We start from the raw sequence: 57,671 nt of genomic DNA on the forward strand, positions 1-57,671 counted from the left end.
AATGGTCACGGTGGGTGGAAACATCCGCCGCGGGGTGCGTTGAAGTACAAGCCGGGGCGCAAGCTGGCCCGGATCATTCGGATGTTGGATGGGACCTGCCGATTCACCGGCTGCCAGAAACCGTCGGAGGACTGCGAGATCGACCATATCGTTCCGTTCAACCATGCCGACCCCATGGCGGGTGGGTGGACGATCGAGTCGAATCTGGCGTGTCTGTGTAAGGAGCATCATGATCTGAAGACCCGGGGGATCATCCGGGTGGAGATGCGCTGCAACCGGGAGTACTGGATCGACACCAGAGCCGGCCAGCAGGCGCGGACCAAGCCCGCGGTCCGCCGAAAACGACGGGTGGCCTGACAGCCGGTGCTTGCAACGTCGAGGGTTCGGTATTTGCCGAAGATTCACTCGGTGGGCGGTGACTGGAACTGTGTGCGCTTCCAGTCACCGTTGATCTCGTCGCGTTCGCGGACGGACTCCCGGAAACCCACTGTTGCCGAACGATTCTGAAACTCGTAGCCCTCGCGCGTGTGGCGAGAGATGCCATCGAAGACGGTGCTGATCATTCCTGAGTTCCCAACCCCTTGAGTCAGCAATGCACTGTTGAGCGCCAGCTTGCTCATGATCAGTTGATTGATCGGCACCCGTGAGATGCGTTGCAACAGGTCTTCGGTTCGCTCGTCGAGTTCGTCGGCAGGGGGTGCTTCGACAGCAAGCCCCCACTCGTGAGCCTGCTTTCCTGACAGGCAATCTCCGGTGAAGAGCAGGCGCTTGGCTCGCTGATCGCCGAGGCGATGTGCCCACATTCCGGCCGCGGGGATGCCCCACACCCTGGTCGGTGGATATCCGATCTTGGTGTCGTCGGCGCAGATGATCTGATCGGCGTAGAGCGCGATATCGGTGCCGCCCGCGACGGCGAAGCCGTGCAACTTGGCGACAGTCGGCTTGTCGGCATGGAGCAGGCTCGCGAAACCACGGTTGAAACGGCTCATCATCGCGTAGTCGATCATGGGGTCCCATGTGCGCGAAGGGTCGTGATTGCGCGCCTGCACAACCGGATCGACGACGGTGCCTTCATGCGGGTCTGGTCCCGAATCCGGCTTGCCCCCGTTCTCCGCGAAGATCGACAGGTCATAGCCGCCGCAGAAGCCCTTGCCTCGACCCGAAACCACCATGACGTGAACGCGCGGATCAAGATCGGCTCGTTCGACGACGCGAGCCAATTCGACAGGTGTGTCGGCTGTGATGGCATTGCCCTGCTCAGGGCGGTTGAACGTGATCCGGGCGATATGACCGGTCACCTCGTACGTCAATGTCCGGTAAGTCTCCGTGTTGTCGGCGGGTCTTCGGCCGGCGAAGAGCGAGTTTCTGCCCGAGGTGAGGTCGTCGCGCCACCCGGCCGGCTGTGTCCCGGCTTGCTCGGACATGTCGTCACCCCTGACGGTTCTCGAGTTTGGGTGTCACCCGTTCAACGATCGCGGCGGTGTCGACGCCGGTCGGCAGTGTGCCGAAAACGTCACCGTGATCGTGTCCGAGGCGGCTGACCGTGAAAGCGTCTGCGACAGCTGGGTTTCCGTATCGAACCAGCAGCGAGCCCTGCAGCACCTGAGCCATCTGGCCGACCACCCGGCGTGCTCGATGCTGGAGGCTGTCGAAGTCGATGAACTGGTTTTCGAGATCTGAGATCGCGTGATCGAGATGTGCGTCAGCGCCCGAGGCGAGCTTCACCTCGTCCAAGAAGGCAGTGAGCGTCTCTGGTTGTTTGGCCATCGCCCGCAGCGCATCGAGGGCAGCGACGTTGCCTGACCCCTCCCAGATCGACATCAGCGGCGCCTCCCGGTACAGCCGCGGCATACGTGACTCCTCGACATACCCGTTGCCGCCCAGGCACTCCAGTGCTTCGGCGGCATGGATGGGTGCGCGCTTGCAGACGTAATATTTGCTCACCGCCAAAGAGATACGTCGCAGTGCGTCGGCGTCTGCATCGCCTGCGGCCGACTTGTCGGTCAGATCGGCGAGCCACAGGCCGACCGAGGTCGCTGCCTCGGCCTCCACCGCGAGGTCTGCGATCACGTTGCGCATCAACGGTTGATCGATCAACGTGGCTCCGAACGCTGTGCGGTGGTTGGCGTGGTGAGCTGCTTGCGCGACACCGTTGCGCATTCCAGACGCCGATCCGAGCGTGCAGTCGAGACGGGTCATGTTCACCATCTCGATGATGGTCCGCACCCCGCGGCCTTCGTCGCCGACCAGCCAGCCCACGGTGTTGTCGTATTCGACCTCGCTACTGGCGTTGGACCGATTGCCCAACTTGTCCTTGAGGCGTTGCAACGCAAAGGTGTTGCGCGTTCCGTCCGGGAGGATGCGCGGAACCAGGAAGCACGACAGACCGCCGGGTGCCTGCGCCAAAACCAGGAAGACGTCGCACATCGGAGCCGACGTGAACCACTTGTGTCCGGTGATCCGGTAAGTCCCGTCAGCGGTGACGGTGGCTGTCGTGGTGTTGGCGCGGACGTCGGAGCCGCCCTGTTTCTCGGTCATCGACATACCGGCCAGCAGTCCTGCCTTCGACTGCGGCGGACGCAAGCCCGGGTCGTAGGTGGTCGACGTCAGCCCGGGTTCGTACAGCGCCGCCAGTTCTGGGTTCGCGCGCAGGGCCGGCACCGCGCCGTACGTCATCGATATCGGGCAGCTGTGGCCGGCGTCGACCTGGCTCCACACGGCCATCTTCACGGCCCGGACGAAATGCGGGTTGGGTGTCGACTGCGTCCACGGCGTGCCCCCCAGCCCGAATCCGACTGCCTCGGTCATCAGGTGGTGGTACGCGGGGTCGTAGTCCACTTCGTCGATCCGATTGCCATATCGATCGTGTGTCCTGAGCGTCGGGGGATTGGCTTCCGCGCGGTCACCCCATTGGATGGCTTCGGCACTACCGGCGAGTCGGCCGATCCGGTGTAGCTCGTCGAGGATGTGATCAGCGCCGGCGCGGTGAACCGCGTCGAGGATCGACGGGGTGTTGGCCGCGTCGTAACCGACCAGTTCAGGGACCTGATTCGTGACGAGGTGAGTAGGCATGTCTCGATTATATTACATATGTGGTCACATGCGCCAGGGAATTGTAATGATCGCGAGACGCGATAGCATCGTGCGATGACTACGGGCGCTACAGGTGTTCGAAAGCTGACTGCACGCTCGGTCATACTCAGTGCATTACTCGGTTTTCAGTCCGCGCAGGCGCAGGTCCGCGGGGTCCTCGCGTTGGCCACGGAGTTAGGTTTGCAGGAATCGGCCGTTCGCGTTGCCTTGACGCGGATGGTTGCGGCCGGCGACCTCGAACGCCACGACGGCATGTATCGGTTGTCGAGTCGGCTGATCGAACGGCAGCGCCGACAGGACGAGGCACTGCATCCCGGGGCAGGGCCCTGGGACGGCCGGTGGAGCATGGCCGTGGTCACCACCGGCGCCGCCGGTTCCACAGATCGCGCCGCTGTGCGCGACGCGCTGCGCGCCGCCCGTTTCGGTGAACTGCGGGAGGGGGTGTGGACCAGACCCGCCAACGTCGGCGTCGTACTGAGTGCGGAAGTTCGCGGCCGGCTCACCATGTTCTCCGCGGTGCCGGAGGAGTCGCAGGCCGACTTGGTGGCGCGCTTGTTCGCGCTCGAGTTGTGGGCCGACACGGCAGAGGGGTTGCTGGTAGCCATGGACAACGCAACGGCGGTGTCCGAGCGCTTCGAGGTCGCGGCCGCGATGGTGCGACACACGCTCGACGATCCGTTGCTGCCGGCCGAACTACTGCCTGCGAACTGGCCGGGGGAGCGCTTGCGCGAAGGCTACGAAAACTTCCGGAAGGAACTGACCGCCCTCGCGGAGAGGGTTTTTGCTGCGGGCTGAGATGTCACCCGAACTCGCATTGCTTCGGAGCGCAAGTTCGTCGGATGATTCGAGCGAATGCACTCGCCGTCTCGGCACCTCTGATTACATCAAGGTGACGGTCGGATCAGAGTAATGGTGGCTCACCACAGCCGCCGCGGCGCGCACGAATGGAGACGAACGACATGGCTGAGCAGGTGCGTGAACAGTGGTCTACCCGGACCGTTTTCATCTTGGCGGCGATCGGCTCGGCTGTCGGATTAGGCAATATCTGGCGTTTTCCGTACGTCGCCTATGACAATGGCGGTGGAGCGTTCATCATCCCGTACCTGATTGCGTTGCTCACCGCGGGCATTCCGCTCTTGTTCTTCGACTACGCGATCGGGCACAAGTTTCGCGGATCACCGCCTCTGGCGTTCAAACGGTTGCACAAACGTGCTGAGGTAATCGGTTGGTGGCAGGTCGGGGTTTCGTTCGTCATCGCGGTCTACTACGCGGTGATCATCGCCTGGGCCGCGCGATACACCATCTTCTCGCTCGATGAGGCGTGGGGCGACGATGCCGCCACGTTCTTCTCCACCGACTTCCTCCAGCAGGACAGTGAATCGACATTTGGGTTCAACTACGTCACCGGTGTGTGGGTACCGCTGCTCCTGGTCTGGATTGCCGTGATCGCGGTGCTGGCGCTGGGCGTCCAGAAGGGAATCGGGTCAACCGCCAAGGTCTTCGTGCCGTTGTTGGTCACCCTCTTCTCGGTTCTGGTGGTTCGTGCGCTGTTCCTTGATGGTGCCGGCCTCGGCCTTGATGCGCTCTTCACCCCGGATTGGTCTGCGCTGACCGACAGCGGAGTGTGGATAGCCGCCTACGGTCAGATATTCTTCTCGCTGTCGATCGCCTTCGGCATCATGATCACCTACGCGTCGTACCTCAAACGTAAGACCAATATGACCGGGTCAGGCCTCGTCGTCGCGTTCTCGAACAGCGGCTTCGAGATCTTGGCCGGCATTGGCGTGTTCGCGGTGCTCGGTTACATGGCTCAGTCCGACGGGGTCGCCGTCAGTGAGGTCGCGAGCAGCGGCATCGGATTGGCATTCATCGCTTTCCCCTCCGTCATCTCGATGATGCCGGGTGGGCCGATATTCGGTGTCTTGTTCTTCGGCTGCCTGGTCTTCGCCGGGTTCACTTCGCTCGTGAGCATCGTGCAGGTCATCATCTCAGGTCTCCAGGACAAGACCGGCATGGCGCGTGTTCCGGCAGTCCTGCTCGTGGGCACGGTCTGCACAGCGGTGTCCATGATTCTGCTGCCGACCACCACAGGCCTCAACGTCTTGGATGTCCTGGACAAGTTCGCCAACAACATCGGTATCGTCTCGGTGGCTGTGGTGGCCCTGGTGGTCGTCTCCTGGTTCACCCGTTCGTTGCCCGCGCTGCAGGATGACCTCAATGCGGTGTCGTCATTCAAACTGGGCATCGTCTGGCGGGTGTTCCTCGGGGTGATCACCCCTGTCGTTCTCGCCTACATGCTGATCGACGAGGTCAGCACTCTGATATCCGATGGTTATGGGGGGCTGCCCACCGGATTGGTCGTCGGGTTCGGCTGGGTGGTTCAGCTCGGCGTCGTGGCGCTGGCGATCGTGTTGTCATTCCTCCCCTGGCAGAGATCAATCGATCTGACAGTCCCGTCCACCTCGAAGGAAGAAGCCAAATGAGCGCCTCAGCGATCGTGATGATGCTCATCGCGTTGATCCTGGTGTGGGGCGGTCTTGCCGCGAGCCTCATCCACCTGCGAAACAACCCTGACGATCCCGACTGATCAGCTCCGTCCGTGGGGGACTACTTCCTCCTTGTCCTCCACGGCGTCCCACACATGCCCTGGGAGATCTCCCGGCAGATACTTGTTGCCGCGACCGACGAATCGGTCGTCGCGACCAAGTTTTCGCATCGCTTCGAAGTCTTTCAGGGCGCCGAAGGCCCATTTGCCGAGCAACAAAATAGCAATGAGGTTGACTGTGGCCATTCCGGCCATGGCGACATCAGCCAGGGCCCATACCGTGCTCAACGCGGTCAGTGAACCGAATCCGATGGCCGCCAGCACCAGCGTCCGTAGTGCCTGCAGGGAGTTGCCCTTGATGCCGAGGAAGTGCAGGTTGATCTCGGCGTACGAGTAGTTGCCGAGAATCGACGAGAACGCGAAGACGAAGATCAGGATCGTCATCGGGAGGGTCGTCCAGCTGCCGAGCTGATCGGCGACCGATTCCTGGGTCAGGGTCGCACCCTCGACGGATTGTTCCGCTGCCGTTGGGTCGTAGACACCAGAGACCAGAACGATGAAAGCCGTCGCGGAACAGATGACAATTGTGTCGACGAAGACGCCCAGAGACTGGATGAGCCCCTGCTTCGCCGGGTGCGACACGGTCGCTGTGGCAGCGGTGTTGGGTGCGCTGCCCATACCGGCTTCGTTGGAGAACAGGCCGCGTTTGACGCCGTTGAGCATCGCAGCGAGGATGCCGCCGGCGGTCCCGCCGATGGCTTCGTTGAGTCCGAACGCGCTGGAGATGATGTCCCCGAAGACCGAAGGGAGCTCGCCGACGTTCATCAGCACGATCACCACGGCAAGGAGCACGTAGACCCCTGCCATGATCGGCAACAGGTACTCGGCGATGCGTGCGATCCTGCGGATGCCGCCGAAGAGGATGGGTGCGGAAATCACTACGAGTACGACAGCGATCCAGCCGGCGTCGATGTCGGTGGTGTCGCTGACTGTGGTGGCGATCGTGTTGGCCTGGACCATGTTGAAGGCGAATCCGAAAGCGAAGATGAGCAACACCGCGAAGACTGCGCCCCATGTGCGCGAACCGAGTCCCCGTTGGATGTAGTAAGCAGGGCCGCCGCGGAAGCTGCCGTCGTCAGCGCGCACCTTGAACATCTGCGCCAGGGTTGCCTCGATGAACGCCGTCGACATCCCGACGAGCGCAACCACCCACATCCAGAATATTGCTCCCGGGCCACCCAGAGTCAGTGCCACGGCGACCCCGGCGATGTTGCCGGTGCCGACGCGCGAGGCGAGGCCGACACAGAAAGCCTGGAACGAGGAGATGCCCCCTTCCGCGTCGGAGCGAGAAGCGGCGATGCTTTTGAGCATCGCGGGAAACAGGCGCACCTGTACGAACTTGGATCGCACGGTGAAGTAGATGCCGGCGCCGAGAAGTAAGTAGATCAGGAAGACGCTGTACAACTTGTCTGCCAGGAAGTCGATGACGGCGTTCACGGACCTTCTTTCCTGCACACATGTAGCACTCGGCACGGCATGCATACGTTGTATCGACAGTTAGCCTAGGCAATCGTCACATACCGCACGGCGTTGGTTCTGCGGAGATCACTGGACTGTGGCAGCGACGGCTCGATCAATATTGAGCGGAACAGACTCAACTCTTCGTGCGTTACACCTTCTGAACGGGCACAATGAGGCCCGTACCTACTTGCATTAGGACCAGAAGGAAGGTGCACGAGTGGACAGTTTCAACCCCACCACCAAGTCGCAGGCGGCTTTGTCGTCGGCAATCCAAGCGGCGGCTGCAGCCGGTAACCCGGACGTTCGGCCTGCTCACGTACTCGTCGCGCTGCTCGACCAATCTGACGGGATCGCTTCGCCGCTGCTCAAGGCGGTCGGCGTTGATCCTGCTCAGACCCGTGCAGCAGCTCAACAGCTCGTCGATCGGATGCCCACGGCCTCCGGTGCGAGCTCGACCCCGCAGCTCAGCCGGGAGTCGATCACTGCGATCTCTGCAGCACAGCAGCTGGCCGGCGAACTCGACGACGAGTTCGTCTCAACCGAGCATCTCGTTGTCGGTCTGGCGACCGGCGACTCCGATGTCGCAAAGTTGTTGGCTGATGTCGGTGCTACTCCGCAGGCCCTGCGGGAGGCATTCGTCGCCGTTCGCGGTAGCGCTCGCGTGACCTCGGCCGACCCGGAGAACACCTATCAGGCTTTGGAGAAGTACTCCACCGACCTGACCGCGGCCGCACGTGAAGGCAAGCTCGATCCGGTCATCGGCCGCGACACCGAGATCCGTCGCGTCGTCCAGGTGCTCAGCCGTCGTACCAAGAACAACCCGGTTCTCATCGGTGAGCCCGGCGTCGGTAAGACTGCCATCGTCGAAGGGCTGGCCCAGCGGATCATCGCGGGCGATGTCCCCGAGAGCCTGCGCGGAAAGACCGTCGTCTCCCTCGACATGGGATCGATGGTCGCCGGTGCGAAGTACCGCGGTGAGTTCGAGGAGCGGCTCAAGGCCGTCCTCGAGGAGATCAAAGGCTCTGCCGGACAGGTCATCACGTTCATCGACGAGCTGCACACCATCGTGGGTGCCGGCGCGACCGGTGATTCGGCGATGGATGCCGGCAACATGATCAAGCCGATGCTCGCCCGTGGTGAGCTGCGGCTGGTCGGTGCCACGACCCTCAGTGAGTATCGCCAGTACATCGAGAAGGATGCAGCTCTCGAACGTCGGTTCCAGCAGGTGTACGTCGGTGAGCCGTCGGTCGAAGACGCCGTCGGCATCCTGCGTGGCCTCAAGGATCGTTACGAGGTACACCACGGCGTCCGCATCACGGACTCCGCGTTGGTGGCTGCCGCGACCCTGAGCGACCGCTACATCACGTCCCGGTTCCTCCCCGACAAGGCCATCGACCTGGTCGACGAGGCCGCGTCGCGTCTGCGCATGGAGATCGACTCTCGCCCTGTCGAAGTCGACGAGGTCGAGCGTATCGTGCGCCGACTCGAAGTCGAAGAGGTCGCCTTGGAGAAGGAGACCGACGAGGCATCGAAGATTCGTCTCGACAAGCTCCGCTCGGAGCTGGCCGACCAGCGAGAGAAGCTCAACGAGCTCTCTGCTCGCTGGCAGTCCGAGAAGAACGCCATCAACTCGGTGCGCGACCTCAAAGAGCGTCTGGAACACCTGCGTGGTGAGTCCGAGCGTGCTGAGCGCGATGGTGATCTCGGTCGTGCCGCCGAGCTACGTTACGGCCAGATCCCCACGCTGGAAAAAGAACTCGAGGTCGCTGCGGCGAAGTCGGGTGCCACCGGCGGTGGCGACGTGATGTTGCAGGAAGAGGTCGGACCCGACGATGTGGCCCAGGTGGTCTCGTCGTGGACCGGCATTCCATCGGGACGCATGCTCGAGGGCGAAACCGCGAAGCTGCTCCGGATGGAGGACGAACTCGGCTCCCGCGTCATCGGACAGAAGCTGGCCGTGGAAGCGGTATCGGATGCGGTACGTCGTGCCCGGGCCGGTGTTGCCGACCCGAACCGGCCGCTGGGATCCTTCCTATTCCTCGGCCCGACCGGCGTCGGTAAGACGGAGTTGGCCAAGGCGCTCGCGGAGTTCCTGTTCGACGACGAGCACGCCATGGTTCGCATCGACATGAGCGAGTACGGCGAAAAGCACAGCGTTGCACGGCTCGTGGGTGCTCCGCCGGGCTACGTCGGATACGAATCCGGTGGCCAGCTGACCGAGGCCGTTCGGCGTCGCCCTTACACGGTGGTGCTGTTCGACGAAGTCGAGAAGGCTCACCCGGACGTCTTCGACATCCTGCTCCAGGTACTCGACGAAGGTCGGTTGACCGATGGTCAGGGTCGCACCGTGGACTTCCGCAACACGATCCTGATCCTCACGTCCAACCTCGGCGCCGGCGGTGACAAGGACCAGGTGATGAACGCGGTCCGGATGGCCTTCAAGCCGGAGTTCATCAACCGCCTCGACGATGTCGTGGTGTTCGATGCGCTCACCCCGGACGAACTGGTCTCGATCGTCGACATCCAGATCGGTCAGCTGGGCAAGCGCCTCGCACAGCGTCGACTGACCCTCGATGTGTCCGACGACGCCAAGAAGTGGCTCGCCACACGTGGTTTCGACGCGCTGTATGGGGCCCGGCCATTGCGGCGCCTCGTCCAGCAGGCCATCGGCGACCAGCTCGCCCGCGCGCTGCTGGCGGGCAAGATCACCGACGGCGACACGGTCTCGGTGACCACGAGCGACGACGGCGAGACCCTCGTCGTCGGGTAACCGCCAGACAAGGACCCCGGCACCCATTGGGTGCCGGGGTCCTTGCCGCGTGGGTAGAGTCGCTCAACCTTTGATGAGTCCGACAGCGACCATCGAGTTGACGACGCTCGCCGCGACAGTCCGAGCGACCGCGGCACCGACAGCATCGGCGCCCCATTCGCCACGCTCGAGTTCCTTGCCGCGCGTGTACACATCACCCGACCACGGGATGTCGCGATAGAAGGTGGGGAGCGTACCGCTCGCCGACAGCAATGCTCCGAGCGCTGCGATCCGGGACTGCGGGCTGACTCCGTCGACAAAGACCGCCCGAACCTGCGCCAACAAATCACTGCGTCGTCTCCCGTCGCCCTCGCGCAACGACGTTGTGGTGAACAGCCGCAACCTCTTCTTGCGTTCGGCAACGATGTACCCGCGTTCGACCAACCGGTCGAGGACGATCGGTCGCAGCGTCGGACCGATGGACGCCAGGAGGGTCTGTGGGTCCCGTGGCTTCTCGGCGATTCGGTCCCACGCCGACCTCAGCAGCGGGTCCGTCAGAGGGGTGTCCTCGACAGCGCTGACGAGACTCCCACGCACGCCACCCCGGTTCTCGATGGCGATCTGATTGGTGAAGGCGAGTTCGGTCAGAACCGCACCACCGAGAACATAGAACAGGGTGCCTTCGCCGGCGATCGTCCCGGATCGGGGGTCAAACAGCAGCAACAGGAGGTCTTCGGCGATCAACGGATCCTTGGACGAGTTCGGCGTGCTCATCAAGCTTGGTTGTATTCGTCATCGGTGACGGGCGACAGCCACTCGACGGCGGCGTTGTCGTCGTCGGCCTCGTTGATGGCCAGGTGCACCATCAACCGAGTCGGTGCGGCGCCATGCCAGTGCTCCTCGTTTGCTTCGAACAGCACCCGGTCGCCGGGCCTGATGACCTCGACGGGTCCACCCCGGCGCTGGCACAGCCCGACTCCTTCTGTCACGAACACGGATTGACTGAGCGCGTGACGGTGCCAATGTGTGCGGGCGCCGGGCATGAAGTGAACGAGATTGGCTGACACCCGTGACGGCGCCGGAGCGGCTGCCACCGCGTCGATGTACACGTCCCCGGTGAACCAGTCCTTCGGGCCTTTGGCGGTGTCGATCGAGCTGCGAACTATGTGCATGCTCTCCATTGTCCTCGCGTTCGAGGGTGCTCAGCGCACGAAGTCGACCTGCACCTCGGTGACCCAGTCCGCCTGATCGTCGGACATCTCCAGATAGATCTCCCGGGCCTGGCCGTTCAAGGCGAAACCTTGCTCGGACACCCAGCGGTTGAGCTCCTGATACGTCGAGTCGATGGAGTCCATCGAGCCCTGATGGATCATCGATGCGACCTCACCGCCGGGGATGTCGAAGGTGTCGAGCCCGGTCACGGGTCCGGACGCCACGGGGAAGGTCGCATGCACCCAGACCGCGTCCTCGGATTGCTCGGGTGCGGGGGAGTAGAAGGCCACGCTGGGGCCGACCGGGGTGACTGCGGTGGCCCCGAAGGCGGCCATGATCTGCGGGTAGAGCGACTGGATGACGGGTCCGATGTCGTCGCTGGTCTGGCTGGAAGCAAGGGCTCGTAGCCCGACGTTCTTGATCGGCTCGACGGTTTTGGTGAGAACGGTGGGTGTGGACATGTCTGTCTCCATTTCGATGAGTCGGAGTCTCGCTTCCACCTGGGCGAGCCGGTACTGGTCGTGGCGGATCTGGGACTGGATCTCCGCGTGGCGCAGGCGCAACATCGCTCGCAGATCAGACCCGGTGAGTTCGTCGTCGACGATCCGCCGCACCTCTTCGAGGCGCAGGCCCAGGTCTTTGAGTGCGACGACGCGGTTGAGTCGCTGCAGCTGGGACACCTCGTAGTACCGGTAACCCGTATGAGGGTCCGTGCGCTGGGGTGTCAGCAGTCCGATCGAGTCATAGTGCCGCAACATCCGGACCGATACCCGGCCCAGTTTGGCGAAATCTCCGATGGTGATCATTGCGCTCTCTACGTTGCGGTCTCACACAGTGTCAGGGTCAAGGGTGCCGCATCCGAATGTGGTCGACAAGGGCACGCTCGGTCGAAACAAAGTCCCGGTCAACGGCTTTAAGGGCCCGCTCGGCGTCTGGAACGGCAAAAACCGGGCCGCGCCGATGATGGCACGACCCGGTTCTTCGGCCGAGAGGTTCAGGCAGCGACGGGCACTGCGTTCTGGGTTTCGTCACCGAGGGCGTGTCGATTCATCCGGATCATGAAGACGGTGACGGCCAGGGCGAGAGCCATGAAGCCGGCGCCCCAGTAGAACGCCACGTCGTAGCTGTGGATGCTGGCCGCCATGAATGCCGCCGGATCGGCCGGAACGGGGTTGCCGTCGGCGCCGGCAGTCATTGCACTGCCCGAGCTGTTCGAGAAGACCTGAGCCACAATCGTGCTCAGAAGCGCGACACCCACCGAACCGCCGACCTGCTGAGCGGTGTTGACCAGTGCGCTGGCGACTCCGGAGTCCTTCTCGTCGATCCGGTGCAGGGCGACCGCCTGCATGGAGACGAACACCAGGCCCATGCCGAGGGCGATCAGGAGCTCGCTGGGCAGGACGTGGGCGAGCCACGTCGAATCCGAATCCAGTTGCGCCAGGTACAGATATCCCAGGACGCCGGAAACGGTGCCGGCAATCATCAGGGGCCTCGGTCCGAAGCGCGGAAGCAGTGAGCTGGCCGAGGCCGCGGAGATGATCAGCGCGATCGGGAACGGCAGGAACAAGATCCCGGCCCTCAGCGGCGTTTCTCCGAGGGTGTTCTGGAAGTAGTAGCTCAAGAACAGGAACATCGCGAACATGGCGGTCGGGATGATGAAGGCCACCAGGTAGGCGCCGCCCCGGTTGAGTTCACCCGGGATGCGCAGTGGCAGTAGCGGATGTGTGGTTCGCATCTCGATTGCGACGAATGCGGCAAGCAACGCGGCTCCGGCGACGAACAGCAGGATGGTCGACGGTGCGCCCCAGCCCGATTCGGCGGCCTTGGTGAATGCGTAGACAATGGCGATCAGGCCGAGGGTGACCGTGACGGCACCGGGAATGTCGTAGCCGCCGGTTCGTTTGGCAGGCCGATCCTTGATGACCAACCAGAGGCCGCCGATGGCCGCGATGATCGCGATCGGGGTGTTGACCAGCAGTGTCCAACGCCAGGACATGTACTCGGTGAGTGCGCCGCCTGCGATCAGGCCGATGGCGGCACCGCCGCCGGACACTGCTGCGTAGACGGCGAAAGCGCGTGCCCGTTCGCGGTGTTCGGTGAAGGTCACGGTGATCAGGGACAGAGCCGCGGGTGCGAGCATCGCTGCGAACACACCCTGTAGGGCGCGACCACCGAAGAACGACATCTGATCCCAGGCGAACCCGGCCATGGCCGAGGAAGCCGCGAAGCCCGCGAGTCCGATCAGGAACATGCGGCGACGGCCCAGGTAGTCGGCCATACGTCCCCCGAGGAGCAGTAGTCCACCGAACAGCAGGGTGTATGCCGTCAGTGCCCACTGCCGATTGGCATCCGAGATGTCCAGGTCGACCTGCGCATAGGGCAGGGCAATGGTGATGATGCTGGCGTCGAGAACCACCATGAGCTGGGCGAGGGCGATGATCCCCAGCGCCCACCAGCGGCGTGAGTCGCCGGTCGATTTAGGTGCGGTGTCGCGGTCAGGAAGGTCCTGCGCGATGACGGTGTTGGGTGAAGCCACGAGATCCTCAAATCTGGAAGAGGGTGGATGCTGAATCGATCTGTCGCCCAATAGTGGCAGGCTCAGACAGAAGTCGTCAAGCGACAAAATGCACAATCGGACATTTGGCGCACGAAGCAGCAATTTCGCCGAAGCGGAGTTATCATGTGGACGTGAGTATCGCGGAAATCGGAACAGGCCAGGTCAAGGCAGGTCTCCGTGAACGGAAGAAGCTTCAGACGCGCGACCGGCTGATTGCCGCCGCGCTGGAGCTGTGTGACCAGCAAGGTTTCGACGCGACCACGGTCGAGCAGATCTCGGATGCCGCAGACATCTCGCCTCGGACGTTCAACCGCTACTTCGCCACCAAAGAGGACGTTGTCCTCGCTCCGATCGAGGACATGATCGTCGCGATGGCGAACTCCCTCGAGGCGCAGCCGCGCTCCGACAATCAAATCGAGGCCCTGGTGAATGCGCAGGTCCAGATCTTGGGTGGACAATGCCCGACCGGGAGTGTGGATCTCACGCGGTTCGAGACGATGAACCGGATCATCCAGAACGCGCCGTCGGTGAATGCGCGCAGCATCGAACTGGGCGACCGGAAGATGAGGAGCATCACCGACCTGGTCGCCAAACGGATGGGCGAGCCGGCGGATGACCCGACGGTGCGGGTGACCGTCTCGGTCTACATGGCACTGATGCACATCTCGATGGATGAGTGGCGATGCGGCCAGGTCGGGTCAGCACCCGCAGACACCGCTGTTGCCGCCGACACCCTCAAATCGACGTACGAGATCTTCCGCGGGATCGCCAAAACCGTCTGAGGTCCAGGTTCAGTTGCTGTCGTCGTACTTGTTCTTCGAGTTCGTTCGCCAGTCGGAGAACTTACGGTTGACGCTCTCTGCCACATCCGAGGCAGCCTGACCAACGCCGTCGACCACCCCTCCGAGCCCGTCGCGGATCCCCTTGATCAATGGGTCTTCGGACTCGTCGAAGTTGTCGCGGTACGCCTTTCGCGCCGCGCCGATATCGTCGGCGACCTTGGCGCTGTCGTCGTCCTCGCGCCGCGGGTAGAGGCCGGCCACGATCTTTCCGTAACCACCGCGATCGACCCAGCGGTTGAGCTCTGCAGCTCGTAGCACCGAGAACGGGTGCGATTGCATCTCCAGGTTCAGCAACTTGAGGACGCCGTCGCGCAGGTCGCCGGTCCGCTCGTACTCTTTCGCCTGGGCGATGAACGCCTGGGTGTCCATCTGGTCGAGGTGCTTGCCGCCCGCCAGTTTCAGTTCCACGCGCAGCGCCACATCGAGGTCTTGGCTGCAGAGTAGTCCGGCGCGGTCGCCCGACAGCTCGGACTTGCGTTGCCACTCCATCAGTGCGGCGACGATCGCTCTCAAGGCCCACCCGCCGAGCGGGATGAACCCGATCGACGCGGCGATCCGGGTCAGGTGCATCAACATCGTTCGGTACACCGCGTGCCCCGACAGTGCGTGCCCGAGTTCGTGCCCGATGACAAAGCGCAGCTCGTCGTGGTCCATCAACTCGTACATGCCGGAGGTGACGACGATGAAGGGCTTGTCCATCCCGATGCAGACGGCGTTCACCAGCGGCGATTGGGAGATGTAGAGCTCAGGCTTGACCGGCGCGTCGAGCGTTCTCACGCACTCGTCGAGCAGAGCGTCGAGATCGGCGAATTGCCTCGGGCCCACCCGCGCAGAACTGGCGAGGTACAGCAACCGGTGCTGCCGTTCCCTCAGCAGACCCGACAACGTCTTGAGGACCTGATCGAAACCTTTGAGTCTGCGCAGGGCGGTCAGCGCGGTGCGATCGGCGGGGTGTTCCCACGCCCGCGAACTTATGCCCGGAAACGGGGCGCGCACGGATACGGGTACATGGGTCATCGTCGCTGGTCCTCCCTGTGCCGGATGAGACTGGTGCCCGGCAACCCGATCAACCGTAGCGAAACCCGCGTTCACAGACCGCGAATGTAGTTCTTTCAGACGACCGAGCCGGACGCCACCGACAGGCGTTCCCCTGGCCGGTGGGAGGTGTCGGTTCCCTGGGTTAGTTTAGGACCGTGGGGACACAGCGATGGCGGGCCGATCAGGTGCTGGCGCTGGCCCCTGATGCGGGGTCCCAGGCAGCTGGTCGCAAGCTGGCCATCCCGACGCCGTGGTCGTCGACGGGCAGCGCGGACAACGTGGTGTGGGGACTGTGTACGGGCAGCGGCAGGAACCCGTATCAAACGATCGTCGACCTCAGCGGCCCCGCGTACAGGTGTTCATGCCCGTCCCGGAAGTTCCCGTGCAAGCACGCACTCGGTCTGCTGCTGCTCTGGGCAGCAGGCAGCGTTCCGGACGCGGCGGCGGTTGGTGATTTCGCCAGGCCGTGGATCGAGGAACGTGCCGCAAAGGCTGCAGCCGCAGTGCCCCGCCCCGAACGCGCCGAACCCAAGGATCCCGAGCGTGCGGCCCGAACCGCGGAGCAACGGGCAGTTCGGGTCGCAGGCGGGCTCGACGAGTTCGAGATGTGGCTCTCCGACCAGGTACGTAATGGACTCGCCGGCGCGGAGGCGGACCCGTATCGCCGATTCGACCCGGTGGCCGCACGACTCGTCGATGCCCAGGCGCCGGGGCTGGCCCGCCGGGTCCGGGAACTCCCCTCATTGGTCACCGGTGCCCGGTGGCCTGAGCGGCTTCTGCGCGAACTCGCGATGCTGAGGCTGCTCGCACGCGCTCATGGACGCATCGATGAACTCGACCCGGCAATGGCCGCCAACGTTCGCCGACATCTCGGCTATCCGGTGGCGCGAGCCGACGTGTTGGCGACCGACCCGGTGCTCGACACCTGGCAGATCGTCGCGGTGCGTGACCGCGACGACGAACAGCTGATCACCCGCAGGGTCTGGTTGTGGGGCCACGCCACGGGCAGATGCGCTGTGGTGCTGTCGTTCTCGCCCACGGCGGCCGGCCTCGACGGTCGTTTGATCCCGGGGATGTCCTTTGCCGGACCGTTGCACTTCTATCCTGGAGCGCCGCCGCTGCGGGCATTGGTGCCCGAGGGCGACCTGGGATTGAGAACCGCGACGCGCGGATCGGTCGTCGGGACAACAGTGCAGACCGCCCTCGCTCAGCGCGCCGACGCTATTGCGAAGGATCCTTGGCTGCAGAGTTTCCCGGTGGTCATCGTCGGCAGGCCGGCACTCGCCGATGGTCGCAGGCTGCTCGTGGATGACGACGGCGTGTCCATCGACCTCGACACCAGCGACGACCGTTGGTTCGCCTTGCTGGCAGTATCAGGAGGTCATCCGGTGCAGGTGTTCGGTGAACTCGGTACCGAGGGGCTCGACCCGGTCGCCACCGAGGCTTTCGCGGCGCACCGGTTCGGCGCGGCGTGAACGGCTGGGACGAGTTGGTCTCGGCAGCGACGGTCGGCGTCGGCGGCAAGGCTCTCGACCTCGGTGAGCTCGATCCTGCGATCGCCTCCGCGGCGGCCATGGTCGATCGCAAAGACCCTGTGTCTGCCGTACTTTCGATCGCCGCACTCGACACCATCGCCACGCGGGCCGGCATGCCGACCGGTCCGCCGGTGCAGGTGATACCTCCCGCACCGGACGATCAGGGCCGGGTCATGAGCGACCGTCTTGCCGGATTGCTCGGACAAGCACTGGATTCGGGTGACGAGATGGCCACGTGGGCGATCGAGGCGATGGCTGCACGCGACGTGCGGGTGCCGCCTGAACTGATCCCGATGCTGTTGCAGCGCACCAGACGGCACGTCAGAATACGGCCCGCTGTCGCAGTCCTGGTGGGCGCCAGAGGCCGGTGGCTCGCCGAGGTCAGCGGCATCTCATCGGTGTTGCCACCCAAAGATCTGGGTGTGCAACCCGAAAGCGCCGCTGATTTCGAGGAGACCTGGGCGTACGGAAGCACGCCCGCCCGGGTGGAGGTGCTCCGTCTGTGGCGATCGGAGGATGCCGCGGGCGCGCTGCGGCGACTGGAAACGGTCTGGCCCTGCGAACCGGGTGATACCCGGGCCGCACTGATCGGCGCGCTCGAGATCGGACTGTCGGCGGCCGATGAGGTGTTCCTCGATCAGGCACTCGACGATCGCAAGGGGTCGGTGCGTGCGGTGGCCGCGCGACTGCTGAAGGACATCCCGGGCTCCCGGTTGCAGCAACGGATGATCGAACGTTCCCGGCGTCTGCTCGTCGCATCCGGCCGTGGCCGTCGGCTGACGTTGTCACTGGTGTTGCCCGCAGGCGTTGACGACTCGGCACAGAGAGACGGCATCAACCCCAAGCCACCGCGAGGCACGGGCGCCGGCACCTGGCTGGCGGGGCAGGTCTTGCAGAACACCCCACTGGGACTGTGGGAGAGCATGTTCGAGAAGACTCCCGAGATACTCGTCGGGGCGGTGGCGGATGACGACGCCGAGACCGTGCTGGGTGCCTGGGGCGAGGCAGCCGTCGCGCAACGCAACGCGACGTGGGCGGCCGCGCTGTACCGTGCGCCCGGCGCCGACCCCGCACTGATCGGCGTCCTCGACGACCCGAAGCGGAGTGAGGCGGCTGTGTGGTGGCTACGCAACCGCCGACCACCCGGCAATGTGCTGGCCCATGTGCCGGCGCCCTGGACCGATGAGGTCGCCGCGACTGCCTTGAATGCAGCACTGCGTGAATCGATCTCACCGTCGGCGTCCCCGCTGTGGCACTGGCGCGGTCTCGTCGACCTGCTCCGGCTCGGACTGCCGGTCGGCCCTGCGTATCGCTGGATCGAACAGATCGACGCGGCGCGCGACCGGATGAAGGGCGGCTGGCCGCAGCTGCTCGAACCACTCAAGTGGGCGCTGATCTTGCGCACCGCGATCACCGAGGAGATGCATGACGAATCCTGAACAGGACATCCTGCGCCCGCACGCCGAACAGCTCTACGCCGACGAACTGGAGGCGCTTGCCCGATCCGACGACAGGCCGCGGCCGCAGCGGTGGAACATGTCGCCGCCGGCGGTGGTGACCTATCTGCTCGGCGGCACGCTGAGTGACGGAACGGTCATCTCCCCTAAATACGTCGGTCCGCGACGCCTGATGGAAGTCGCGGTCGCCACGCTCGCCACCGACCGGGCACTGCTGCTTCTCGGTGTTCCGGGTACCGCGAAGACCTGGGTGTCCGAACACCTCAGCGCGGCGATCAGCGGACGCTCGACCCTGCTGATCCAGGGCACCGCGGGCACCCCCGAAGAAGCGATTCGCTACGGATGGAACTACGCGCGTCTCCTCGCCGAAGGGCCGAGTGAGCAGGCGCTGGTGCCCTCGCCGGTGATGACCGCGATGCGCGAGGGCAAGATCGCGCGCATCGAAGAACTCACCCGCATCCCCTCCGATGTTCAGGACGCGCTGATCACGGTGCTGTCGGAAAAGTCGCTGCCCATCCCCGAACTCGGCACCGAAGTGCAAGCCGCCAAAGGCTTTTCCGTGATCGCCACGGCGAACAATCGCGACCGCGGTGTCAACGAACTGTCGTCGGCGTTGCGCAGGCGGTTCAACACCGTCGTGCTGCCGCTTCCTGCGACGGCTGACGAAGAGGTGTCCATCGTGACCCAGCGGGTCCAGGCACTCGGCCAGACGCTGGATCTGCCAGAGATCCCGAGTGCGTCCGAGGAGATCCGCCGCGTGGTCACGGTGTTCCGCGAACTGCGGTCAGGGCTCACCTCCGACGGCCGCACCCGCGTCAAACAACCCTCGGGCACCCTGTCGACCGCCGAGGCGATCTCGGTGGTCACCCACGGGGTGGTGATGTCGGCGCACTTCGGCGACGGGGTTCTGCGGCCGTCCGACACGGCGGCAGGCATCCTCGGTGCCGTGGTCAAGGATCCGGTCGCGGACGCCGTCGTGTGGACCGAGTACCTCGAAGCCGTTGTGCGCGAGCGCAAGGACTGGGCCGACTTTTACCGGGCGTGCCGCGAGGTCGACCATTGACGACGGTGTCCGTCCTGGGGGTACGCCATCACGGGCCGGGGTCGGCCCGTGGCGTACTCGCCGAACTCGACCGGATCGACCCCGACATCATCTTGATCGAAGGGCCGGCAGATGCTGATCCGCTCGTCGGTTTCGTAGGATCCGCGGACATGACGCCGCCGGTCGCGATCCTCGCGTATGCGGTCGATCGTCCTGCCGTCGCCGCATTTTGGCCGTTCGCGGCGTTCTCGCCGGAATGGCAGGCCATGCAATGGGCCGCCCGTTCGGAGGTACCTGTCCGGTTCTGCGATCTGCCCGCCGCGATGGTGCTCGCCCACGGTCGTCGTGGCGACAAGGAGGCCGCCGACATTCCGGATGATGACCTCACCCTCGACCTGGCCGAGCCGGACGGCCTCGACGCGAGCGCACCGGTACGTACCGACCCCATCGGCGTGCTTGCCGACGCCGCCGGATACGACGATCCGGAACGCTGGTGGGACGACGTCATCGAAACCCGTACCGATGGTGGAGGCTTCGACGCGATAGCCGAGGCCATGGCCGCGCTGCGGGGCGAGCTACCGCCGGTGGGTGACCTCGGCGAGCGGCTCCACGAGGAACGCCGCGAAGCACAGATGCGGCAAGTGCTCCGCAAGGCGTTGAAAGAACCGGGCGTGGAGCGGGTCGTGGTCGTCTGTGGGGCCTGGCACGCACCGGCGCTGATGGGCAAGTTGCCGCCCGCGTCCGCCGACGCGAAAGTGCTGCGCGGCACCCCCAAGGTCCGGGTGAAGCTCGCCTGGGTGCCCTGGACGCATTCGCGGCTGGCCTTTGCCTCCGGATACGGCGCGGGCGTGGTCTCGCCCGGCTGGTATCACCATCTGTTCACCCAGCCGCAGGAGGTGATCACCCGCTGGCTCATCAAGGTGGCCCGACTGTTGCGGGACAAAGACATTGCGATCTCCTCGGCGCACGTCATCGAAAGCGCCCGCCTGGCCGAAGCCCTCTCGTCGCTACGCCGCCGGCCGTTGCCCGGGCTCGCCGAGGTCACCGAGGCCATCGAGGCGGTGATGTGCGATGGCGACGACTCCGTGATGGCGCTCATCAACGACGAACTGGTGATCGGCGAACTGCTGGGCTCGACGCCTGCCGATGCCCCGACCGTCCCACTCGAGGCGGATCTGCGCGCCACCGCCCGGTCGGCCAGACTCAAGATCGACCCCATGATCAAGCAAGTCGTCCTCGATCTCCGAAAACCGACGGATCTGGCGAAATCTGTATTGCTGCATCGGCTCGCATCCCTCGACATCGACTGGGGCGTGCCCGAAGACGTCAGCGGTTCGGGCACCTTCAAGGAAGGCTGGCGACTTGCGTGGAAGCCGGACTTCGCGATCGACATCGTCGTCGCGGCGGTGTGGGGCACCACCGTCGAGGCCGCCTCGACCAGCAGACTGATCGACCGCGCCACGACCGCGTCGCGTCTGGCCGAGATCACCTCCGTCCTAGAGCAGGCGTTACTGGCCGACCTCCCGGAGGCCGTCAGCCGGGTGCTCGGCGCCCTGCGAGACCGCGCTGCCATCGATCGCGACGTCGAGCATCTGATGAACGCGCTGCCCGCACTGTCGCGGGCTCTGCGATACGGCGACGTGCGCGGCACCGACACGCGGGCGCTCGCCGAGGTCACCACATCTCTGCTCACCCGGGTGTGCGCCGGCCTGCCCGCTGCCGTCACCGGCCTCGGAGCCGAGGCGGCTGCGGAGTTCCGCACCCTGATCGATCAGGTGCAGGAGGTCACCGATCTTCTCGAGCAGGGCGGGATCGCCGGTGAGGAGGCGGCGAGCTGGCGCACAGTGCTCCGAGCGCTGGCCGACCGGCGGGACCTGCACGGCTCACTGGTCGGTCGAATCGTGCGTATTCTCTTGGACTCTCGGGAGATCGACGCCGACGAGGCCGCGACCAGGCTGCACCGGGCACTGTCGGTGGGTGCGGTCCCGGCCGAGAAGGCGGCCTGGATCGACGGCTTCATCGGTGGGGGCGGGCTGCTGCTGGTGCACGACCGGTCGCTGCTCGCCGTCATCGACCACTGGCTCGCAGGACTGCCCGACGAGCAGTTCGACGAGTTGGTTCCCTTGCTGCGGCGCACGTTCAGCTTGTTCGAAGCGGGTATCCGCCGCAACATCGCGGAGTCGGTGAAGGGAATAGGTGGCGGCGTGATCGCGGTGGCCGCACCCTCGCAGATCGATGCAGACCGTGCGGCGCCGGCCGTGGCTGTCGTCGCGGACCTGCTGGGTCTGCAGCAGGCAGTGGAGGACAGTGCTGATGTCTGAGCAACCCGAGCCGGATCAGGCAGAGGACGCGCGCCTGCGCCGCTGGCGGATGGTCGTCGGGTCGCAGGCCGATGAGGCACTCGGCAAGCCCGGTGGCAGACAGATGCAGGAGATGGACAGCTCGCTCGCCGCGCTGTACGAGGCGCCCCGCAGCCGCCGGGGAGGCCTCGGCGGATCGGCGCCGTCGGTCGCGCGCTGGCTCGGAGACATCCGGAAGTATTTCCCGTCCAACGTCGTTCAGGTGATGCAACGCGATGCCGTCGAACGGCTGGGGATCACCGCACTGCTCGCCGAGCCAGAGCTGATGGACACCGTCGAAGCGAACATCGACATGGTGAGCACCTTGATCGGTCTGGGCAAGGCGATTCCCGAGACCTCACGAGCTTCGGCCCGCACTCTCGTGCGCAAGGTGGTCGACGACGTCGAACGCCGGATCGCCGATCAGACCAGGGCGGCGATCACCGGAGCGCTCAATCGGGCTGCGACGACACATCGGCCCAGACCTGCTGACATCGACTGGAATCGGACGATCGCGAAGAACCTCAAACACTATCTGCCCGAGTATCGAACGGTCATCCCGCAGCAGCTGGTGGGACACGGACGCCGTTCGCAGCAGCTGGGTCGCGATGTGGTGGTCGCCATCGATCAATCCGGGTCGATGGCGGCGTCGATCGTCTACGCATCGATCTTCGGTTCGGTGCTCGCCTCGATGCGATCGATCCGTACGTCCTTGGTGCTCTTCGACACCGAGGTCGTTGATCTGACCGACGAATTGGACGACCCGGTGGATGTCCTGTTCGGGGCCACTCTCGGGGGCGGTACCGATATCAACCAGGCGATCGCCTACTGCCAGGGCCTGATCACCCGGCCGACCGAATCGATTTTCGTGCTCATCTCGGACCTGTACGAGGGTGGTCTCCGGGACAAGATGCTTGCCCGGGTCGCGGCGATGACCGCCGCCGGTATCACAGTGATAGTGCTGCTGGCGCTGTCTGACGAGGGTGCCCCCGCTTTTGACCGTGACATCGCAACGGCGTTGGCCGACATGGGTATTCCGGCCTTTGCCTGTACGCCCGACGCCTTCCCGGAATTGCTGGCGGTGGCGATCGGGCGCGGCGACATCACGGCCTGGGCGGCCTCGAAAGAGCTGGAGCAGCGCGGGATGTGAACGTCAGGCGGGGATCTTCTCTGCTGCCGTCGCGATCAGGTCGAGCGAATAGGGAACCGAGTAGACCGTCGGGGTGCCCAGGGCGCTTGCGTTGTTGTTGTCCAGGAAGACGGTGGCGCCCGACTTCACCGCGGTCCGGTTCGCCCAGCCCGGCAGGGCGTCGAAAGCGGCGGGGTCGCCGCCGAGTGGCCACAGGACCAACAGGTCGGAGTCGAGTAGGTCGGTGCGCTCGGCCGACACCAGCACACGGCTCTGACCCTGCGCGACTTCCTTGATCTTGGGGTCGAGGACAAAGCCCATCTGGGTCATGAGTTTGGCGCTCGGGTCGTTTTCGTCGGCAACCAAACCGATCTGACCCTCATTGGTCAACTGCCCGAACGAGAAGGTCTTGCCCTGTGAGTTCGGGTGCGCGGCCTTGAAGTCGGCAATGTCTTTCTCGACTCCGTCGACCAGGGATTGGGCTTTCTCCTGCTTGCCGAAGATCTTGCCGGCGGTGAGGGTGACGTCTTGCCATGAATCCATGACCGCGTCTTTCTGCATCACCGGGATGACCGGGGCGACCTGGCTCAGGCGTTTGTACTCGTCTTCACTGCCCAGGTATCCGGCCAGGATGAGATCCGGCTCGAATGCAGCGAGCTGGGGAACACCGATCGAGTCGACTCCGAAGAAGGGGACGATCTCGGACTCGTGCGCCGGCGTCCACTCGAACTTGTTGTTCTCGCCGGAGTACCCCTCGGTGACGTACTCGGCCCTGATCGGCACGTCCAGGGCGACCAGCGCATCGGTCCAGTTGCCCAGCATGGTGACCACCACCTTCGGCTCGGAGTCGATGGTGGTGGAGCCGAACTCGTGCGCGATCGTGATCGGTTCGAACCCGGTGCTCTCGGACTTCTCGTCGTCCGGAGAACTGCAGCCCGCGACCACGAGCGCCATCGTCATCAGTGCGGTTCCCACCACACCGGCCCGACGTGAGAACTTACTCAATGCTTACCCCTTTGTGCGTACCGCTGCGTTGCGGTTAGGGGAGCCTAACCAATAGTGCGATGTCGAGGCAAGGCCAGGTCGGCAGCTCCTACTGGGTGCGCGATTTCTGGGTCGCGGCCGGCGAGGCGTCGGTGTTGCCGTACTTCTTCTGCCGCCAGACTCCGATGGCTACGATGACCACAGCAGAGATGGTCGAGAGGGTGATCGCATCGCGCTGGTCGGAGTCGAAGGCCATCAACAACAGAACCGCGACGATGAACACGATCACCGCGACGGTCAGGTACGGGAACAGCCACATGGTGACCGCGGGTTTGTCGCCGCGCGCCCGCATCGTCCGACCGAGGACGAATTGGCTCACGGCAATCGACAGATAGACGAAGAGGGCCACGGCACCGCTGGTGGCCAGCAGGTAGCCGAAGATCTTGTCCGGCAGCACGTAGTTGCCGACGACCGCGAGAAATCCAAGGGCCATCGAGGCGATCACCGACACCCACGGCACCCCGTTTCCGGTCAGCTTCGTCACCGCAGAAGGGGCCTCACCACGCTCGCCGAGCGAGAACAACATCCTCGACGCGGTGTAGAGAGCGGAGTTGAGGCAGGACGCCACCGCGGTGAGTACGACGACGTCCATGATCTGTGCCGACGCAGGGATGCCGATGGCCTCCAGCACCGTCTGGTAGGAGCCGTCGTCGAGTTGGTTGTACGGGACCAGGGCCACCACCACGAAGATCGAACCGATGTAGAAGATGCTGATGCGCCAGATCACAGAGTTGACCGCTTTCCGAATCCCCTTCTCCGGGTTGGGTGATTCGGCTGCGGCGATCGTGACGATCTCGGTACCCATGAACGAGAACATCGTCACCAGCATGGCGGAGATGATCGCGGTGTACCCATTGGCGAAGAAGCCGTCCGGTTCCCACAGATGGCTGACCCCACTGGTCTCCGACCCGGGGAACAGGCCCAGGATCGCGACCACGCCGATGGCGATGAAGGCAACGATGGCAACGACTTTGATGAGTGCGAACCAGAACTCGAACTCGCCGTAGTTCCCGACGCTGACGAGGTTGGTCGCGGTCAGGAGCAAGGTCACCGCCAGTGCCCAGATCCACTGTTCACCGCCGATGAGCTTGCTGAAGATCTCTGCGGCCGCGGTGGCTTCCACCGGGATGACGAGGACCCAGAACCACCAGTAGAGCCAGCCGACGGAGAAGCCCGCCCAACGGCCCATCGCGCGGTGGGAGTAGACGGAAAACGATCCGGTGTCGGGGTTGGCGGTGGCCATCTCGCCGAGCATTCGCATCACCAAGATCACCAGCGTGCCCGCGAGGGCATAGGAGATGAGGACGGCGGGGCCGGCCTTCTCGATGGCGGTGGCCGATCCGACGAACAGACCGGCGCCGATGACGCCTGCGATCGAGATCATGGTGATGTGTCGCGGTTTGAGCGAAGTACCCAGCTGTCCCGGTGCCGCGTTTGTGCTGCCGGCCGCGTGCTGATCCTCGGTTGTCATGTCCGACCTCCGGTTTGTCCCTGCAAGGTTGTCCCCGGGGTCGCGCGGGATCAAACAACGGACATTTAGTTCACATGGACCGATGTGTTGCGCTATGCGAACATCAACGCATGGACAGCAACATCCTGTCTCTGGTGCCCGAACCCGAGACGCCCGGTGCGACCACCGGCATCGGCATGGTGTGCCCCTTCGACATGGCCCTGGACAGAGAGCTGTGGCGATGGATGCCGTGGTCGGTGTCGCTGTATTTCACCCGCACCCCGATGCCGCCGTTGTCGCTGGTGGATGTCGACATGGTCAGCGCGCTCGGGGAGCATTCGCAGATTCGGGATGCTGTCCGCAGTGTCCTCGGGGTGCGGCCCGCCGCTGTTGGCTATGCCTGCGCGTCGGGAAGTTTTGTGCACGGTGTCGCAGGTGCCAAGGCCTTGTCGGACTGCATGCGCGACGCCGGAGCCCCGGCGGCGATCACGACGTCCGAGGCGCTGCTGCGAGCCCTCGACGTGCTCGATCTCGGGCGGGTCGCTGTCGCGACACCTTATGTCGCATCGCTGACCGACCTGCTCTGCGACTTTCTCGCCGAAGCGGGCCGGACCGTGGTCTCGCAGGCAGGACTGGGCTACGACCACGACATCTGGACCATTCCTTACCGCGCGACCGCGGATCTGATCCGGGCCGCCGACAGCCCCGAGGCCGACGCCATCTTTGTCTCCTGCACCAATCTGCCGACCTACGACATCCTGTCAACGCTCGAGGCCGAGCTCGGCAAACCCGTGTTGTCAGCAAACCAGGTGACCGCGTGGGCGACGTTGCAGGAGGCCGGCGTCGTCGACCACGCCGCCGAACCCTGCTCGGTGCAGTCGCTCTTCGGTCGCGTCGCCTGAGTAGTGTTCTGCACATGACCGCACCGTTTGGGCAGGCAGGCACCGCGAAGTACGTGCAACTGACGACGTTCCGAAATGACGGCACCCCGGTCGCGACCCCGCTGTGGGCCGCACTGGACGGCGACAAGCTCGTGATGTGGACGGTGACCGATTCGTGGAAGGTCAAGCGGATCCGCCGCAATCCGGAGGTGCTGGTGCAGGCGTGTGATGCCCGCGGCAAAAAGGCCTTCGGCGACATCGTGAAGGGCACTGCGGAGATCCAGGACGCCGGCGGCACCGAGCGCACGCGTAAGGCGATAGCCAAGAAGTACGGGATTCTCGGGTGGATCACCGTCAAAGGCAGTCAGTTGCGCCGTGGCGACGGTGGCACCATCGGGCTGGCGATCACCCCGCGCGAGTAGTCACCCCGCGCGAGTACTCACCCTCGGAAGAGTGTGCCCAGCTTGTCGCTGCTGATCGTGGTGTCGGCGAGTTTCAGTCCGTGCCAGGCCGTCACTTGATTGGCGGTCAGTACGGGCTTGCCCAGGGTCTCTTCGAGTTCGGGGATCCAGGCGACGGTGTGCAGCGCGGTGTCGGGGATCAGCACCGCCTGGGCATCGGGTGAATCGTTGCTCTTGGCCAGTTCGAGGACGGCGTCGTGGTCGAGTCGGCCGGCCATCGCCGCGGTCGGGATGTCATGAGATACCAACTCGGTGACCTCGATGCCGGCGTGCCCGAGAAAGTCCGCGAAGTGCGACGCGACGTCGTCGGGATACGTCGCGGCGATCGCCACCCGTTGCACGTCCAACTCGCGGCACGCAGCGGCGAACGCAATGGATGTCGACGCCGCAGGTCGCCCCACCTCCTCGCTGATCTCGGCGACCTGCTGATGCGCGCCGTCCCAGCCGAAGACGAAACTGCCGGAGGTACACGCCCACATCACCACGTCCGGGGAGAACGCGGCGACTTCGCGGGCACCCTCGATCAGGCGGTCACTGCTACCCAGGTCGAGCAGGGCGCCCACCTCATGCGCGTCGACGCCGACGGTCGTGAGTATGACGGGCAGCGAAACCTCTTGGCCCAGTATTCGTTCCATGAGCGGGTAGTCGTCTTCGGCGGCGCTGCCCGGGTACAGGATCCCAATGGTGACCGACATCGTCGTCCTCTCTGCTCGGTCCTCGACCTGTTGTCGGATCTGGACAGGGCTGGTCTGTCCACTTCGAGACCGGTACATTACGGTAAATTGTCAACAATCTACCAAGAGGTTCGCCGGATGCGGAGGTGAGTACGGACGTGGAATCGCGACAGAACTGGGGCATCCGCAGCCACGGCGCCTCCGAACTGACCACGCACTACCGCAGCGGTGAGCTCTCGCCGCTGACCATTGTCGAGGAAACACTTGATGCGATTGCCCGGTACAACCCGGACCTGAATGCATTTACGCAGGTCCACGGTGATTCCGCGCGTCGCGAGGCCCTCGAGTCCCAAGAGCGCTATCGGCGGGGCGCGCCGCTCAGTGCGCTCGACGGCGTACCGGTCACCATCAAGGACCTCTTGCTGACGGCGGGCCGGCCGACACTGCGCGGATCCGAACTGATCGATCCGGATCAGCCGTGGCCAGAGGATTCTCCGGCTGTCGCGCGCCTGCACGAAGCGGGTGCGGTGACGCTCGGGAAGGTCACCACCCCGGAGTTCGGCTGGAAGGGCGTCACCGACAGCCCGGCGTTCGGCGTGACCCGCAATCCATGGAACACCGAGCGCACATCGGGGGGCTCGAGCGGCGGCAGTGCCGCCGCCGTCGCTGCGGGTCTCGGGGTGCTCTCTGTCGGCACCGACGGTGGCGGGTCCATCCGAATCCCTGCCGCCTTCTGCGGGATCGTGGGCTTCAAGCCCACCTACGGTCGCGTGCCGATCTATCCGGCCAGCCCTTTCGGGACGCTTGCGCACGTGGGGCCGATGGGACGCAGCGTTGCCGACGTCGCAGCGATGCTCGACGTGATCAGCGGATTCGACGCCAGGGACTGGTCGGCGCTGGCGCCGGCCCCGCCGGTGGACCTCGGCACCGGATCTTTGGACGGACTGCGGATCGCCTTCAGTCCGGACCTCGGGTACGGCACCAACAATCCCGCCGTGGAGCACAAGGTCAGGGACACGTTGGAGGTCTTCACGGGACTCGGCGCGCAGGTCGAGGAGATCGACCTGGCGCTGAGCGACCCCGTCTGGGCCTATCACGCGCTGTGGTTCGCCGGCGCCGCTGTTGTCGTAGCCGCACACGGCCCCCAGGCGCCGGCAAAGATCGATCCGGCACTGGCACGGGCCCTGGATCGGCACAGCGGTTTCTCGGCCGGCGATTTCATCGACGCCACCACCGTGCGGATGGACCTCGGCCGGCGAATGGGATTGCTGCATCAGGAGTACGACCTGCTCATCACGCCTTCGATGCCCGACGTCGCATTCGAGGCCGGCGTCGATGTGCCCGCGGGCAGTGAGAATCCGGACTGGACGAGCTGGACCCCGTACACCTATCCCTTCAACCTGACCCAGCAGCCGGCTATCACGGTGCCGTGCGGGTTCGTCGACGGTCTGCCCGTCGGCGTCCAGATCGTCGGGCCCCGGCACGCCGACGAGCGGGTCCTGCAGGCAGCACACGCTTTTGAACGACAGACCGCTGCACACTCGAGTGCGCCGAAAGGTGGGGAATATGAGTAGGTATCTGCGGATCACGCTCGAGAAGCGGTCGGTGAGTGCCGTTGCCCGGCTGCTCGACGACGAGGCCCCGCGTACGGCCGAGGCGGTATGGCAGGCGTTGCCGCAAGGCGGACAGGTATATCACGGCAAGTTCGCGCGCAACGAGATCTACACACTCCTACCGGCTTTCGCCGACACAGAACCGGGACCAGAGAACACCACCGTCACCCCGATCCCAGGAGACCTGTGCTACTTCACATTCGACGGAACACTCGAGAACTCCGCATATGGGTACGACAGCGACAGCGCGGCACGGGGTCACACCTTGCTGATCGACCTGGCGGTGTTCTACGGCCGGAACAACCTGCTCATCAACGGCGACGTGGGGTGGGTTCCCGGCAACGTCTTCGCGACGATCGAAGAGGGACTGGGGGAGTTCGCCGCGGCCTGCAACGATGTCTGGATGGGCGGCGCGCGCGGTGAGACGCTCACCTATCAGAGAGTGGACTGAGCAATGACCGAACCGATGAAGGCTCCCGACACCGCACGAAAACGCGCGGCTCGGTCCAGGGTCCTCGAGCCGCTCGTGCAGGAGTCGACGCCGGCAATCATCGCCAGGCAGCTACGCGCGGCCATCGCCGGTGGCGACTTCGCTCCGGGATCACAGCTCACCGAATCGGGGCTCGCAGCCGATCTCGGGGTCAGCCGTGGCCCGTTGCGCGAGGCGATGCAGCGACTGACCCAGGAAGGTTTGCTGGTCAGCTACCGCAATCGCGGGTTGTTCGTCATCACGATGGACGACGACGACATCCGCGACATGTACGTCGCCCGGACGGCCATCGAACGTGCGGCGCTCGAGCAGGTCATCCTGCGCAACCCGGACGAGGCGGTGGATGTTCTCCGTGGGTGTGTCGAAGAGATGGAACGGTATGCCGATGAACCGAACGGCCCACAGATAGCGGACGCTGACATGGGCTTTCACCACGCACTTGTCGAATTGGCGGGTAGTCCGCGGCTCTCGCGCCTGCACGAGACGATCTTGGTGGAGACCCGGATGTGTCTGGGCGCGATGCGCGGGACGTATGCTTCCTCGGAGGAACGCATCGGTGAACATCGTCGGCTGGTCGAGGCGATCGCAGTGCGCGACATCAAGGCCGCGGACGAGATCATGATCGACCACATGCGCGATGGTTTGCGCCGCATCATTGCGGAACCGGGGGCGGTATCGCAATTCGCCGGTGCGGGGATGGCACCAAGTTCTAACGTACCCATGAACCGTCCGACAGCGGACTCGAAGCGCATCGGACCGCACACCTGACCTGCAGCATCCGCGGGCCGCGTACCACCTAGGAGGCAGCCACACAGAACCGAATGGCAACACCTGCTCTCGAGCATCCGGGGGCAGTTGCAATTTGTGGGCCTCGAAGACACCGGATCGATTGAATGTCTTCAGTTTTGAGGAGGTATCGATGAGCCCAGATATACAGAAGAAGTCTGCAGTACCACCGGGTTTCCCGGATCCGGAGTCCCCGGAAGGCAAGAAGCTACTACGCAAGGCGATCGGTGCATCCGCCATCGGCAACGCGACAGAGTGGTATGACTACGGCGTCTATGCCGCGACCACCACCTACCTGACCCAGGCATTCTTCCCTGGCGACCTCGGCACCATCGGCACCATGCTCGGCTTTGCAATCTCATTCGTACTCCGTCCGCTCGGAGGCATGGTCTGGGGTCCGATCGGTGACCGCATCGGTCGAAAAGCTGTGTTGGCAATGACGATTCTGCTGATCTCGGGTGCCACCGCGCTCATCGGTGTACTTCCGACAGAGGCCGTGGTCGGGATCTGGGCGCCGATTCTGTTGATCACCTTGCGTGTGGTGCAGGGCTTCTCCACCGGTGGGGAGTACGGCGGCGCAGCGACGTTCATGGCCGAGTACGCGCCGGACCACAAGCGTGGCAAATACGGCAGCTTCCTCGAGTTCGGCACTCTCGCCGGCTTCGTCATGGGTACTGCGTTCGTGCTGGTCCTCGAGCTGTTCCTGACGGACGACCAGATGCAGCAATGGGGCTGGCGCGTGCCGTTCCTGTTCGCGCTGCCACTGGGGCTGATCGGTCTGTATCTGCGAAATCAGATGAACGACACCCCCGTGTTCACGGAGATGGAGCAGAAGGACGCGATCGAGGGATCTGCGTGGCAGGCCTTCAAGAGCCTGCTGACCACCTACTGGCAGCCGATTCTGGTGATGTTCGGGCTGGTGATCGCACTCAACGTCGCGAATTACACGTTGCTGGCCTACCAGCCGACGTATCTCAAGACCACCATCGGCATGACCGAGACCACCGGCACCATGGTGATCCTGATCGGTGAGCTCGCGATGATGGCCTGTATCCCGTTCTTCGGGGCGTGGTCGGACAAGATCGGACGAAAACCCATGTGGTGGGGCTCGTTGATCGGATTGTTCGTCTTCGCCTTGCCGATGTACTGGCTCATGGGCAAGGGATTGGCCTGGGCGATAGTCGGATTCGTCGTCCTCGGGTTGCTGTACATCCCGCAGCTGTCGACCATCTCGGCAACGTTCCCGGCGATGTTCCCCACGCAGGTCAGGTATGCGGGCTTCGCGATCTCATACAACGTCGCGACAGCTGCCTTTGGTGGCACCGCCCCGTTGATCAACGATGCGGTGACCGCGAACGAGGGTTGGGAACTCTTTCCCGCTGCATACATGATGCTCGCGTGTGCGATCGGCATGATCGCGTTGCCGTTCCTGCGCGAGACCGCCGGCTGCTCTATCCGCGGGACCGAGGTCCCAGGTGATGAGACAGAGGCCGAAAAGAAGTTGATCAGCTCAAACTGAGATGTTCGAGTAGGAAGGGCCCGGTCACCTGAGGTGACCGGGTCTTTTCGTCGTCCGAGCCGAATCGCCGCCCCGACCGTGCCGAGGCTGCCGGCGACGACCGAATAGTTCGAGTCCAATCATCAGGCCAGGGCGAGGAAGAGTTTTTCCAGTTCGGCTTCGGTCAAGGGCGCCTGGTCACCGTCGGCGCCGTTGATGCACTGACGCATCCCTGAGGCAACGATTTTGAAACCTGCGCGGTCGAGTGCACGGGACACGGCCGCGAGTTGGGTCACAACATCTTTGCAATCACGCCCGGCTTCGATCATCGCGATCACCCCGGAGAGTTGCCCCTGCGCCCGCCGGAGCCGGTTCAGTACTGCCGTCATCGCCTCTTCATCGCCAGTCACGGGGCATGCCTCTCTGTTTGTTCATTCATCTTGAGGGTACCCCAGGGGGTATGAGTTCGCGCCGCTATAGGTTGACTCCAACATACCCCCGGGGGTACCTTCGGCTGCACATAGATACCCCCTGGGGTATATGACCTAGATTGATTCTAGAGGAGGTCCTTCGCATGCCGGACACCACGACCACCGTTCACCAGCCCGGCTCACCACCCACGTCGGTGCCCGGCGTGCTGGGCCGCTGGGGGGCGGCGATGGCCGGGCGTTCCCGCTGGGTCTTCGCCATTTGGCTGTTGGTACTCGTCGGTCTGGGTGCAGTTGCGCCGTCAGTGTTTTCCTCCTTGGCAGGCGCCGGCTGGCAAGCCAACGGGTCGGAGTCGGTGCAGGTGCGAGAGCTGGCGCAGCAGCACTTCGGCGGCAACTCATCGGCTGCGGTGCAGGTCGTCATCCACTCCGATCGCGACACCATCGACAGCCCGGCCATGCAAGAAACCATCGCGAATGCCACCGCAGTGTTCGGCGGTGACTCCCGGTTCGGCGAGGTTGTACCCCCGCAACCGGGCATGAGCATCAGCCCAGATCAGCACACCGGCATCCTGATCGCCGGCGCGAACGCGAACACCGACGACATGGTTCGAGCCGTCGACGAGGTCAAGGGCGAGCTCACCGAACTCTCGCGCGATGGTGTTGAGGTGTATCCCACGGGAGCCTCGGCCTTGTGGAGCGACTTCAACAAAGCCAACCACGACGCGATGATCAAGGCCGAGCTGTTCTCGTGGCCGGTCACTCTGGCCATCATGGTCCTGGCCTTCGGGTCGCTCGTGGCCGCCGGTCTGCCACTATTGCTCACCATCGCCGGCCTGGTCGCCTCCGCCGGTGGCCTGGTCCTACTCAATCAAGTCACGCCGATCTCGGTGTGGGCCATGAACTTTGCAATGATGTTCGCCCTCGCACTCGGAATCGATTACGCGCTGTTCATCGTCTCCCGATTCCGGGACGCCCTCAACAACCACACCAACAAGACCCACGCGGTCGCCGAAACGATGGACACCGCAGGTAAAGCCGTGGTGCTGTCGGGACTGACCGTGCTGGTCAGCCTGTCGGCGGTGTTGCTGGTGCCGGCGCCTGCGGTGCGGACGATGGCTGTGGGCATCATGCTGGCGGTGACGTTTGTCCTCGCGGCCACGTTGACGTTGCTTCCGGCCACCCTGGGCGCACTCGGGCCGAACGTCAACGCTGCCTCGCTCCCGTACGCCAAACGCCAACAGCACCGTTCGCCGCTGCTCGAACGCTGGGGCAAGATCCTGCACAACCACCCATGGCCGTTCGCGCTCGGCTCCCTCGCCGTGCTGATCGCGCTGGCCATCCCGGTCATCGGCCTCAAAGTCGCCATGCCCTCGATTTCGGTGGTCCCCGAGGAGGCCCCGGTGCGCCAGGGATACGAATTGGTCCAGCAGCAGATGGGTGAGGGCGCCCCCGGCATGCTCCAGATCGTCGCACCCTCGGACCAGGCGCAGCAGGCTGCCACTGCAGCGGCACAGACACCCGGAATCAGCATGGTCACCCCGGCGCAACCTGCGCTCGACGGCACCGACTACGTGATAATGCAGGCGCTGCCCGCAGTTGATCCCTCCGATGCCCAACTCGGCACCATCGTCGATGACCTGCGTAGCGCATTGCCCGCGGACGCGCTGGTCGGCGGCGCCCCCGCGGAGAACCTCGATCTGCAACAGGCTCTGGACGACTACTTCCCCCTGATCGTCGGCATCATCTTGGTTCTCGGGTTCGTCCTGCTCCTGGTCTCACTGCAAGCCCCACTGATCGCGCTGATTGGCACCGTCGTCAGCCTCCTGTCGACTGCGGCTGCGTTCGGTGTCGCCAAGCTCATCTTCCAGGACGGCCACCTGTCCGACCTGCTCGGATTCACCCCACAAGGATTTCTCGACGGCTGGGGTCCGGTGTTTTTCTTCGCGATGATCTTTGCCATCGCCATGGACTACACCGTGTTCCTCCTCGCCACCGCCAAAGAACACTACGAGCGCACCGGTGATGCCGACGTCGCGCAGATCGACGGGATGGCGCACTCGGGACGGATCATCTTCGCCGCGGCAGCGGTCATGGTCGCGGTGTTCTTCACGTTTGCGCTGGCAGAGCCGTTGCCACCCAAAGAGATGGGCATCATCCTCGGTGTTGCTGTTCTGCTCGATGCAGTACTCATCAGGCTGATGTTGCTACCAGCTCTGCTCCGCCTCACCGGACGGGCCGCATGGTGGTCACCGACCTGGCTTCGGAAAGTCCTGCCCGCGATCTCGTTCTCCCACTGACAACCGCCCCCGACCCGCTAGATCAGCACGAATACGCCCACTGGAAGGAAAGCTGTTATGTCACTGTCTATCTCCACTGTTCTCAACCTCCCGTTCGACGAGGCGGTCGCACGGACCCGTGCCGCTTTGTCCGACCAGGGTTTTGGGATCCTCACCGAGATCAACGTCAAGGACACCCTGAAAACAAAGATCGATGTGGACATGGAGGAATACCTGATCCTAGGCGCCTGCAACCCGCCTCTGGCCCACCGTGCCCTGGGGGTCAATCGGCAGATCGGACTGCTGTTGCCGTGCAACGTCGTGGTCCGCACCGACCCCGCCAATCCATCGAACTCGATCGTCGAAGCCATGAATCCCGAACTCATGGTTGAGGTATCCGGAGAACCGGAACTCGCATCGGTAGCTGAGGACGCGTCCGTCAAGCTCACCGCCGCCATCGCCGCGTTGCAAGCCGCAGCATCCGCGTGAACCCCAACAGCCCGCAACCTGAAGGAGTACAGATGAGCGCAGTGACGATCTATTTCGACCCGGCATGCCCGTTCGCCTGGGCCACGTCTCGGTGGCTTGTGAACACCGCGCAACGCCGCGACATCGAGATCGATTGGCGCCAGATGAGTCTTGCGGTGCTCAATGAGGGCACAGATTTTCCCGAGCATCAGCGGCACCACATGGAAGTGTCCCAGCAACTGGGCCGTGTCCTGGCCGCCGCGCAGGACCGGGCCGGCGACAGCGCACTCGGACCGCTCTACACCGCCCTGGGCAAGCGGGTGCACCAGCAGGGCGCCGACGTCACCACAGCGATGGTGGCCCAAGCGCTCACCGAGAGCGGCCTCGATCCCCAGCTCGCCGACAGCCTCGACGACTCCACCTACGACAGTGCAGTGCGCGTGGCACACCAGCAAAGCCAAGACAGCCTCGGCGACTCCGGTGGTAGCCCCATCACTTGCATCGACGGCCAGTGCTTCTTCGGTCCCGTACTCACCGCCATTCCCGATGACCGCGAGGGTGACGAGCTGTTCGATGCCGTGCACACATTGGCGGCGACGAGTGCCTTCGCGCAACTGCAACGACCACACAGCGGACCGCCGACATTTGCTCAATGAGATCTGCGCACCGCCGGGTGAGTGCGTCGGTCCTTCAGAAGTAACGCAGGTGATTCGCGGCTATTGAGGTGTCGGGTGTGTCGCTGACGGCAACAACCCGGTGAACAGGCAGGATCGTCCACGAGGGCGTTGCGTTGCGCCGCCGAAGACACCGACTGATCGGGAGATCCAATGGAGCCGGCCGTCACGTACGAAATCTTCGACGATGGGCGTATCGCCCGCGTGTCCCTCAACCGCCCCAAGGCGCGGAACGCGCAGAATCGACGGTTGCTCGTCGAACTCGACGAAGCACTACGCAAAGCCGAGGCCGACGACACTGTGCGGGTGATCGTGCTGGCGGCCAATGGCCCGAGCTTCTCTGCCGGCCACGACATGGGGTCGGAGGAAGCCGTCGCCGAAGTCGTACCCGGGCCTGATCAACATCCGACATTTCGTATCGACGGCGGAACGAGGGGAAGCGTCGTCGAAAACAGGGCCCTTCAGGAGTGGCACTACTACTTCGAGAACACCAAGCGCTGGCGCGAATTGCGCAAGATTACGATCGCGCAGGTGCACGGGAACGTGATCTCCGCCGGGCTGATGCTGATGTGGTCGTGCGATCTCATCGTCGCGGCCGACGACACGGTGTTCTCCGACGTCGTCGCCGCACGGCTGGGGATGCCCGGTGTCGAGTATGTGGCCCACCCGTGGGAGTTCGGACCCCGCAAGGCCAAAGAGTTACTGCTGACGGGTGATTCGATCGACGCCGAAGAGGGCTACCGACTGGGAATGGTGTCGAAGATCTTCCCGTTGGATGATTTGCCCGACAAAACCCTCGACTTCGCGAAACGCATCGCGTCACGACCCACTTTTGCCGCGTTGTTGGTCAAGGACACCATCAATGGCGCCGTCGACGCGATGGGATTCCAGGAGTCCCTGAAGCACTCGTACTACATCCATCAACTCGGTCACGCGCACTGGTCGGCGTTGCACGACGACAAGGTTCCTGTCGCGAAACCGGGCCCCGACATCGACGACTGGCGGACCGCCGGTCCGCCGAAGGCATCGGACAAGTACACGCCCTGATCGTGCCTAGAGCAGGCGCAAGGCCAACAGGGCGTACGCCTTTGCCGCGATGACCAGCTCGGCGATCGAGACCGACTCGTCGGGCCGGTGCGCCTGATCATTCAGACCGCCCGGGCCGAGCACGATGGCGGGAATACCGAGATCACGATTGATGAAGCCACCGTCGCAGGCTGCGGTCCAGCCGGTGATGGAGGTGGCACCGCCTGCATCGACGACCGACGCGGCGGCCTGGGCGGCCAGTGGGTGATCGCGGTCGGTCTCGAAGCCGGGCATCGCCATCGTGACCTCGACGTCGACGGTGATGCCGTCGGAGTCGATACCCGCTTCGCTGATGGCGCCCCGCAACCACTTGGCGACCTCGAAGGCGTCTTCACCTGGCATGAGGCGGCGGTCGAAGCTGACGGTGGCGCTGGGCGCCACGACCGAAATACCTTGACCGCCCTCGATCAAGCCGGTGTTCCAGGTGCCGGTACCGAGCAGGGGATCGGGCGATTCGAGCATGCTCCGTTGATCTGCGCGGACCAGGTCGATGATCGCGGCCGCCGCATCGATGGCGTTGCGGCCATCGGCGGGACGGCCCGAATGTGCTGCGCGACCGGTGATCCGGACCTCGATGTACGACGCGCCCCGGCAAGCGACGACGGTTTCGAGGTCGGTGGGCTCGGCGACCACACAGCCGGCGAACCGGTACGGCGACGAGCGCGTCACGAAGTCCCGGATACCGATCCCGAGGTCCTCCTCATCGACGGTGCAGACGAGCTGCACCGGCCCGGGGAGCTGGATTCCAGATCGTGACAGCGCCGCCATCGCGATGACGGCGGCGGCAAGCCCGCCCTTCATGTCGGTGGCGCCGCGGCCGAAGATACGGCCACCCGCAACGCTCGCCTCGAATGGCCTGCGAGTCCAGCCGTCGCCGGCTGGAACGACGTCGGAGTGGCCCAGCACCATCAGGCCGGGGCCATCCCCGGCCCCCGGCAATGTCGCGGTCAGGTTCGGTCGTCCCGGGGCGACGTCCAAAGTCTCGACTGTGAAACGCAGCGCATGGCAGGCTCGTTCGAGCACGGCGACTGTCTGACCTTCGGTACCTCCGGGATTCTCACCGCCGGCGTCTATCAACGACCGGGTCAGGCCCACCAACTCTGTCTCGTCGATGAGATCGAGTACGACGGTTTCTCGCGCCGCGAGCTCGGTCACGAGGCGGCCAGCGCCAGATCCAGTGCACTCTTGAGGCGACGGACACCCTCGTCGATCCGTTCCGGGGTGCTGGAGGCGAAACACAGGCGCAAGGCATTGCGGAAATGACCGCCGGGCGAGAGAGCCGGACCCGGGATGAACGCGACACCCTGAGCGAGGGCGATCTCGAACAGTTCGCGGGTGTCCAGGCCCTCGTATTTGCCCTGCAACGTGACCCAGAGGAAGAAGCCGCCGTCGGGATTGGTGCTGGTGTAGTCCTCGCCGAGGTGGCTCTGCAAAGACGTGAGCATGGCGTCGCGCCGGATGCGGTAGAGCTCGCGGATCGACACGAGGTGGTCGTCGAGGCCACCGCGGGAGATGTACTCGGCGACGATGTGCTGGTTGGGCACGTTGGTGCAGGTGTCCATGGCCTGTTTGCCGTTGATCAGTAGTTGGCGCAGCGCAGGGTCTGCGTCCACCCAGCCCACGCGCCAACCCGGCGCGAGGATCTTGGAGAAGGTCCGTACCGAGAAGAGCAGGGGATCATCGGGACTCAGGGTCCGGAAGGTCGGGATCTCCTCACCGGAAAAGCGCAGCAACGCGTACGGATCGTCATCGATGATGACCGCTCCCCACTTGTGGGCCATCTCCAGCAACGCCTTTCGGCGCTCGAGGGACAGCGTCACACCGGAGGGATTCTGGAAGTTCGGGATGGTGTAGATCGCCTTGGGGGTGCGATGGGTGCGTGCCACCAGATCGGGCAGCAGGTCGACCATCATGCCCTCGTCGTCGACGGGGACCTCGAGTAGCTGCGCACCGTAGGAGAGCGCCGTCGCACTACCGTTGGTGTAGGTGGGAGATTCGGTGATGACCAGGTCGCCCGGATCGACGAAGAGCTTGCACGCCAGATCGAGGCCTTGCATGCCCCCGGTGGTGATGACCAACCGGTCTTCGCTCGCCGGATCCGGTGTCCCGGCGAGATATTTGACGAGCAGATCGAGCAGCCGAGGTTCGCCCTCGGAGGCGCCGTATGTGAACGACGTGTGGTCGAGGATGCTGCCGGCGATCTCGCGGAACTCCTCGGCGGGCACTGCCTCATCGGCCGGTGACCCCATCGCGAATCGCACGATGTCGTGCTGTTGAGCTGCGAGCAGTGAGGTCGACGAGTCGATCATCGATCCCACGAGATCCTTGGCCCGGCCGGCGAGCGGGAAGGTGGGTGAGTGGTGGGAGAGTTCGGTCGCTGTCATGGTTCTCTCACTTTCTGATCAGGTCGCGGGGAAAGCTGGTGAAGGTCTCGACTCCGGTGGCACTCACCCGAACCGACTCGGACAACTCGAATCCATAGCCGTCCATCCACATGCCGCAGACGATGTGGAACGTCATGTTCTCTTCGAGGATCGACTCGTCTTCGGTGCGGATGCTGATGGTGCGTTCACCCCAGTCCGGCGGATAGCCGATACCGATCGAATAGCCCAGACGCGAATGCTTCTCGAGGCCGTACTTGGCCAACGTCCAGTTCCAGGTGGACGCGAGTTCGCGGGTCGGAACCCCGGGAGCGATGGCTTCGAGGACGTTGTTGAGCCCTTCGGCGGTCGCGCCGGCGACGTAGTCGACGTCCTTGTTCACCGGGCCAAGGGCCACGGTCCGGGCGAGTGGGCAGTGGTAGCGATTGTGGGCTCCGGTCAACTCGACGACCACCGCCTCACCGCTGATGAACGTGCCCTGGTGCCAGGTCAGATGCGGGGTGTCAGCAGCAGCGCCCGTCGGCATCATCGGGACGATGGCCGGGTAGTCACCACCGAACTTGTCGGTGCCGGTGATTTGCGCCTGCGAGATCGCCGCTGCCGCATCACATTGCCGGACGCCGATGTCGATGGTGTCGATGGCTGCGCGCATGGCTTCCGAACACACCATCCCCGCTTGACGCATGAGCTGGATCTCCGCGTCGGACTTCACCGATCGCACCCAGTTCACCAACTCGAAGCAGTCGACCAGCTTCCATTCGGGGATTGCGTTGAACAGGGCCCGGTAGGCCTTGGGAGAGAAAAAGTGTGAATCCATCTCCATGCCGACCGAACCGCCACGTGACGCCGGGGCGATGAGGTGGCGTTGGCGCAGAGCGAATGCCACCCAATCGAAAGGATGCACGTGTGGGCGGTGCACGTAGCTCTCGGGATAGCCGACGATCTGCTCGGCAGGCAGCCACGTGGTGCGATGCGCACCGTGGGCATCCATCTCCCTGGCGAAGAACACCATCTCGCCGTCCATCGGGACGAACAGCATCTGCGGGGTGTAGAACGACCAGGCGTTGTAGCCGATGAGGTAGAAGATGTTGGCCGGGTCCGTGACGATGATGGCCGACAGACCCTGCCGATCCATCATCGTCCGAACGTTCGCCAGCCGGGTCTCGTATTCGGCATCGGTGAACAGCTGTGATCCGAGGTACATGCTTCTTCACACCTCCTTTGGTCGTGGTCGTTTCTGGTACGGGCCCTCTACGTGCGGGGGATTGCCAGATACTTGATCTCGAGGAACTCGTCGATCCCGATCTTGCCGCCCTCTCGACCGAGCCCGGATTGTTTGACGCCACCGAACGGGGCTGCCGGATTCGACACGAGACCGGTGTTGAGTCCGACCATGCCGACCTCGAGCGCCGAGGACACGCGGAGTCCACGATCGATGTCCTGGGTGAAGAGGTAACCGACGAGCCCCCACGGGGTGTCGTTGGCGAGCGCGACGACCTCGTCCTCGTCGTCGAACGGAATGATCGGTGCGACGGGCCCGAAGATCTCGGTTCCCATCAGATCGGAGTTCGGGTCGACTCCCGACAACACTGTCGGCTGATAGAAGTATCCGTCTGCAGCGTTGCTTTCGCCACCGCAGATCATCGTTGCGCCGCGTTCGACGGCGTCGGCCACCAGCGACCGCACTTTGTCGACTGCCTTCTTCTCGACCAGCGGTCCGACATCGGTGCCGTCGACGGCACCGTCGCCGACAGTCAACGCGCTCATCCGTTCGGCGAGTTTGCTGCCGAACTCACCTGCGACGCTGCGGTGTACGAAGATCCGGTTGGCGGCGGTACATGCCTCACCCATGTTGCGCATCTTCGCGACCATGGCGCCGTCGACGGCCTTGTCGATGTCGGCGTCGTCGAAGACGAGGAAGGGGGCGTTGCCGCCGAGTTCCATCGATGTGCGCATCACCGACCGCGACGCCTGCTCGAGCAGGAGTTTGCCGACCTGGGTGGAGCCGGTGAAACTGACCTTGCGGGCCAGTCCGCTGTCCATCCAGGTCTCGACGACCGAACCTGGATCGTCGGTGGTGACGACGTTGAGCACTCCCTCAGGAAGACCTGCCTCCGTGAGGATCTCAGTCAGCGCGAGGATGGTGAGTGGGGTCAGCTCTGCCGGCTTGAACACCATGGTGCATCCGGCCGCGATGGCGGGCCCGATCTTGCGGGTGCCCATCGCGAGAGGAAAATTCCAGGGCGTGATGAGGATGCACGGACCGACAGGTTCTCTCGTGACCAGGATGCGGTTCTTGCCGTCCCCGGTGGTGGTGTGATCGCCACCGATGCGGACGGCCTCCTCGGAGAACCAGCGGAAGAACTCGGCGGCGTACGCGACTTCACCTTTGGCCTCGGCCAGCGGCTTTCCCATCTCGGTGGTCATGATCAGCGCCAGGTCGTCCTGGCGATCGAGGATGAGCTCGTACGCGCGTCGCAGGATCTCGCTGCGTTCGCGGGGAGGGGTTGCAGCCCAACTCTTCTGATGTGCCGCTGCGGACTCGATCGCGGCGGTGGCATCGGCGTTCCCGCCTTTGGAGACGGTGGCGATCACCTCGCCCGTGGCGGGGTTCTCGACCTCGAATGTCGCGCCGTCTGCTGCCGGGACCCAGTTCCCGTCGATGTAGAGCCCCGTGGGTAGTGCACCGATGAGGTCGGCAGCCCGGCTCTTGCGGTCGGTGACGGTGGACGCTGTCATATCGAACCTCCTTGTTCGGCGACGTGTGTCGCGGTCGCCTGCTGTGTCGTCTGTGGGATGAGCAGAGCGGGGTCGAGCAGTTCGGCCAGATGGACCGACTGCACATCGGGAATGGTGTCGTCGGTGGCGGTCAGGTGCTGTACGGCCATGGCGCAGCTGAAACCGTCGGTCAGGACCGGGGTATCTGCGACGCGGCTGCGTAGCGCCGGGGCCAGAGCTTGCTCGGAGACGCCCATGCTGACGTCGTAGTGCCCCTTTTCGAAACCGAAATTACCTGCAACGCCGCAGCAACCATCGGCCTGGTGCACGGTCGCGGCGCCGAGTCGCTTCAGGACCGCGGGCTGGGTATTGGGTCCGAACGACGCGTATTCATGGCAGTGGGTTTGCACGGTGACGTCGGTGGGCAATGGCACCGGCGGCACCCAGCCGTCGTCGAGCAGATGTCCCACCTCCACGGCGAAGCTGCGGACCCGGGCTGCGACGCGCCGGGCGGCGTCGGTGTGCACGAGTTCGGGCAGATCCTTGCGCAGGGCGGCGGCGCAACTCGGCTCGGGCACCACGATCGGCCGGTCGGTGCCGTCGTCGAGCGCGGCAGCCGTGCGAGCCAGCACCTTTCGGGCATGTCCGAGTTGCCCTGTCGAGATCCAGGTGAGCCCGCAGCACTGATCGGCTTCACAGCTGACGGTGCGGCCCGCGCTGCCGAGGACGTTGGCCGTCGCCGCTGCGACGTGCGGTCGAAAGGCCTTGGTGAACGAATCGACGAAGAGCACGGTATCGGCGGACGGGTCGGTGTGCAGTCCGACCATCCCCGCACGGACCTGTTTCCGTCTGGCGAAGGCGGGCATGGTGCGTCGGGGATCGATGCCTCCGGCCTTGGCGGCCAACGTCGACAGTTTGCTCGACAGCGTCTTGTTGATCAGCGGCGCCAGTGTGCCCGCCACTGCGAGCCAGGCCGGCATCCAGCCCAGCGAATAGTGCGACAGGGGGCGCATCCGGCCGCGATAGTAGTTGGAGAAGAACTCCGACTTGTAGGTCGCCATGTCGACGCCCACCGGACAGTCGGTCGAGCACGCCTTGCATGACAAGCAGAGGTCGAGGGCTTCGCGCGAATTCTCGTCTCGCCAGCCAGATTTGATGTCAGGTGCGGTGCGCACCATTTCTTGCAGCACGCGGGCACGCCCGCGGGTGGAGTCCTTCTCGTCCCGGGTTGCGCGGTAGCTCGGGCACATGACACCGCCGGAGTCCGAACGGCAGCGGCCGACGCCGATGCAACCTTGGACGGCATGGATGAAGGGGTCGAGGCCCGGTTGTCCGTCGGCGCCCACCCCAGGGGTTCCGAGGTCGAAGCTCGTCTGCCACCGACGATTCGGCACGTCTGCGAGGACCAGGTTCTCATCGAGCGGTTCCGGGTCGACGATGCTGCCCGGGTTGAGGATGCCGGTCGGATCCCAGATCTTCTTGAAGTCGCCGAAGGCCGAGATCATCTGCGGCGAGTACATGATCGGCAGCAACTCCGACCGCGCACGACCGTCGCCGTGCTCTCCCGACAGCGAACCGCCGTGTGCGACCACCAACGCGGCAGCGTCGGTGCAGAACGCCCGCATGACGGCCCGACCTTCCGCGCTCCGTAGGTCGAAGGTGATGCGCACGTGCATGCAGCCGGCGCCGAAGTGGCCGTACATGACGCCGGTCAGCCCGTGGTGATCGAGCAGATCGGTGAAACCCTCGAGGTAGTCGGCGAGGTTCTCCGGCGCGACCGCGGAATCCTCCCAGCCGGGCCAGGACTCGTAGGTGCCGCCGTGCCCACCCTCTTCGGGGTTGATCTCTTCGGAGCTGACGAGTCGCGACGAGAGCCCGGCACCGTCCTCCCGAACGCGCCAGAGCGAGATACGCTGCGCGGGATCGGGAACGGTGCGACCGTCGACGAGGCGCCCGTTGGCCCACAGTTTCTCGAGCAGATCAGCCGCGGCCTGTTCGACGTCCACGGCGCTTTCCTCGTCGAGGTCGATGTAGAGCCAGGCGTTGCCGTCGGGCAAACCCGCCACCGAGTCGTCGCCGCGCCGAGCCCGCATCGTCTGCACGATCCGTTCATCGATGCCCTCGATGGCCGACGGCGCGAACTCGAGCAGGGTGGGGACGTCGCGGGCAGCATCGACCACGTTGCGATATCCGAGGCACAAGAGCAGTGCGCGGGTGGGAGCGGTGACGAGACGGACCCTGGCGGACACCACGATGGCGCAGGTGCCTTCGGTGCCGACCAACGCTCGGGCGACGTCGAAACCATTCTCGGGCAGTAGTTTACCCAGATGATATCCGGAGACCTGGCGCGGGATCTGCTCCATCTCGGTGCGCAGGGCGCTCAGGTTTGCCGAGGTCAGCTCGCGCATTGCCGCTGTCAGCTCCGCGGCCCGCGCCGCAGCGGCACCGTCGGACGGATCGGTTGCCACGAGTCCGTCTCGTAGGGCGGTCAGCCGTAGCCCTTCGGCGGTCACCAGATTCAGGGACTCGACGTGATCGGTGGTGCGGCCATAGCGCACGGAGTGGTTGCCGCACGCATCGTTGCCGATGGCGCCTCCGAGGGTGGCACGCGACTGACTCGACGGGTCGGGTGCGAACGTGAGGGCGCCACCGGTGGCGCCCCGCACCTCTCGCTGGAGAGTGGTCAGGACGATGCCTGACTGGGCCAGCGCAGTTTTTCCCTCGGGGTCGACATCGAGCACCTTGTCCATGTAACGGGAGAAGTCGAGCACGACTCCTTTCCCGATCGCGTTGCCGCCCATGCCGGTACCACCGCCACGAGCGGTGAGGGTGAGGCCGTTGCGGTGACAGTAGGCGGCGACCGAGGCCACGTCCTGATCGGTGCGCGGGAACACCACCACCAGTGGCGTGAGCCGATAGTTGGAGGCGTCGTAGGAGTATTCGGTGAGACGGCGCGATGAGGCGTCGGCGCTCAGTCCGAGCGCCTGGAGGTCGGCGCTGATGCGAGTCCCGGTCGATGCGGGGTCCATGACCCTCGCTACCCGAGGGCCGCGGTCAGCGCCGCTTCAAACCTGTTGAGGCCGGTGGCCATTTCCTCTTCGGTGACAACCAGTGCTGGGATGAGCCGCACGACGTTGCCCATGGGACCGCACGTGAGGGTGAGCAGCTTCTCGGGTATCGCAGCCTGCTGAACCGCGGCAGCCGCGACCGCATCGGGCTTGCCGTCGCCATCGATGAACTCGATGCCCGCCATGAGGCCGAGGCCGCGGACGTCACCGATCTGCGGAAACTTCGGGGCCAGCTCAGACAGGCCACGCAGCATCTGGTCACCGCGTATCCGTGCGTTCTCGACCAGGTTCTCCTCGGCGATCACCTGCAACGTCGCGACCCCGGCCGCGGCAGCGACCGCGTTGCCGCCGTACGTGCCGCCCTGCGATCCCGGCCAGGCCTTGGCCATCAATGACGTCGGGGCCGCGATGGCCGAGATCGGGAAACCGGAGGCGATGCCCTTGGCGGTGATGAGGATGTCGGGGATCAAGCCTTCGCTGTGCTGGTGTCCCCAGAACTTGCCGGTACGGCCCACACCGGCTTGCACCTCGTCGAGGATCAGGATGATGCCGTGTTTGTCGGCGCGCTCGCGCAGCCCGGCCAGGAACGCGGGCGGGGTCGGGAGATAGCCGCCGTCGCCGAGCACCGGCTCGATCAGGAACGCGGCGGTGTCGTTCGGTGCGACACGGGACGCGAACAGATAGTCGAGCTCACGTAAGGCGAACGCGACCGCGGTCGCCTCGTCCCAGCCGTAGCGGTACGCGTAGGGGAACGGCGCCATGTGGACCCCGCCCATGAGCGGGGAGAAGCCTGCCGAGAACTTGGTGCCTGCGGTGGTCAGCGTCGCCGCGGCCACGGTGCGACCGTGGAAGCCGCCCTGGAAGACGACGATGTTCGGGCGTTCGGTGGCCATCCGGGCGAGCCGGACCGAGGCCTCGACGGCCTCGGATCCCGAGTTCGCGTAGAAGACGGAGTCGAGCCCGGCCGGCAGGTGCTCGCCGAGCTTGTCCGTCAGCTCCAGCAACGGCTTGTGCATCACCGTCGTGTACTGGGCGTGAATGATCTTCCCGCACTGCTCTTGTGCGGCAGTGACGACCTTGGGATGGCAGTGACCGGTGCTGGTGACGCCGATGCCGGTGGTGAAGTCCAGATAGTCGATGCCGTCGGTGCCGTGGATCCACGATCCCTTCGCATGATCGACCACCACCGGGGTGGCTTGTTTGAGGGCAGGGCTCAGGGTGGCGGAACTCATGGCTACACGGTGACTGTCGATTGCACGATTGTCAACAATTAGACAGTCGATCCCGGGAGGCCGGAGCACGTGCCCTAGCGTGGGGCGCATGGGAACTGCGAAAACGAAGCCGAAAGTCGTGATCTTGGGTCGTGACGGACTCGAGAACCCGGGCAATCTGCAGCAGCTCAGGGACGTCGCCGAGGTGCGGCTCGCCACCACCGCCGACCTCGGTGAAGCGCTCGGCGCCGACGGTGGCGCCGACGTCCTGATGCTGTGGGACTTCTTCTCAGCGGCGTTGCGGGACAATTGGGACAACGCGCAGGCACTGAAATGGGTGCACGTGTGCGCGGCGGGCGTCGACGCGATGATGTTCGACGAGTTGCGTGCATCGTCGATCACGGTCACCAATGCCCACGGAGTCTTCGACGGGCCCATCGCGGAGTTCGTCCTCGGCTCGATCATCGCCCAGGACAAACAGTTCCACCTGTCCAAGAAGTATCAGCAGGTCAAACATTGGGAGCGGCGCGACACCATCCGCACCGCCGGTCGCAGCGCGTTGGTCATCGGTACCGGGGGAATCGGCAGGGCCGTCGCACGGCTGCTGAAGGGCGCGGGACTGGAGGTCACCGGTGCGGGCCGCACGGCGCGGGCCGAGGACCCCGACTTCGGCACGGTATTGCGCACCGACGAGTTGGCGACCTACGCAGGCGAGTTCGACAACATCGTGACCATCGCGCCGTTGACCGAACAGACCGCCCGGATGATCGACGCCGAGGTACTCGCGGCCATGAAGCCGTCAGCGCACCTGATCAATGTCGGGCGCGGCCAGCTGATCGACGAGCCTGCTCTGATCGCCGCGCTGCGCGAGGGGCAGATAGGTGCCGCCAGTCTCGACGTCTTCGAAACCGAACCTCTCCCCGCCGACAGCCCGTTGTGGGACATGGAGAACGTGCACATCTCCGCCCACATGAGTGGTGACGTGGTCGGTTGGCGCGATGAACTCGCGGACTTGTTCCTGACGAATCTTCAGCGCTACGCGGCGTCCCAGCCACTGGCCAACGAGGTGGACAAAGACGCTGGATATGTCCGCGTCATCCCGGCTCAGGGCTGATCCCACCTGTGCCCCGGCCCGGCGCAGTCAACATGTTGTGCGCGTGTTTCGGCTATTCACAGGCCGATCTCAGACTCGGCTTCTATGTTCGGACACGTGTCGCAATCCCAACCGCGTTCGACGAGGGTCGTGACGTTGTTGTGTGTGGCGGGGCTGGCAGTGGCCGGCGTGGCCCTCGGATACTGCATCCACCTCGGGGCGCAGCGCAGCGACTCCGACCAGGCGTCGACGCAGATCCAGTACGTGAGTCCCAGTGAGGTCGCGCCGAACCAGGCGGGCCTGACCGCGGTCGAACCGTCGGCCGAGGCAGTGCCCGACGACCTCGACACCGAGCGGTCGAAGGTGGTGCTGTGCACCATCGACAAGATAGAAGCCGGTTCACTGTCCGTGCACACCGCGGACGGTCGTAAACACCACCTGATCCTGAGCCCGGACGCCCACGTCCAATCCACGCGAGGCGACACCGTCGATGTCCTCGACGTCGGCGACCTGGTGGTCGTGAGGGTGATCAAATCGAACGGCGAAACCACCGCTGACCTCATCGTCGACGGCCGGGTGTCGGGCTCGATCCCGGAGAATTAGCGAAGCGTCAGCCGCTCGACTCCGATTCGGACGCCCCACGGTAAGCTGACCAGTGATGACTGCCGTCTACTTCCTGATCGCCGCTGTTGCGTTGGCCGGCGCCGTGGCGCTGCTCCTGCTCGACCGCAGGCGCACCACCGGCGTGCGCCGTGAGCGCGCCGTCTGGGGAGATCAACACGGGTTCAAATATCGCGAAACCGACCCCGAGCTCAAGTCTGAGTTCGGGCGGGCCGCGATGGACGTACCGGACCATGTCGCCGTGCAGGATCTGGCGTACGGCACCTACTACGGCGAGGAGACGCTGGTCTTCGACCTCGCCGACACCGCAACCGTCGTAGCGATCCGGCGCACCACGGAGTCGAATGTGACCATCGACATGCGGCACGAGAAGACACTCGCACCCACCGAGGACGACGTCGAACTGCTCGGGGCGATGGGCAGGCGCGTGATGTTCTCGAGCCACCTGGATGTGGCCCGGCGGGTCTGCGACCGGCGCATGGTGGCGCTCGCGACGAATGCTCCCGACTACATCCAGATCCTGTGGAACGAGGGCGCCTGGTCGCTGGGGTCGATGCCGATCACCAATGACCCCGAGCGCCTGGACACCGCACTCGAAACCGTCCGACGCTTCACCGATCTGCTGCGCGTCCTGCCACCGATCGTCGACCCCCAGGGCGCGCCGGATCCCCGTGATCCGTCGAGTCCGACCGGTCGCTCGCGGCAAGGTCTCGCCGAGCCTCGCACCGAGAACATCCGTCGGGAGGACCTGCCGCAGCGCGCAGCGCGTCCCGCACCGTGGGATTCCGGTGCGCACGCACGCAATTCCGGCCCCATCGGGCGCAGTCCGGTCCCACCGGTCGGTGGATCCGGGCCGATCCCACGTCAGCCCGGCCCCACATCGCCCCAACCCGGGCAGCCGGGAGCACGCCGAGCAGGAGGACCCCAGTGAGCGATCGTGACCGGTTGTCGGACTTGGTCAAAGAGCTCGCCGTCGTCCACGGGAAAGTCACCCTGTCATCAGGTGCCGAAGCCGACTACTACGTCGACCTGCGCCGCGCGACGCTGCACCACGAGGCGTCGCCGCTGATCGGCCGGCTGCTGCGCGAACTCACCGCCGACTGGGATTTCGAGGCGGTCGGTGGACTGACATTGGGCGCCGATCCGGTGGCGACCGCAATCATGCATTCGCCCGGCCGCCCCATCAACTCGTTCGTGGTACGCAAGACCGCCAAAGCCCACGGAATGCAACGGCAGATCGAAGGCCCGGACATCGTCGGCAAACGAGTTCTCGTCGTCGAGGACACCACCACGACCGGCAATTCGCCGCTGACCGCGGTGCGCGCGCTGCGTGATGCGGGCGCCATCGTGGTGGGGGTTGCGACCGTGGTGGACCGGGCGACCGGCGCAGACGCCGTCATCGCAGCCGAGGGTGTCGAGTACCGGTCGCTGCTGGGGCTGAGCGACATCGGCCTGAGCTGAGTGGGCCACGAGGCCGGTCCCCCCGAATCTGGTCGACCCGAATCCGGTCCGACCGAGTGGGGTGAGCCACTCGTAGGTGTGGGTCCATGGACCGAAGAACACCGGGGCGAGATCCCTGACGACCCACACTACGACCCGCAGTTGCTGGCCGAGGGTGACCGTCGCAACGTCGTCGACCGGTACCGCTACTGGACGCGTGAGGCGATCGTCGCCGACCTCGACACCCGGCGGCATCCGTTTCACGTGGCCATCGAGAACTTCGGTCACGACGGCAACATCGGCACGGTCGTCCGGACCGCCAATGCCTTCCTGGCCGAGGCGGTCCACATCGTCGGAAGGCGGCGCTGGAACCGGCGGGGCGCGATGGTGACCGATCGCTATCAACATGTTCTGCACCATGATTCGGTGGAGGCGCTGATGGTGTGGGCCCGCGAGAACGGACTGGCCGTGGTCGCGGTGGACAACACCCCGGGGTCGGTGCCGCTCGAAACCGCGGATCTCCCGCGGCAGTGTGTACTGCTGTTCGGGCAAGAAGGCCCGGGTATCAGTCCGGACGCTCAGAAGCAGGCCGACCTGACCGTGTCGATCGCACAATTCGGGTCGACCCGCTCCATCAACGCCGGTGTCGCGGCGGGTATCGCAATGCACGCCTGGGTGCGGCAGCATGCGGACGTGGACCAGGCTTGGTGAGAGCTGTCAGTAGATGTAGTCGTCGCCGCTGGCGCGTACCGTGATGTCGCTGATGCTGATGCCCCACGGTTGATCGATGACGTAGACAACCGATTTCGCGAGCTCGACAGGGGTCATCGCCCAGTACTGGACGTTGTCCGGGTCGGCCTCTGCCGGATCGAGGTCACCGCTGGCGAACTTCGCTCCGCTACTCAGGTAGTGCGCGCTGCGGTTGCCGACCAGGCCGAGCAGGGCGGCCTCGTTGACCACGGCGCTCGCAAGGTTGGTGCCGGGGACGCCCGTCGGTTTGACCGTGGTGACCTTGATCTTGCCCTTGGCCTCGATACGCAGTGAGTCGGAAATGGTGGTGACGGCGGCCTTGGTTGCGCTGTAGACGCCGGAACCCTCGATGCCGGCGTTGCCGTAGATCGACGAGATGTTCACGACCTGCCCACGACCCTGCGAGATCATCTGGTCGTAGACGGCCGAAATGCCGTTGACGACACCCTTGATGTTGATGTCGATTGCCTTGTCCCAGCCGCGCCAGGCACTGGCGTGGTCGGCGAAGTACGCCAACGGCATGATGCCTGCGTTGTTCACGAGAACGTCGACGGCGCCGAACTTCTCGACCGTGAAGGCAGCCAGGCGATCCATCTGTTCCTTGTCGGTGACATCGGTGACCAAGTACTCGGCGATGTTGCCCGCGGCGCGGATCCCCTCGACGGTCTCTGTGAGGCCCGCCTCGTTGATGTCGGCTCCGACGACTTTGGCCCCGGCCGCCGACGTCATCTCGGCGACGAGCTTGCCGAATCCGCTTCCTGCGCCGGTGATGACGATGACCTTGTCGGCGATGTGGTTGGTGCTCAAAATGATTCCTGACTCTTGTGGGCGGATCAGATGATGTTGATGGTGTCGAGGACCGGCGAGACGAACTCGCGGTCCCCGGTGATCGTCACGGCATGGCGCCAGTCACTGCGCTTGGTCGACCAGCGCAAGAAGTCGACGGTCGAGGACGTCGCCACGTCGGCGGGCAGGTCTGCTGCCACGTCGACCAGAAGGTGGTCGCCACCCCAAGAGATGACGAACGAGCGGGCGCCGGGACCGGTGAGGTCGAAACCCAGTGGCCGGGTGAGGGGCTCACGAAGTGCGTCGGCATACATGTTCGGCAGTCCCGCGAGCATCCAGTCGAGAGCAGGCCCGACGCGTGCGGCGTCGACGTCGATGGCCGTGCGATCGAGTGGTCCGTGGGGTGCGAGCAGGTCGGACGTCAGATGCACCAGGTGGTCGAACGCGAAGGCGTTGCTCAGTTCTGCGAGGCGATAGGTACCCAGGTCGGCGAGGGGGATGGTCGCCTCGGAATATTCGGGCCCCTGCAGCGCGGCGAGTGTCGCGAGCGCAGCGTTCGACTGGGCCTGGTAGTAGTCGACCGCCTCCGCTGCGGTCCAGTGCCTACGCTCGTCGACGAGCGCATCGTTGAGACGCTCGGAGGTCGACGGTGCGTTTTCCGGCATCGTCATCTCGGGGTCTGCGATGAGGTTGCAGAACGTACCGAGGTGCACGATGACGTCCTGCACCCGCCAGCCGACAGCGGCGCTCTCGAGTTCCCACTCGTCGGCACTCAGGCCGTGAGCGAGTTCGGAGAGCTCCTTCATGAGTGATTCGGTGGCGGCTACGCCTTGGAGTGACATGTTTCCTGCTTTCTCGACGAGGTCGGGCAGAAGTCGAAGCGGTGGCCGGCGTCTGGATTGCGCGGCGACTCCGCTTCTCACGCCCGGATTGCAGCCAACTACCGAACGAGCGATCTGTCAACCGGCCGAAACAACGGGTCGATGACCCGTGTGATTGTCCGCGGTCGGCCACGATCGGCACTTTGACAAGCGTCTGAGGGCGGATTACCGTCGGAAATGTGGCGGGCCACACACCTGCTCCGATGACGCCCGGGTGTTCAGGAAAGCTGAACACCGCAGTAACTGAACGACCTCGCCGGATCTGTCCGGCCCCGCGGCTCGCCGATAGAGAAAGTTGGACCCAGTGGAGTACTCGTACCCGAAACTGTTCATCGGTGGACGTTGGCAGGAGCCGTCGACCACCGACGTCCTCGCTGTCCACTCCGCTGCCACCGAGGAGCAGATCGGTCAGGTGCCGGCGTCGGCGCCCGCGGATGTCGACAACGCTGTCGCGGCGGCCGGCGCCGCTCTTGTCGACCCTGCCTGGGCGGGTATCTCACAGGCGGCGCGTGCCGACCTGATCGAACGGTTCGCGGACGCCGTCGACAAGCGTGCGGACGAGCGGGCGACCATCGTGTCGCGGCAGAACGGGATGCCGATCGCGATCGCCGGAATGGCCGAGGGACCCATGCCCGCGTTGCTGCTCCGCTACTTCGCGGGGCTGATCCGTGACGCCTCCCTGGAAGAGCGACGCGTCGCGTTCCCCGGCCCGGGCACCACGGTGGTCCGCAAGGAGCCGGTCGGCGTGGTCGCCGCCATCGCCCCGTGGAACTTCCCGTCGGTACTCGCAGCTTTCAAGATCGCCCCGGCGCTCGCTGCCGGATGCTCGGTGGTCCTCAAGCCTTCCCCGGAGACCGTCCTGGACTCCTTCCTGCTGGCCGATGCCGCCATCGAGGCGGGATTGCCTGCCGGAGTCCTGAACGTCGTGACCGGCGGTCCCGACATCGGCAAGTACCTGGTGGCGCACGAGGGTGTCCAGAAGGTCGCGTTCACAGGATCGACGGCTGCCGGTCGCCAGATCGGCGAGGTCTGCGGACGACTGCTGCGCCCGGTCACCCTGGAGCTCGGAGGCAAGTCCGCGGCACTCATCCTCGACGACGCCGACATCACCTCGACCGTCACCGGTTTGGCGACCGCCTCTTTGCTCAACAGCGGCCAAACCTGTTACATGTCAACGAGAATCCTTGCCCCCAAGGGTCGCTACCAAGATTTCGTCGACGCGATCACCGCGATGGTCGGCTCGCTGCCGGTCGGTGACCCGCTCGATCCCTCTACCTTCATCGGGCCCCTCGTCAGCGAGAAACAGCGTGACCGGGTGTTGTCCTACGTCGATGCCGGACGCAACGAAGGTGCGACCTTGACCACCGGTGGTGGCCGGCCCAGCGGACTCGACCGCGGATGGTTCGTCGAGCCGACCGTCTTCGCGAACACTGACAACACCACCACCATCGCCCGTGAGGAGATCTTCGGGCCGGTGCTGACTGTCATGCCTTATGACGGCGAGGCAGAGGCCATCTCGATGGCCAACGACTCCGAGTTCGGACTCGGCGGCACGGTGTGGACAGCCGACCCCTCTCGCGGACTCGATGTGGCCCGTCAGATCCAGACCGGATCCTTTGGCGTGAACAGCTATGCGCTCGACTTCGGGTCGCCGTTCGGTGGGGTCAAGTCGAGTGGACTCGGGCGTGAACTGGGCCCTGAGGGCCTGGCCGCCTATTACAGTCTGAAGTCGATCTTCCTCGCCGAGTGATGGGTGCTCCCAGCGACCAGGAAGTCGGCCGCCGGATCCGGACCCATCGTGAACGACGGCAGGTCTCGCTGCGGGAGATGGCGCGCCGCCTCGACGTCAGTCCGGCCACGTTGTCGGCGCTCGAAAACGGCCGGACCGCGGTGAGCGTGAGCCGGATGTTCGCTGTCAGTGAGATTCTCGACATTTCGGTTGCTGAACTGTTCGACGAGGACGGGCTGGTCGGTACGATTGACTTGCCGATGAGCACGGCCACCGTCGCGGGATGGCGTGAATACGGGCCGACACCGAACGACCCGATCCTGGATGCTGCGCTGGTGTGCATCATGGCCAAGGGGTACCACGGTTGCTCTGTCAGGGACATCGCCGAAGCCGCCAACCTCAGTGTCCCTGCGCTCTATCACCATCATGCGAGCAAACAAGCCATGCTGTATTCGCTGATGGACGCCACGATGACCGACCTCATCGGCCGGATGACGGCAGCGCGCAATGACGGCGGTGATTGTGCGGCACAACGTTTCGCCCTGATGGTCGAGTGCTTGGTGCTCTATCACACCTATCGCCGCGAGCTGTCGTTCGTGTGCGGTAGTGAGATGCGCAGCCTCGAGCCGGTGAGCCGGGCGAGTATTGCTGCCAAAAGAACTGCAGTGCAACGACTCGTCGACATCGAGGTGCTGGACGCAGTCGACGCAGGTGAGTTCGGGACGACGCAACCGAAGGAGTCGTCCCGGGCCGTCGTGACGATGTGCATGAGCGTCGCCAACTGGTTCCGGCCGGACGGGCCTGCCAGACCGGCGGACATCGCACGTTCCTACACGCAATTTTCCCTGGACATCGTGCGGGGCACAATGTCGACCGACCCCCGGAAAGGAGCCCTCTGATGTATCCGGGCGCTCATTCGATCTCCAGTCCGGACAAGCCGGCAGTGATCATGGCCGGCACGGGCGAGGTACTCACCTACGCCGACCTCGAGAGTCGTTCGGTGAAGCTGGCCAGGTACTTCCGGTCACTGGGACTGCGGCGCGGCGACCACGTCGCCCTCCTCAGTGACAACAACCCACGTATCTTCGAAACCTACTGGGCGGCAATGCGGTCGGGCCTCTACCTGACCGCGATCAATCGGCATCTGACGCCGGCCGAGGTCGCGTACATCATCGAGGACTCCCAGGCGACGGGCCTTGTCGTATCTGCGTCTCTGGGTGCGCTCGCCGGCGAGATCGTGGCCTCGACACCCGATGTTCTCCACCGCTTCTCGTTCGGCGGGACGGTGGCCGGACACGTCGACCTCGACGAGGCGTGCGCAGACGTCACCGACGATCCGCTGGATGATCAACCTCGCGGTGCCGACATGCTGTACTCGTCCGGCACGACCGGAAAACCGAAGGGCATTGCGCCTTCCCTGCCGGATCGACAGGTGGGCGACGAGGGCGACACGATGGTGCACATGGTCCGGGACCTGTGGCGAATGGATGCCCAGACCGTCTATCTTTCACCTGCGCCTCTGTATCACGCTGCTCCGCTGCGCACCGCCGCCGCGATCCAGGCCATCGGCGGCACCGCGGTCATCATGGACCGCTTCGATGCCGAGGCCGCGCTCGGCTACATCGAGCAGTACCGGGTCACCCACAGTCAGTGGGTGCCGACGATGTTCGTGCGGATGCTGCGTTTGCCGGCCGATGTCCGCAGCAAGTACGACCACTCCAGCCTCGTCCAGGCCATCCACGCCGCCGCCCCGTGTCCCGTCGACGTCAAACGCGCGATGATCGACTGGTGGGGACCGATTTTGTTGGAATACTATTCGTCGACCGAGCTCGCCGGGATGACCATGATCGACAGTGAGGAATGGCTGCGTAAGCCGGGCTCGGTCGGTCGCGACGGCTGGATCGGTACCGTCCACATCTGCGGCGACGACGGCAGTGACCTGGCGGCAGGAGAGGTCGGCGTCATCTACTTCGAGCGGGAGACCATGCCGTTCGAGTATTTCAATGATCCCGCGAAGACGAAGTCGGCGCAGCACCCTGAACACGACAACTGGGCCACCACGGGCGACGTCGGGTACCTCGATGAGGATCGGTATCTGTTTCTCACAGACCGTTCGACGTCTCTGATCATCTCCGGCGGGGTGAACATCTACCCGCAGGAGATCGAGAACGTCATGACCGGACACGAGTCGGTCCTCGACGTCGCCGTGATCGGTATCCCGGACGAGGAGATGGGAGAGACGGTTCTGGCTGCAGTCCAGACCGTGGACGGCGTCGACGGAACGTCAGAACTCTCCGAGGAACTCCTGCGGTTCACCGGCGAGCGGCTCGCGCGGTTCAAGGTCCCTCGCTCGCTGGTCTTCGTCGACAGCCTGCCCCGCACCCCGACGGGCAAACTCGTCAAACGCGACCTCAAGACCCAGCTCGTCGGCTGACGTTCGGTCCGCGCACAAAAGCACCTCGTTAGGTCATATGCACACGTTCAAACGTGTGCATATGACCTAACGAGGTGCACCTGATGTCAGGTGGGGGAGTCCGACGGCGCCTCGGTCGCGGGTTGCGGCTGATCTCCGCGGCGGCGGTAGCGCTTGACGATCTCGCTGATGATCGGGAGCACGGAGACGAAAACGATCAACAGGAAGATGTAATCGATGTTCTCCTGGATGAACGTGATCTGTCCGAGCCAGTAGCCGAGCAGTGTCACGCCCGCGCCCCAGACGATCGCGCCGATGACGTTGTAGGTCAAGAACGTCGTGTACTTCATTCGGGCGGCACCGGCGACCAGCGGGGCGAACGTCCGCACGATGGGGACGAACCGCGCCAAGAAGATGGTGATCGGTCCATGCTTCTCGAAGAACTCGTGGGCCTCTTCGATGTACTTCGTCTTGAGGACCTTGGCGTCCGGCTTGAACAGGGAATACCCGAAGCGGTTGCCGAGGAAATAGCCCACCTGGTCACCGAGGAACGCGGCGATCGGGATCGTCACCAGCAACACCCACAGCGGGGCGAAGGGTTCGATCTCGGACGACTTCGCGGCCACGATCAGGCCGGCGGTGAAGAGCAGGGAGTCGCCGGGCAACAGCGGGAACAGCAATCCGGACTCGATGAACACGACGAGCAGCAAGCCGCCCAACATCCAGGTCCCGAACGAATTCAGCAGGTTGACCGGGTCCAAGAACCCAGGCAGTAACGCCACTTCAGTGGTGGTCTGGGCAAGCACAGTCTCGATCACAGGGCCCAAGGGTACCGGTTGCAGCTGTCCGAATCCCAAACCGTTGATCCGGGGGGCACGGCAACCGGACACACTTGCCATACTTGGGCGGAGAAAACAACGAACCGCAGCTGGAGGACATATGCCCATCGCAACGCCCGAACAATATGCACAGATGCTCAACGCGGCGAAAGAAGGCGGGTTCGCTTTTCCCGCGATCAACTGCACCTCGTCGAACACCATCAACGCCGCCCTCAAGGGTTTCGCGGATGCAGGCAGTGACGGCATCATCCAGTTCTCCACCGGTGGTGCCGAGTTCGGGTCGGGCCTGGGAGTCAAGGACATGGTCACCGGCGCGGTCGCTCTGGCCGAGTTCGCGCATGTGGTCGCCGAGAAGTACGGCGTGACGGTGGCGCTGCACACCGATCATTGCCCCAAGGACAAGCTCGACACCTATGTTCGTCCGCTGCTCGCGATCTCTCAGGAGCGCGTGGACGCAGGCAAGAACCCGTTGTTCCAGTCACACATGTGGGACGGCAGCGCGGTGCCGCTCGACGAGAACCTGGAGATCGCGAAGGACCTGCTGGCCAAGGCCGCCGCCGCCAAGATCATCCTCGAGATCGAAATCGGTGTCGTCGGCGGTGAAGAGGACGGCGTCGAGAACGAGATCAACGACAAGTTGTTCACCACGGCCGAAGACTTCGAAGCAACCATCGCGGCCCTCGGTGCCGGCGACTCCGGTAGCCGCTACCTGCTGGCCGCGACCTTCGGCAACGTCCACGGCGTCTACAAGCCGGGCAACGTCAAGCTGCGCCCGGAGGTCCTCAAGATCGGCCAGGAAGTGGCTGTGAAGAAGCTGGGTCTGGCCGAGGGCGCCAAGCCCTTCGACTTC

At 64.6% G+C, this 57,671-nt stretch carries 51 protein-coding genes (1 of these 51 running past the window's edge); 30 read left to right on the forward strand and 21 right to left on the reverse strand.

The window, feature by feature from the left end; translation table 11 throughout:
- The coding region (locus DFR67_RS02740; protein WP_211324926.1) for an HNH endonuclease signature motif containing protein at window positions 1-357 on the forward strand (357 nt) is incomplete at its 5' end.
- Window positions 358-401: 44 nt separating this feature from the next.
- Here DFR67_RS02740 and DFR67_RS02745 read toward each other — a convergent pair.
- The gene (locus DFR67_RS02745) at window positions 402-1,424 is read right to left on the reverse strand and encodes a crotonase/enoyl-CoA hydratase family protein (protein ID WP_110467922.1); all 1,023 of its coding nucleotides are present in this window, start codon (window positions 1,422-1,424) and stop codon (window positions 402-404) included.
- Between the two features lie 4 nt (window positions 1,425-1,428).
- The gene (locus DFR67_RS02750) at window positions 1,429-3,072 is read right to left on the reverse strand and encodes an acyl-CoA dehydrogenase family protein (protein WP_110467923.1); all 1,644 of its coding nucleotides are present in this window, start codon (window positions 3,070-3,072) and stop codon (window positions 1,429-1,431) included.
- Between the two features lie 75 nt (window positions 3,073-3,147).
- Between DFR67_RS02750 and DFR67_RS02755 the strand changes: the two genes are divergently transcribed.
- From DFR67_RS02755 to DFR67_RS02765, 3 genes are all read left to right on the forward strand, one after another.
- Window positions 3,148-3,888 (forward strand): PaaX family transcriptional regulator C-terminal domain-containing protein, encoded by a 741-nt coding sequence (locus tag DFR67_RS02755; RefSeq protein WP_110467924.1) that lies wholly within the window; start codon window positions 3,148-3,150, stop codon window positions 3,886-3,888.
- 164 nt (window positions 3,889-4,052) lie between these two features.
- Window positions 4,053-5,576, forward strand: coding sequence for a sodium-dependent transporter (locus tag DFR67_RS02760; RefSeq protein WP_425451238.1), 1,524 nt, complete (start codon window positions 4,053-4,055; stop codon window positions 5,574-5,576).
- Window positions 5,573-5,680: a methionine/alanine import family NSS transporter small subunit gene (locus DFR67_RS02765; RefSeq protein ID WP_110467926.1), complete on the forward strand. Its 108-nt coding sequence runs from the start codon at window positions 5,573-5,575 to the stop codon at window positions 5,678-5,680. The genes DFR67_RS02760 and DFR67_RS02765 overlap by 4 nt, the downstream gene beginning before the upstream one ends.
- On the opposite strand, the gene DFR67_RS02770 is transcribed toward DFR67_RS02765, so the two are convergent.
- A complete protein-coding gene (locus tag DFR67_RS02770; RefSeq protein WP_245937686.1) occupies window positions 5,681-7,135 on the reverse strand; it encodes an alanine/glycine:cation symporter family protein in 1,455 nt (484 codons plus the stop codon).
- A 241-nt stretch (window positions 7,136-7,376) separates the two neighbouring features.
- On the opposite strand from DFR67_RS02770, the gene clpB reads away from it, so the two are divergent.
- Window positions 7,377-9,929 (forward strand): ATP-dependent chaperone ClpB, encoded by a 2,553-nt coding sequence (clpB, locus tag DFR67_RS02775; protein WP_110467928.1) that lies wholly within the window; start codon window positions 7,377-7,379, stop codon window positions 9,927-9,929.
- A gap of 63 nt (window positions 9,930-9,992) precedes the next feature.
- On the opposite strand, the gene DFR67_RS02780 is transcribed toward clpB, so the two are convergent.
- The 4 genes from DFR67_RS02780 to DFR67_RS02795 form a co-directional block, all read right to left on the reverse strand.
- Window positions 9,993-10,682 carry a GOLPH3/VPS74 family protein gene (locus DFR67_RS02780; RefSeq protein ID WP_110467929.1) on the reverse strand — a complete coding sequence of 230 codons (690 nt, stop codon included), beginning with the start codon at window positions 10,680-10,682 and terminating at the stop codon, window positions 9,993-9,995.
- The gene (locus tag DFR67_RS02785; protein ID WP_110468282.1) at window positions 10,682-11,080 is read right to left on the reverse strand and encodes a (R)-mandelonitrile lyase; all 399 of its coding nucleotides are present in this window, start codon (window positions 11,078-11,080) and stop codon (window positions 10,682-10,684) included. Before DFR67_RS02785 ends, DFR67_RS02780 begins: the two co-directional genes overlap by 1 nt.
- A gap of 30 nt (window positions 11,081-11,110) precedes the next feature.
- Window positions 11,111-11,926, reverse strand: coding sequence for a MerR family transcriptional regulator (locus DFR67_RS02790; protein WP_110467930.1), 816 nt, complete (start codon window positions 11,924-11,926; stop codon window positions 11,111-11,113).
- Window positions 11,927-12,114: 188 nt separating this feature from the next.
- Window positions 12,115-13,656 (reverse strand): MFS transporter, encoded by a 1,542-nt coding sequence (locus DFR67_RS02795; protein ID WP_245937687.1) that lies wholly within the window; start codon window positions 13,654-13,656, stop codon window positions 12,115-12,117.
- 152 nt (window positions 13,657-13,808) lie between these two features.
- Between DFR67_RS02795 and DFR67_RS02800 the strand changes: the two genes are divergently transcribed.
- Complete coding sequence (locus DFR67_RS02800; protein WP_245937688.1) at window positions 13,809-14,459, forward strand: TetR/AcrR family transcriptional regulator; 651 nt, start codon at window positions 13,809-13,811, stop codon at window positions 14,457-14,459.
- A 9-nt stretch (window positions 14,460-14,468) separates the two neighbouring features.
- On the opposite strand, the gene DFR67_RS02805 is transcribed toward DFR67_RS02800, so the two are convergent.
- The gene (locus tag DFR67_RS02805; RefSeq protein ID WP_110467932.1) at window positions 14,469-15,536 is read right to left on the reverse strand and encodes a M48 family metallopeptidase; all 1,068 of its coding nucleotides are present in this window, start codon (window positions 15,534-15,536) and stop codon (window positions 14,469-14,471) included.
- Window positions 15,537-15,712: 176 nt separating this feature from the next.
- Between DFR67_RS02805 and DFR67_RS02810 the strand changes: the two genes are divergently transcribed.
- Genes DFR67_RS02810 through DFR67_RS02830 form a run of 5 tightly spaced genes read left to right on the forward strand, consistent with a single transcriptional unit; the run spans window position 15,713 to window position 23,080 of the window.
- Entirely contained in the window at window positions 15,713-17,032 is a 1,320-nt protein-coding gene (locus DFR67_RS02810) for an SWIM zinc finger family protein (protein WP_110467933.1), read from the forward strand.
- A complete protein-coding gene (locus tag DFR67_RS02815; protein ID WP_110467934.1) occupies window positions 17,029-18,531 on the forward strand; it encodes a DUF5691 domain-containing protein in 1,503 nt (500 codons plus the stop codon). The genes DFR67_RS02810 and DFR67_RS02815 overlap by 4 nt, the downstream gene beginning before the upstream one ends.
- Window positions 18,518-19,612, forward strand: coding sequence for an ATP-binding protein (locus DFR67_RS02820; protein ID WP_110467935.1), 1,095 nt, complete (start codon window positions 18,518-18,520; stop codon window positions 19,610-19,612). Before DFR67_RS02815 ends, DFR67_RS02820 begins: the two co-directional genes overlap by 14 nt.
- Window positions 19,609-21,912, forward strand: coding sequence for a DUF5682 family protein (locus DFR67_RS02825; protein ID WP_245937689.1), 2,304 nt, complete (start codon window positions 19,609-19,611; stop codon window positions 21,910-21,912). The genes DFR67_RS02820 and DFR67_RS02825 overlap by 4 nt, the downstream gene beginning before the upstream one ends.
- On the forward strand, window positions 21,905-23,080 hold the full coding sequence (locus DFR67_RS02830; RefSeq protein WP_110468284.1) for a VWA domain-containing protein: 1,176 nt from the start codon (window positions 21,905-21,907) through the stop codon (window positions 23,078-23,080). The genes DFR67_RS02825 and DFR67_RS02830 overlap by 8 nt, the downstream gene beginning before the upstream one ends.
- 3 nt (window positions 23,081-23,083) lie before the next feature.
- Here DFR67_RS02830 and DFR67_RS02835 read toward each other — a convergent pair whose 3' ends face one another.
- Window positions 23,084-24,064: an ABC transporter substrate-binding protein gene (locus tag DFR67_RS02835; RefSeq protein ID WP_245937690.1), complete on the reverse strand. Its 981-nt coding sequence runs from the start codon at window positions 24,062-24,064 to the stop codon at window positions 23,084-23,086.
- Window positions 24,065-24,152: 88 nt separating this feature from the next.
- Window positions 24,153-25,574 (reverse strand): amino acid permease, encoded by a 1,422-nt coding sequence (locus DFR67_RS02840; protein ID WP_110467937.1) that lies wholly within the window; start codon window positions 25,572-25,574, stop codon window positions 24,153-24,155.
- A gap of 110 nt (window positions 25,575-25,684) precedes the next feature.
- On the opposite strand from DFR67_RS02840, the gene DFR67_RS02845 reads away from it, so the two are divergent.
- Together DFR67_RS02845 and DFR67_RS02850 are read left to right on the forward strand one after the other, a co-directional pair.
- A complete protein-coding gene (locus DFR67_RS02845; RefSeq protein ID WP_110467938.1) occupies window positions 25,685-26,455 on the forward strand; it encodes a maleate cis-trans isomerase family protein in 771 nt (256 codons plus the stop codon).
- Between the two features lie 14 nt (window positions 26,456-26,469).
- On the forward strand, window positions 26,470-26,856 hold the full coding sequence (locus DFR67_RS02850) for a PPOX class F420-dependent oxidoreductase (protein WP_110467939.1): 387 nt from the start codon (window positions 26,470-26,472) through the stop codon (window positions 26,854-26,856).
- Between the two features lie 17 nt (window positions 26,857-26,873).
- Here the strand turns inward: DFR67_RS02850 and DFR67_RS02855 are convergent, their stop codons facing one another.
- Window positions 26,874-27,590 carry a maleate cis-trans isomerase family protein gene (locus tag DFR67_RS02855; protein WP_110467940.1) on the reverse strand — a complete coding sequence of 239 codons (717 nt, stop codon included), beginning with the start codon at window positions 27,588-27,590 and terminating at the stop codon, window positions 26,874-26,876.
- Window positions 27,591-27,715: 125 nt separating this feature from the next.
- Between DFR67_RS02855 and DFR67_RS02860 the strand changes: the two genes are divergently transcribed.
- From DFR67_RS02860 to DFR67_RS02875, 4 genes are all read left to right on the forward strand, one after another.
- Window positions 27,716-29,143, forward strand: coding sequence for an amidase (locus tag DFR67_RS02860; protein ID WP_425451239.1), 1,428 nt, complete (start codon window positions 27,716-27,718; stop codon window positions 29,141-29,143).
- Window positions 29,136-29,633, forward strand: coding sequence for a DUF3830 family protein (locus DFR67_RS02865; RefSeq protein ID WP_110467942.1), 498 nt, complete (start codon window positions 29,136-29,138; stop codon window positions 29,631-29,633). The genes DFR67_RS02860 and DFR67_RS02865 overlap by 8 nt, the downstream gene beginning before the upstream one ends.
- Before the next feature lie 3 nt (window positions 29,634-29,636).
- Window positions 29,637-30,440, forward strand: a complete 804-nt coding sequence (locus DFR67_RS02870; RefSeq protein WP_110467943.1) for a GntR family transcriptional regulator — start codon at window positions 29,637-29,639, stop codon at window positions 30,438-30,440.
- A 151-nt stretch (window positions 30,441-30,591) separates the two neighbouring features.
- Window positions 30,592-31,977 carry an MFS transporter gene (locus DFR67_RS02875; RefSeq protein WP_110467944.1) on the forward strand — a complete coding sequence of 462 codons (1,386 nt, stop codon included), beginning with the start codon at window positions 30,592-30,594 and terminating at the stop codon, window positions 31,975-31,977.
- A 122-nt stretch (window positions 31,978-32,099) separates the two neighbouring features.
- On the opposite strand, the gene DFR67_RS02880 is transcribed toward DFR67_RS02875, so the two are convergent.
- Window positions 32,100-32,366: a metal-sensitive transcriptional regulator gene (locus tag DFR67_RS02880; RefSeq protein WP_010843899.1), complete on the reverse strand. Its 267-nt coding sequence runs from the start codon at window positions 32,364-32,366 to the stop codon at window positions 32,100-32,102.
- A 164-nt stretch (window positions 32,367-32,530) separates the two neighbouring features.
- On the opposite strand from DFR67_RS02880, the gene DFR67_RS02885 reads away from it, so the two are divergent.
- The 4 genes from DFR67_RS02885 (at window position 32,531) to DFR67_RS02900 (ending at window position 36,852) form a co-directional block, all read left to right on the forward strand.
- The gene (locus tag DFR67_RS02885; protein ID WP_110467945.1) at window positions 32,531-34,684 is read left to right on the forward strand and encodes an MMPL family transporter; all 2,154 of its coding nucleotides are present in this window, start codon (window positions 32,531-32,533) and stop codon (window positions 34,682-34,684) included.
- Between the two features lie 57 nt (window positions 34,685-34,741).
- The gene (locus DFR67_RS02890) at window positions 34,742-35,152 is read left to right on the forward strand and encodes a DUF302 domain-containing protein (RefSeq protein WP_110467946.1); all 411 of its coding nucleotides are present in this window, start codon (window positions 34,742-34,744) and stop codon (window positions 35,150-35,152) included.
- Window positions 35,153-35,184: 32 nt separating this feature from the next.
- Window positions 35,185-35,787, forward strand: a complete 603-nt coding sequence (locus DFR67_RS02895) for a mycothiol-dependent nitroreductase Rv2466c family protein (RefSeq protein ID WP_110468286.1) — start codon at window positions 35,185-35,187, stop codon at window positions 35,785-35,787.
- A gap of 171 nt (window positions 35,788-35,958) precedes the next feature.
- Window positions 35,959-36,852 (forward strand): enoyl-CoA hydratase, encoded by an 894-nt coding sequence (locus DFR67_RS02900; protein ID WP_110467947.1) that lies wholly within the window; start codon window positions 35,959-35,961, stop codon window positions 36,850-36,852.
- A gap of 6 nt (window positions 36,853-36,858) precedes the next feature.
- On the opposite strand, the gene DFR67_RS02905 is transcribed toward DFR67_RS02900, so the two are convergent.
- The 6 genes from DFR67_RS02905 to DFR67_RS02930 are packed head-to-tail and all read right to left on the reverse strand — an operon-like array spanning window position 36,859 to window position 46,290.
- Window positions 36,859-38,046, reverse strand: coding sequence for a M20 family metallopeptidase (locus DFR67_RS02905; RefSeq protein WP_110467948.1), 1,188 nt, complete (start codon window positions 38,044-38,046; stop codon window positions 36,859-36,861).
- Window positions 38,043-39,275, reverse strand: a complete 1,233-nt coding sequence (locus tag DFR67_RS02910; protein ID WP_110467949.1) for an aminotransferase-like domain-containing protein — start codon at window positions 39,273-39,275, stop codon at window positions 38,043-38,045. The genes DFR67_RS02905 and DFR67_RS02910 overlap by 4 nt, the downstream gene beginning before the upstream one ends.
- Window positions 39,276-39,282: 7 nt before the next feature.
- Window positions 39,283-40,476, reverse strand: coding sequence for a M24 family metallopeptidase (locus DFR67_RS02915; RefSeq protein WP_084890507.1), 1,194 nt, complete (start codon window positions 40,474-40,476; stop codon window positions 39,283-39,285).
- Between the two features lie 47 nt (window positions 40,477-40,523).
- The gene (locus tag DFR67_RS02920; protein WP_110467950.1) at window positions 40,524-42,011 is read right to left on the reverse strand and encodes an NAD-dependent succinate-semialdehyde dehydrogenase; all 1,488 of its coding nucleotides are present in this window, start codon (window positions 42,009-42,011) and stop codon (window positions 40,524-40,526) included.
- Window positions 42,008-45,019 carry an FAD-binding and (Fe-S)-binding domain-containing protein gene (locus DFR67_RS02925; protein WP_110467951.1) on the reverse strand — a complete coding sequence of 1,004 codons (3,012 nt, stop codon included), beginning with the start codon at window positions 45,017-45,019 and terminating at the stop codon, window positions 42,008-42,010. The genes DFR67_RS02920 and DFR67_RS02925 overlap by 4 nt, the downstream gene beginning before the upstream one ends.
- Window positions 45,020-45,027: 8 nt before the next feature.
- Entirely contained in the window at window positions 45,028-46,290 is a 1,263-nt protein-coding gene (locus DFR67_RS02930; RefSeq protein WP_110467952.1) for an aspartate aminotransferase family protein, read from the reverse strand.
- 88 nt (window positions 46,291-46,378) lie between these two features.
- On the opposite strand from DFR67_RS02930, the gene DFR67_RS02935 reads away from it, so the two are divergent.
- The 5 genes from DFR67_RS02935 to DFR67_RS02955 all read left to right on the forward strand — a co-directional run bounded on the left by DFR67_RS02935 (window position 46,379) and on the right by DFR67_RS02955 (window position 50,134).
- The gene (locus DFR67_RS02935) at window positions 46,379-47,383 is read left to right on the forward strand and encodes a D-2-hydroxyacid dehydrogenase (protein ID WP_110468287.1); all 1,005 of its coding nucleotides are present in this window, start codon (window positions 46,379-46,381) and stop codon (window positions 47,381-47,383) included.
- Between the two features lie 96 nt (window positions 47,384-47,479).
- Window positions 47,480-47,965: a hypothetical protein gene (locus DFR67_RS02940; RefSeq protein ID WP_146240350.1), complete on the forward strand. Its 486-nt coding sequence runs from the start codon at window positions 47,480-47,482 to the stop codon at window positions 47,963-47,965.
- Between the two features lie 55 nt (window positions 47,966-48,020).
- A complete protein-coding gene (locus DFR67_RS02945) occupies window positions 48,021-48,914 on the forward strand; it encodes a type III secretion system chaperone family protein (RefSeq protein ID WP_211324927.1) in 894 nt (297 codons plus the stop codon).
- Complete coding sequence (pyrE, locus tag DFR67_RS02950; protein ID WP_110467954.1) at window positions 48,911-49,444, forward strand: orotate phosphoribosyltransferase; 534 nt, start codon at window positions 48,911-48,913, stop codon at window positions 49,442-49,444. The genes DFR67_RS02945 and pyrE overlap by 4 nt, the downstream gene beginning before the upstream one ends.
- Complete coding sequence (locus DFR67_RS02955) at window positions 49,445-50,134, forward strand: TrmH family RNA methyltransferase (protein ID WP_110467955.1); 690 nt, start codon at window positions 49,445-49,447, stop codon at window positions 50,132-50,134.
- A 6-nt stretch (window positions 50,135-50,140) separates the two neighbouring features.
- Here the strand turns inward: DFR67_RS02955 and DFR67_RS02960 are convergent, their stop codons facing one another.
- Both DFR67_RS02960 and DFR67_RS02965 read right to left on the reverse strand, forming a co-directional pair.
- Entirely contained in the window at window positions 50,141-50,980 is an 840-nt protein-coding gene (locus tag DFR67_RS02960; protein WP_110467956.1) for an SDR family oxidoreductase, read from the reverse strand.
- Between the two features lie 26 nt (window positions 50,981-51,006).
- Entirely contained in the window at window positions 51,007-51,801 is a 795-nt protein-coding gene (locus DFR67_RS02965; RefSeq protein ID WP_110467957.1) for a maleylpyruvate isomerase N-terminal domain-containing protein, read from the reverse strand.
- 343 nt (window positions 51,802-52,144) lie between these two features.
- Between DFR67_RS02965 and DFR67_RS02970 the strand changes: the two genes are divergently transcribed.
- The 3 genes from DFR67_RS02970 to DFR67_RS02980 are packed head-to-tail and all read left to right on the forward strand — an operon-like array spanning window position 52,145 to window position 56,003.
- Window positions 52,145-53,590: an aldehyde dehydrogenase gene (locus tag DFR67_RS02970; protein WP_110467958.1), complete on the forward strand. Its 1,446-nt coding sequence runs from the start codon at window positions 52,145-52,147 to the stop codon at window positions 53,588-53,590.
- Window positions 53,590-54,468: a TetR-type transcription factor C-terminal domain-containing protein gene (locus tag DFR67_RS02975; protein ID WP_110467959.1), complete on the forward strand. Its 879-nt coding sequence runs from the start codon at window positions 53,590-53,592 to the stop codon at window positions 54,466-54,468. The genes DFR67_RS02970 and DFR67_RS02975 overlap by 1 nt, the downstream gene beginning before the upstream one ends.
- On the forward strand, window positions 54,468-56,003 hold the full coding sequence (locus DFR67_RS02980; protein WP_110467960.1) for an acyl-CoA synthetase: 1,536 nt from the start codon (window positions 54,468-54,470) through the stop codon (window positions 56,001-56,003). Before DFR67_RS02975 ends, DFR67_RS02980 begins: the two co-directional genes overlap by 1 nt.
- A gap of 86 nt (window positions 56,004-56,089) precedes the next feature.
- Here the strand turns inward: DFR67_RS02980 and DFR67_RS02985 are convergent, their stop codons facing one another.
- Window positions 56,090-56,800, reverse strand: a complete 711-nt coding sequence (locus DFR67_RS02985) for a VTT domain-containing protein (RefSeq protein ID WP_110468288.1) — start codon at window positions 56,798-56,800, stop codon at window positions 56,090-56,092.
- Window positions 56,801-56,921: 121 nt separating this feature from the next.
- On the opposite strand from DFR67_RS02985, the gene fbaA reads away from it, so the two are divergent.
- Window positions 56,922-57,671: the 5' portion of a class II fructose-bisphosphate aldolase gene (gene fbaA / locus DFR67_RS02990; protein ID WP_110467961.1), read on the forward strand. Its footprint extends 288 nt past the window's final position; only the first 750 of its 1,038 coding nucleotides appear in the window; it begins with the start codon at window positions 56,922-56,924; its stop codon lies off the right edge, out of view.

The organism is Williamsia limnetica (genome assembly GCF_003217475.1).
Lineage (GTDB): Bacteria > Actinomycetota > Actinomycetes > Mycobacteriales > Mycobacteriaceae > Williamsia > Williamsia limnetica.

Bases quoted from the DNA above. Each gene is read 5' to 3' on its own strand.
- DFR67_RS02925 (WP_110467951.1), bottom strand. From the start codon at position 45,019: ATGGACCCCGCATCGACCGGGACTCGCATCAGCGCCGACCTCCAGGCG.
- DFR67_RS02785 (WP_110468282.1), bottom strand. From the start codon at position 11,080: ATGCACATAGTTCGCAGCTCGATCGACACCGCCAAAGGCCCGAAGGAC.
- DFR67_RS02745 (WP_110467922.1), bottom strand. From the start codon at position 1,424: ATGTCCGAGCAAGCCGGGACACAGCCGGCCGGGTGGCGCGACGACCTC.
- DFR67_RS02870 (WP_110467943.1), top strand. From the start codon at position 29,637: ATGACCGAACCGATGAAGGCTCCCGACACCGCACGAAAACGCGCGGCT.
- DFR67_RS02750 (WP_110467923.1), bottom strand. From the start codon at position 3,072: ATGCCTACTCACCTCGTCACGAATCAGGTCCCTGAACTGGTCGGTTAC.
- DFR67_RS02975 (WP_110467959.1), top strand. From the start codon at position 53,590: ATGGGTGCTCCCAGCGACCAGGAAGTCGGCCGCCGGATCCGGACCCAT.
- DFR67_RS02930 (WP_110467952.1), bottom strand. From the start codon at position 46,290: ATGAGTTCCGCCACCCTGAGCCCTGCCCTCAAACAAGCCACCCCGGTG.
- DFR67_RS02820 (WP_110467935.1), top strand. From the start codon at position 18,518: ATGACGAATCCTGAACAGGACATCCTGCGCCCGCACGCCGAACAGCTC.
- DFR67_RS02885 (WP_110467945.1), top strand. From the start codon at position 32,531: ATGCCGGACACCACGACCACCGTTCACCAGCCCGGCTCACCACCCACG.
- DFR67_RS02890 (WP_110467946.1), top strand. From the start codon at position 34,742: ATGTCACTGTCTATCTCCACTGTTCTCAACCTCCCGTTCGACGAGGCG.
- DFR67_RS02910 (WP_110467949.1), bottom strand. From the start codon at position 39,275: ATGACAGCGACCGAACTCTCCCACCACTCACCCACCTTCCCGCTCGCC.
- DFR67_RS02920 (WP_110467950.1), bottom strand. From the start codon at position 42,011: ATGACAGCGTCCACCGTCACCGACCGCAAGAGCCGGGCTGCCGACCTC.
- DFR67_RS02900 (WP_110467947.1), top strand. From the start codon at position 35,959: ATGGAGCCGGCCGTCACGTACGAAATCTTCGACGATGGGCGTATCGCC.
- DFR67_RS02965 (WP_110467957.1), bottom strand. From the start codon at position 51,801: ATGTCACTCCAAGGCGTAGCCGCCACCGAATCACTCATGAAGGAGCTC.
- DFR67_RS02805 (WP_110467932.1), bottom strand. From the start codon at position 15,536: ATGACCCATGTACCCGTATCCGTGCGCGCCCCGTTTCCGGGCATAAGT.
- DFR67_RS02790 (WP_110467930.1), bottom strand. From the start codon at position 11,926: ATGATCACCATCGGAGATTTCGCCAAACTGGGCCGGGTATCGGTCCGG.
- DFR67_RS02855 (WP_110467940.1), bottom strand. From the start codon at position 27,590: ATGTCGGTCACCATTGGGATCCTGTACCCGGGCAGCGCCGCCGAAGAC.
- DFR67_RS02915 (WP_084890507.1), bottom strand. From the start codon at position 40,476: ATGTACCTCGGATCACAGCTGTTCACCGATGCCGAATACGAGACCCGG.
- DFR67_RS02755 (WP_110467924.1), top strand. From the start codon at position 3,148: ATGACTACGGGCGCTACAGGTGTTCGAAAGCTGACTGCACGCTCGGTC.
- DFR67_RS02760 (WP_425451238.1), top strand. From the start codon at position 4,053: ATGGCTGAGCAGGTGCGTGAACAGTGGTCTACCCGGACCGTTTTCATC.
- DFR67_RS02845 (WP_110467938.1), top strand. From the start codon at position 25,685: ATGGACAGCAACATCCTGTCTCTGGTGCCCGAACCCGAGACGCCCGGT.
- DFR67_RS02935 (WP_110468287.1), top strand. From the start codon at position 46,379: ATGGGAACTGCGAAAACGAAGCCGAAAGTCGTGATCTTGGGTCGTGAC.
- DFR67_RS02980 (WP_110467960.1), top strand. From the start codon at position 54,468: ATGTATCCGGGCGCTCATTCGATCTCCAGTCCGGACAAGCCGGCAGTG.
- DFR67_RS02945 (WP_211324927.1), top strand. From the start codon at position 48,021: ATGACTGCCGTCTACTTCCTGATCGCCGCTGTTGCGTTGGCCGGCGCC.
- DFR67_RS02865 (WP_110467942.1), top strand. From the start codon at position 29,136: ATGAGTAGGTATCTGCGGATCACGCTCGAGAAGCGGTCGGTGAGTGCC.
- DFR67_RS02840 (WP_110467937.1), bottom strand. From the start codon at position 25,574: ATGACAACCGAGGATCAGCACGCGGCCGGCAGCACAAACGCGGCACCG.
- DFR67_RS02765 (WP_110467926.1), top strand. From the start codon at position 5,573: ATGAGCGCCTCAGCGATCGTGATGATGCTCATCGCGTTGATCCTGGTG.
- DFR67_RS02895 (WP_110468286.1), top strand. From the start codon at position 35,185: ATGAGCGCAGTGACGATCTATTTCGACCCGGCATGCCCGTTCGCCTGG.
- DFR67_RS02830 (WP_110468284.1), top strand. From the start codon at position 21,905: ATGTCTGAGCAACCCGAGCCGGATCAGGCAGAGGACGCGCGCCTGCGC.
- DFR67_RS02850 (WP_110467939.1), top strand. From the start codon at position 26,470: ATGACCGCACCGTTTGGGCAGGCAGGCACCGCGAAGTACGTGCAACTG.
- DFR67_RS02780 (WP_110467929.1), bottom strand. From the start codon at position 10,682: ATGAGCACGCCGAACTCGTCCAAGGATCCGTTGATCGCCGAAGACCTC.
- DFR67_RS02875 (WP_110467944.1), top strand. From the start codon at position 30,592: ATGAGCCCAGATATACAGAAGAAGTCTGCAGTACCACCGGGTTTCCCG.